Annotated in this window: 55 protein-coding genes and 1 pseudogene (2 of these 56 cut by a window edge); 38 read left to right on the forward strand and 18 right to left on the reverse strand. The window is 63.2% G+C overall.

Features of this window, described 5'->3' with window-relative positions:
- A protein-coding gene (locus tag AC5ZG1_RS24780; RefSeq protein WP_496134333.1) for an HlyD family type I secretion periplasmic adaptor subunit crosses the window boundary here: on the forward strand, positions 1–268 show its 3' portion. 1,157 nt of this gene lie to the left of the window's left edge; 268 of the gene's 1,425 nt are visible here — the last part of the coding sequence; its start codon lies off the left edge, out of view; the stop codon is at positions 266–268.
- 21 nt (positions 269–289) lie between these two features.
- Here AC5ZG1_RS24780 and AC5ZG1_RS24785 read toward each other — a convergent pair whose 3' ends face one another.
- Together AC5ZG1_RS24785 and AC5ZG1_RS24790 are read right to left on the reverse strand one after the other, a co-directional pair.
- On the reverse strand, positions 290–1,039 hold the full coding sequence (locus AC5ZG1_RS24785) for a response regulator transcription factor (protein WP_496134334.1): 750 nt from the start codon (positions 1,037–1,039) through the stop codon (positions 290–292).
- A gap of 272 nt (positions 1,040–1,311) precedes the next feature.
- A complete protein-coding gene (locus AC5ZG1_RS24790) occupies positions 1,312–1,851 on the reverse strand; it encodes a hypothetical protein (protein WP_496134335.1) in 540 nt (179 codons plus the stop codon).
- A 305-nt stretch (positions 1,852–2,156) separates the two neighbouring features.
- Between AC5ZG1_RS24790 and AC5ZG1_RS24795 the strand changes: the two genes are divergently transcribed.
- From AC5ZG1_RS24795 to AC5ZG1_RS24805, 3 genes are all read left to right on the forward strand, one after another.
- Positions 2,157–2,807 carry a LysE family translocator gene (locus AC5ZG1_RS24795; RefSeq protein ID WP_130226472.1) on the forward strand — a complete coding sequence of 217 codons (651 nt, stop codon included), beginning with the start codon at positions 2,157–2,159 and terminating at the stop codon, positions 2,805–2,807.
- 143 nt (positions 2,808–2,950) lie between these two features.
- Positions 2,951–4,480, forward strand: coding sequence for a hypothetical protein (locus AC5ZG1_RS24800; protein ID WP_496134336.1), 1,530 nt, complete (start codon positions 2,951–2,953; stop codon positions 4,478–4,480).
- A gap of 258 nt (positions 4,481–4,738) precedes the next feature.
- Entirely contained in the window at positions 4,739–6,298 is a 1,560-nt protein-coding gene (locus AC5ZG1_RS24805; RefSeq protein WP_496134337.1) for an amidohydrolase family protein, read from the forward strand.
- A 247-nt stretch (positions 6,299–6,545) separates the two neighbouring features.
- Here the strand turns inward: AC5ZG1_RS24805 and AC5ZG1_RS24810 are convergent, their stop codons facing one another.
- The 4 genes from AC5ZG1_RS24810 to AC5ZG1_RS24825 form a co-directional block, all read right to left on the reverse strand.
- On the reverse strand, positions 6,546–7,889 hold the full coding sequence (locus AC5ZG1_RS24810) for a c-type cytochrome (protein ID WP_496134338.1): 1,344 nt from the start codon (positions 7,887–7,889) through the stop codon (positions 6,546–6,548).
- Positions 7,886–10,093 carry a xanthine dehydrogenase family protein molybdopterin-binding subunit gene (locus tag AC5ZG1_RS24815; RefSeq protein WP_496134339.1) on the reverse strand — a complete coding sequence of 736 codons (2,208 nt, stop codon included), beginning with the start codon at positions 10,091–10,093 and terminating at the stop codon, positions 7,886–7,888. Before AC5ZG1_RS24815 ends, AC5ZG1_RS24810 begins: the two co-directional genes overlap by 4 nt.
- A 10-nt stretch (positions 10,094–10,103) precedes the next feature.
- Entirely contained in the window at positions 10,104–10,568 is a 465-nt protein-coding gene (locus AC5ZG1_RS24820; RefSeq protein ID WP_496134340.1) for a (2Fe-2S)-binding protein, read from the reverse strand.
- 265 nt (positions 10,569–10,833) lie between these two features.
- Positions 10,834–12,597, reverse strand: coding sequence for a methyl-accepting chemotaxis protein (locus AC5ZG1_RS24825; RefSeq protein ID WP_496134341.1), 1,764 nt, complete (start codon positions 12,595–12,597; stop codon positions 10,834–10,836).
- A 201-nt stretch (positions 12,598–12,798) separates the two neighbouring features.
- Between AC5ZG1_RS24825 and AC5ZG1_RS24830 the strand changes: the two genes are divergently transcribed.
- From AC5ZG1_RS24830 to ybgC, 6 genes are all read left to right on the forward strand, one after another.
- Complete coding sequence (locus AC5ZG1_RS24830) at positions 12,799–13,545, forward strand: YebC/PmpR family DNA-binding transcriptional regulator (protein WP_130228223.1); 747 nt, start codon at positions 12,799–12,801, stop codon at positions 13,543–13,545.
- A gap of 183 nt (positions 13,546–13,728) precedes the next feature.
- Entirely contained in the window at positions 13,729–14,256 is a 528-nt protein-coding gene (gene ruvC, locus AC5ZG1_RS24835) for a crossover junction endodeoxyribonuclease RuvC (protein ID WP_028163701.1), read from the forward strand.
- Positions 14,253–14,870, forward strand: coding sequence for a Holliday junction branch migration protein RuvA (gene ruvA, locus AC5ZG1_RS24840; RefSeq protein ID WP_028163700.1), 618 nt, complete (start codon positions 14,253–14,255; stop codon positions 14,868–14,870). Before ruvC ends, ruvA begins: the two co-directional genes overlap by 4 nt.
- 253 nt (positions 14,871–15,123) lie before the next feature.
- A complete protein-coding gene (ruvB, locus tag AC5ZG1_RS24845; RefSeq protein WP_496134342.1) occupies positions 15,124–16,170 on the forward strand; it encodes a Holliday junction branch migration DNA helicase RuvB in 1,047 nt (348 codons plus the stop codon).
- Between the two features lie 213 nt (positions 16,171–16,383).
- The gene (locus tag AC5ZG1_RS24850) at positions 16,384–17,304 is read left to right on the forward strand and encodes a metallophosphoesterase (RefSeq protein WP_496134343.1); all 921 of its coding nucleotides are present in this window, start codon (positions 16,384–16,386) and stop codon (positions 17,302–17,304) included.
- 116 nt (positions 17,305–17,420) lie between these two features.
- Positions 17,421–17,822: a tol-pal system-associated acyl-CoA thioesterase gene (ybgC, locus tag AC5ZG1_RS24855; RefSeq protein ID WP_080663688.1), complete on the forward strand. Its 402-nt coding sequence runs from the start codon at positions 17,421–17,423 to the stop codon at positions 17,820–17,822.
- A 148-nt stretch (positions 17,823–17,970) separates the two neighbouring features.
- Here ybgC and AC5ZG1_RS24860 read toward each other — a convergent pair whose 3' ends face one another.
- Complete coding sequence (locus tag AC5ZG1_RS24860) at positions 17,971–18,615, reverse strand: glutathione binding-like protein (protein WP_496134344.1); 645 nt, start codon at positions 18,613–18,615, stop codon at positions 17,971–17,973.
- A 97-nt stretch (positions 18,616–18,712) separates the two neighbouring features.
- Between AC5ZG1_RS24860 and AC5ZG1_RS24865 the strand changes: the two genes are divergently transcribed.
- From AC5ZG1_RS24865 to AC5ZG1_RS24875, 3 genes are all read left to right on the forward strand, one after another.
- The gene (locus AC5ZG1_RS24865; RefSeq protein ID WP_130228228.1) at positions 18,713–19,378 is read left to right on the forward strand and encodes a TetR/AcrR family transcriptional regulator; all 666 of its coding nucleotides are present in this window, start codon (positions 18,713–18,715) and stop codon (positions 19,376–19,378) included.
- 199 nt (positions 19,379–19,577) lie between these two features.
- A complete protein-coding gene (gene mddA, locus AC5ZG1_RS24870) occupies positions 19,578–20,348 on the forward strand; it encodes a methanethiol S-methyltransferase (RefSeq protein WP_496134378.1) in 771 nt (256 codons plus the stop codon).
- A gap of 115 nt (positions 20,349–20,463) precedes the next feature.
- Positions 20,464–21,387 carry a 5'-methylthioadenosine/S-adenosylhomocysteine nucleosidase gene (locus tag AC5ZG1_RS24875; RefSeq protein ID WP_496134345.1) on the forward strand — a complete coding sequence of 308 codons (924 nt, stop codon included), beginning with the start codon at positions 20,464–20,466 and terminating at the stop codon, positions 21,385–21,387.
- 110 nt (positions 21,388–21,497) lie between these two features.
- On the opposite strand, the gene AC5ZG1_RS24880 is transcribed toward AC5ZG1_RS24875, so the two are convergent.
- The 3 genes and pseudogenes from AC5ZG1_RS24880 to AC5ZG1_RS24890 all read right to left on the reverse strand — a co-directional run.
- Positions 21,498–23,189, reverse strand: coding sequence for an arylsulfatase (locus AC5ZG1_RS24880; protein WP_496134346.1), 1,692 nt, complete (start codon positions 23,187–23,189; stop codon positions 21,498–21,500).
- Positions 23,190–23,365: 176 nt separating this feature from the next.
- Entirely contained in the window at positions 23,366–24,841 is a 1,476-nt protein-coding gene (locus tag AC5ZG1_RS24885) for a flavin monoamine oxidase family protein (protein ID WP_496134347.1), read from the reverse strand.
- Between the two features lie 261 nt (positions 24,842–25,102).
- Positions 25,103–25,303: pseudogene (locus tag AC5ZG1_RS24890) on the reverse strand (transposase); the annotation flags it as partial.
- Positions 25,304–25,831: 528 nt separating this feature from the next.
- On the opposite strand from AC5ZG1_RS24890, the gene AC5ZG1_RS24895 reads away from it, so the two are divergent.
- From AC5ZG1_RS24895 to AC5ZG1_RS24905, 3 genes are all read left to right on the forward strand, one after another.
- Positions 25,832–26,041, forward strand: coding sequence for a cold-shock protein (locus AC5ZG1_RS24895; RefSeq protein ID WP_130228251.1), 210 nt, complete (start codon positions 25,832–25,834; stop codon positions 26,039–26,041).
- 98 nt (positions 26,042–26,139) lie between these two features.
- Entirely contained in the window at positions 26,140–26,385 is a 246-nt protein-coding gene (locus tag AC5ZG1_RS24900) for a transcriptional regulator (RefSeq protein ID WP_130228231.1), read from the forward strand.
- A 68-nt stretch (positions 26,386–26,453) separates the two neighbouring features.
- Positions 26,454–26,669: a hypothetical protein gene (locus AC5ZG1_RS24905; protein ID WP_496134348.1), complete on the forward strand. Its 216-nt coding sequence runs from the start codon at positions 26,454–26,456 to the stop codon at positions 26,667–26,669.
- Positions 26,670–26,924: 255 nt separating this feature from the next.
- Here AC5ZG1_RS24905 and AC5ZG1_RS24910 read toward each other — a convergent pair whose 3' ends face one another.
- The 3 genes from AC5ZG1_RS24910 to AC5ZG1_RS24920 all read right to left on the reverse strand — a co-directional run bounded on the left by AC5ZG1_RS24910 (position 26,925) and on the right by AC5ZG1_RS24920 (position 29,224).
- A complete protein-coding gene (locus AC5ZG1_RS24910) occupies positions 26,925–27,110 on the reverse strand; it encodes a hypothetical protein (protein WP_028163688.1) in 186 nt (61 codons plus the stop codon).
- 64 nt (positions 27,111–27,174) lie between these two features.
- A complete protein-coding gene (locus tag AC5ZG1_RS24915) occupies positions 27,175–27,522 on the reverse strand; it encodes a hypothetical protein (protein ID WP_130228233.1) in 348 nt (115 codons plus the stop codon).
- A 736-nt stretch (positions 27,523–28,258) separates the two neighbouring features.
- A complete protein-coding gene (locus AC5ZG1_RS24920; protein WP_496134349.1) occupies positions 28,259–29,224 on the reverse strand; it encodes a 2-hydroxyacid dehydrogenase in 966 nt (321 codons plus the stop codon).
- Between the two features lie 404 nt (positions 29,225–29,628).
- On the opposite strand from AC5ZG1_RS24920, the gene AC5ZG1_RS24925 reads away from it, so the two are divergent.
- Genes AC5ZG1_RS24925 through AC5ZG1_RS24935 form a run of 3 tightly spaced genes read left to right on the forward strand, consistent with a single transcriptional unit; the run spans position 29,629 to position 31,721 of the window.
- Positions 29,629–29,997, forward strand: coding sequence for a YciI family protein (locus AC5ZG1_RS24925; RefSeq protein ID WP_130228235.1), 369 nt, complete (start codon positions 29,629–29,631; stop codon positions 29,995–29,997).
- On the forward strand, positions 29,994–31,271 hold the full coding sequence (locus AC5ZG1_RS24930; protein ID WP_456640956.1) for an RNA polymerase sigma factor: 1,278 nt from the start codon (positions 29,994–29,996) through the stop codon (positions 31,269–31,271). The genes AC5ZG1_RS24925 and AC5ZG1_RS24930 overlap by 4 nt, the downstream gene beginning before the upstream one ends.
- 36 nt (positions 31,272–31,307) lie before the next feature.
- Positions 31,308–31,721 (forward strand): VOC family protein, encoded by a 414-nt coding sequence (locus AC5ZG1_RS24935; RefSeq protein ID WP_028163683.1) that lies wholly within the window; start codon positions 31,308–31,310, stop codon positions 31,719–31,721.
- A 1-nt stretch (position 31,722) separates the two neighbouring features.
- Here AC5ZG1_RS24935 and AC5ZG1_RS24940 read toward each other — a convergent pair whose 3' ends face one another.
- Positions 31,723–32,160, reverse strand: coding sequence for a hypothetical protein (locus AC5ZG1_RS24940; RefSeq protein ID WP_028163682.1), 438 nt, complete (start codon positions 32,158–32,160; stop codon positions 31,723–31,725).
- Between the two features lie 150 nt (positions 32,161–32,310).
- Here AC5ZG1_RS24940 and AC5ZG1_RS24945 point away from each other — a divergent pair, with 150 nt between their 5' ends.
- The gene (locus tag AC5ZG1_RS24945) at positions 32,311–32,880 is read left to right on the forward strand and encodes a histidine phosphatase family protein (RefSeq protein WP_496134350.1); all 570 of its coding nucleotides are present in this window, start codon (positions 32,311–32,313) and stop codon (positions 32,878–32,880) included.
- Here the strand turns inward: AC5ZG1_RS24945 and AC5ZG1_RS24950 are convergent.
- Positions 32,877–33,665, reverse strand: a complete 789-nt coding sequence (locus AC5ZG1_RS24950) for an SDR family NAD(P)-dependent oxidoreductase (protein WP_496134351.1) — start codon at positions 33,663–33,665, stop codon at positions 32,877–32,879. The two genes, AC5ZG1_RS24945 and AC5ZG1_RS24950, sit on opposite strands and share 4 nt — an antisense overlap.
- 162 nt (positions 33,666–33,827) lie before the next feature.
- Here AC5ZG1_RS24950 and AC5ZG1_RS24955 point away from each other — a divergent pair, with 162 nt between their 5' ends.
- From AC5ZG1_RS24955 to AC5ZG1_RS24990, 8 genes are all read left to right on the forward strand, one after another.
- On the forward strand, positions 33,828–34,481 hold the full coding sequence (locus AC5ZG1_RS24955; protein WP_496134352.1) for a glutathione S-transferase family protein: 654 nt from the start codon (positions 33,828–33,830) through the stop codon (positions 34,479–34,481).
- On the forward strand, positions 34,482–34,850 hold the full coding sequence (locus AC5ZG1_RS24960) for a nuclear transport factor 2 family protein (protein ID WP_496134353.1): 369 nt from the start codon (positions 34,482–34,484) through the stop codon (positions 34,848–34,850).
- A gap of 147 nt (positions 34,851–34,997) precedes the next feature.
- Entirely contained in the window at positions 34,998–35,411 is a 414-nt protein-coding gene (locus AC5ZG1_RS24965) for a YciI family protein (protein ID WP_496134354.1), read from the forward strand.
- Between the two features lie 138 nt (positions 35,412–35,549).
- On the forward strand, positions 35,550–35,969 hold the full coding sequence (locus AC5ZG1_RS24970) for a YciI family protein (RefSeq protein WP_130228243.1): 420 nt from the start codon (positions 35,550–35,552) through the stop codon (positions 35,967–35,969).
- A gap of 41 nt (positions 35,970–36,010) precedes the next feature.
- Complete coding sequence (locus AC5ZG1_RS24975) at positions 36,011–36,376, forward strand: YciI family protein (RefSeq protein WP_208828741.1); 366 nt, start codon at positions 36,011–36,013, stop codon at positions 36,374–36,376.
- 287 nt (positions 36,377–36,663) lie between these two features.
- Positions 36,664–37,359, forward strand: coding sequence for a TetR/AcrR family transcriptional regulator (locus tag AC5ZG1_RS24980; protein ID WP_028163674.1), 696 nt, complete (start codon positions 36,664–36,666; stop codon positions 37,357–37,359).
- A gap of 120 nt (positions 37,360–37,479) precedes the next feature.
- Positions 37,480–37,974, forward strand: a complete 495-nt coding sequence (locus tag AC5ZG1_RS24985; protein WP_028163673.1) for a DUF2852 domain-containing protein — start codon at positions 37,480–37,482, stop codon at positions 37,972–37,974.
- Between the two features lie 533 nt (positions 37,975–38,507).
- Positions 38,508–39,479, forward strand: coding sequence for a Na+-dependent transporter (locus AC5ZG1_RS24990; RefSeq protein WP_456640962.1), 972 nt, complete (start codon positions 38,508–38,510; stop codon positions 39,477–39,479).
- Positions 39,480–39,650: 171 nt separating this feature from the next.
- On the opposite strand, the gene AC5ZG1_RS24995 is transcribed toward AC5ZG1_RS24990, so the two are convergent.
- On the reverse strand, positions 39,651–40,724 hold the full coding sequence (locus AC5ZG1_RS24995) for a tartrate dehydrogenase (protein ID WP_496134355.1): 1,074 nt from the start codon (positions 40,722–40,724) through the stop codon (positions 39,651–39,653).
- Between the two features lie 1,281 nt (positions 40,725–42,005).
- On the opposite strand from AC5ZG1_RS24995, the gene tolQ reads away from it, so the two are divergent.
- The 10 genes from tolQ to ftsH all read left to right on the forward strand — a co-directional run bounded on the left by tolQ (position 42,006) and on the right by ftsH (position 54,324).
- Entirely contained in the window at positions 42,006–42,719 is a 714-nt protein-coding gene (gene tolQ / locus AC5ZG1_RS25000) for a protein TolQ (RefSeq protein WP_027579741.1), read from the forward strand.
- 41 nt (positions 42,720–42,760) lie between these two features.
- Positions 42,761–43,234 carry a biopolymer transporter ExbD gene (locus AC5ZG1_RS25005; protein ID WP_028163670.1) on the forward strand — a complete coding sequence of 158 codons (474 nt, stop codon included), beginning with the start codon at positions 42,761–42,763 and terminating at the stop codon, positions 43,232–43,234.
- Between the two features lie 41 nt (positions 43,235–43,275).
- Positions 43,276–44,256, forward strand: coding sequence for a cell envelope integrity protein TolA (tolA, locus tag AC5ZG1_RS25010; protein ID WP_496134379.1), 981 nt, complete (start codon positions 43,276–43,278; stop codon positions 44,254–44,256).
- Positions 44,257–44,366: 110 nt separating this feature from the next.
- Entirely contained in the window at positions 44,367–45,659 is a 1,293-nt protein-coding gene (gene tolB / locus AC5ZG1_RS25015) for a Tol-Pal system beta propeller repeat protein TolB (protein ID WP_496134380.1), read from the forward strand.
- 186 nt (positions 45,660–45,845) lie between these two features.
- On the forward strand, positions 45,846–48,173 hold the full coding sequence (locus AC5ZG1_RS25020) for a putative bifunctional diguanylate cyclase/phosphodiesterase (RefSeq protein WP_496134381.1): 2,328 nt from the start codon (positions 45,846–45,848) through the stop codon (positions 48,171–48,173).
- Positions 48,174–48,365: 192 nt separating this feature from the next.
- On the forward strand, positions 48,366–49,103 hold the full coding sequence (locus AC5ZG1_RS25025; protein ID WP_130230745.1) for an N-acyl amino acid synthase FeeM domain-containing protein: 738 nt from the start codon (positions 48,366–48,368) through the stop codon (positions 49,101–49,103).
- Between the two features lie 274 nt (positions 49,104–49,377).
- On the forward strand, positions 49,378–49,869 hold the full coding sequence (gene pal / locus AC5ZG1_RS25030) for a peptidoglycan-associated lipoprotein Pal (protein WP_028163665.1): 492 nt from the start codon (positions 49,378–49,380) through the stop codon (positions 49,867–49,869).
- A gap of 137 nt (positions 49,870–50,006) precedes the next feature.
- Positions 50,007–51,071, forward strand: a complete 1,065-nt coding sequence (ybgF, locus tag AC5ZG1_RS25035; RefSeq protein ID WP_496134356.1) for a tol-pal system protein YbgF — start codon at positions 50,007–50,009, stop codon at positions 51,069–51,071.
- 46 nt (positions 51,072–51,117) lie between these two features.
- Positions 51,118–52,140 carry a tRNA lysidine(34) synthetase TilS gene (tilS, locus tag AC5ZG1_RS25040; RefSeq protein WP_496134382.1) on the forward strand — a complete coding sequence of 341 codons (1,023 nt, stop codon included), beginning with the start codon at positions 51,118–51,120 and terminating at the stop codon, positions 52,138–52,140.
- A gap of 261 nt (positions 52,141–52,401) precedes the next feature.
- On the forward strand, positions 52,402–54,324 hold the full coding sequence (gene ftsH / locus AC5ZG1_RS25045; protein WP_496134357.1) for an ATP-dependent zinc metalloprotease FtsH: 1,923 nt from the start codon (positions 52,402–52,404) through the stop codon (positions 54,322–54,324).
- 249 nt (positions 54,325–54,573) lie between these two features.
- On the opposite strand, the gene AC5ZG1_RS25050 is transcribed toward ftsH, so the two are convergent.
- A complete protein-coding gene (locus AC5ZG1_RS25050; RefSeq protein ID WP_028163661.1) occupies positions 54,574–54,771 on the reverse strand; it encodes a hypothetical protein in 198 nt (65 codons plus the stop codon).
- A gap of 50 nt (positions 54,772–54,821) precedes the next feature.
- A protein-coding gene (gene metE / locus AC5ZG1_RS25055) for a 5-methyltetrahydropteroyltriglutamate--homocysteine S-methyltransferase (protein WP_496134383.1) crosses the window boundary here: on the reverse strand, positions 54,822–55,371 show its final stretch. Its footprint extends 1,781 nt past the window's final position; only the last 550 of its 2,331 coding nucleotides appear in the window; the start codon falls outside the window, past its right edge — the gene reads right to left on this strand; its stop codon occupies positions 54,822–54,824.

Here is a 55,371-nt window from a genome sequence, read left to right on the forward strand (position 1 = left end):
CCTCTTGCCCTACAATCAACGTCGCGTCCCGCGTCTCAAGGGAACGGTGATGCACGTATCGGCCGATCGATTGCTCGACAAGCGCACCGACCAGCCATACTACGCGACGAAAATCCGCGTCCAGGATTCCAAGATCGTGGAGAATGGCTTGAAGATCATTCCGGGAATGCCGGCCCAGGTGTTCATCACAACCGGGCGCGGCACCGTGGCGATCTACGCCTTGCGGCCTCTGCTCGACAGCTTCCACACCGCCTTCAGTGAAGACTGAGCGACGGCAGGAATAGTCAGATCAGGATGACGAGAATGCGCCGGGCTCCGGTCCGCGGTGAACGGTCGATCTTGCGCGCCAGCGCAGCACGGCCTCGGTCCGATTGCGGGCGGCACACTTCCGCATGATGTGGTGAATGTGCATCTTCACCGTGTTTTCCGAAAGCTTCAGTTTGGCGGCGATCAGCTTGTTAGGCAGGCCGAGCTCCAATTCCGCAAGCACGTGTTGCTCGCGAGGCGTGAATTCGATCTGGTCCTTGTTTGCCAGATATATCGGCGCCAACGGGCTATGGTAGATCGGTTCGCAGCTAGAGGACCCGTCCTGCCCTTCAATTGAAAGCGGTCTGTAGACGCCGCCGGCGAGAACAAGACGCAAGCCGGCGACAGCGAGCTCGACCGGGATCGAGGTCGGAAAAAAGCCTTTGATGCCCCGATGCAGGGCTGCAAGCGCGGTGGCTTCGTCGTCCCGGTTGCAGAACAGGGCGATCGAGGCGTTAGGGCAGCAATCGGCGAGCAGCGCGAGGTCGCCGGCGACGGAGGGATCCGCCACCGATTTGTCCCCGATGCTGAGCGTTGCCAGCCGAACGTCGCGTCCCGTGGCGCAGCCGAGATTGTCGGTCGTGGCCATCTCGACGATTTCGAATCCGCTCAGCTCCTGTCTGAGAATGTGCAGAATGCAGGTCCGCGCCAGCGTGAGCGGATCGATGATGAGCAGGACCGGCAACGGCAGCGATCCGTTGAGCCGCTCTGCAGCAGAGACAAGGTCGTCCATAATATCCTCAATTGAAGGAATTGCCGCCCTACCCCAATCATTTCCATGCCAATGACGAGAGCATGATTCGGAAAAGTGGAAACCGGTTTTCCCTGCGACAAACGCAAAGCGTTTGCGCAGGAAGATCATGCTCAAACAAAGAGATGAGATCATGATCCGATTCCGTCTAATCGGATCATGATCCAGCGTCGCGCAACCGGCCTTTGGCACAAGCCTCTGGCCGATCGAACGCGCACGTTGGTCACCGGTATCCGCTTTCCCGGTGTCACGCTTCAGTTACAAATATTCCGATATGCGATCGCCGCGGCTGAGTTCGCTTTGCCGTCGACGACGTAGACGTCATCCTCCTTCACGAGATACAAAAATGGCTTCTCCCCGGTGTCCTCGCCCGACGCCTTTTTTCCCCTGACATGACCACAGATCGTGTCCACCGACCGCCCCAGCGTATTCTTCCTGATTGCCCGCTTCGCGTCCGTGAACTCGGCCGACGCCGGATCTTCCATTTTTGCTGCGACCGACATCTTCGCCTTGCTCAGGACGGCCTCGGATGTCCCGGCAGCCGCGGCGCGGTCTTCCATCGCCTTCGGCGGCGGGTTCTTGCCACGCGGAACCCTTGTGTCCCGACGGGGCGGTGATCGCTTCTCTGGCTTCGCCGCCGTTGCAGCCTTCGTTGCCTTCGCCGCAGTATCGGGCGTGGGCGCGCTCGCCTTCGGCTCCGCCTGAGGTGGCACGCTCCCATCGAAACAGATTTTCGACCCGCACATCTGCAAGCTCGCCTGGGTAGACGGAGGCATGCCATAGCCGATCAGCATTCCTGCCACCAAGCCAATGAGAAGCAGTCCCATGCAATCCCCCTCCTCGGGGTAGGGCAGACTTCCACTCGCACTTCTTGCGACTTGATTTTGCGCTGATCCTCTATGTGTCCCGCAAAAGCGTTAAGCGCGCATTAAGCGTCGAACCATTGCTCAGCCGCGCTCGTGCATGGTTAACGCAGCGAGGAAATATGTCGGGAGCGAGGAGGCACAAAGCGCATGATCTGCTGCGCGAGATCCGTGGGACGTTCGATCAGGATCTGCGCTCTGGGCGCTAGGCCCGTGATGCTGTAAAACTCACGATCATGCCAGATCTGACTCAATTCGCGCTTTTCTTCGCCGCGGCCTTGGTGCTCGCCGTCACGCCCGGTCCGGGCATCTTCTACGTCGCTGCACGCACCCTCGCTGGCGGCCGTGCGGAAGGCGTGGCTTCCAGCTTTGGCACCGGATTGGGCGGCATGGTCCACGTCGTCGCGGGCGGCTTGGGCGTTTCCGCTATCGTGCTCGCGAGTGCGGAACTGTTCACAGCGCTGAAGCTGATCGGTGCCGCCTATCTGATCTGGATAGGCCTTCGCACTCTTCTGTCGGCCCGCAGGGACGCATCGCCAGATTTGAAGGGGGGACCAGCGGCACCGCCGATCGGGCCGCGACGGGCGTTTCGCGAAGGAGTGCTGGTCGAGGCGCTGAACCCGAAGACCGCAGCCTTCTTCCTTGCCTTCGTTCCGCAATTCGTGACCCCGAGCGCAGGCCACGTCGCTTTGCAGTTCGTGATGCTTGGCTTCGTGTCGGTCGCGCTCAACACCCTCGCCGACATCGTGGTCGCCTTCGCCGCGAGTCGCATCCGCCAAGGCGCAGCAGCGCGTCCCGCGTTGATTCGCCGCCTGCGAGAGGCATCGGGAGCTGCGATGGTCGCGCTGGGCATCGGCCTCGTGCTGGCGAAGCGTCCGGCCAATTGATTGCCGGGCTGCGCTGCTTTCATGACGTGCCACTGCTGAGGGTCGATGGTGATGTAGCGCGTCCTGGTCTAGCATGACGCCGGGGCGGGTCTTATCCCGTGTGGACGGTGATCGTGCGGTCCGACCAAAAAGCTCCAGCGCGTATGAAGGGCGGAGCCATCTCCTTCGGCGTCGGGTCGCCGTGGCCGCCATGGGCCGCGCTGGCGTGGGCCGCACTCCTCTTGGTAATTCTCGTGTCGTTCAGGCCGGCGGTCCCGGTCATCTGGGGTGACACGCCGCCGTTCGTGGAATCTGCGCTGCGCACGCTTGAGGCAGGACGGCCGACCGTGACGGGTGGGCGTGACCCGGGCTACCCGGCATTCCTGGCCGTGACGTTCGCGTTCGGAGGCGACCTCGGAACGGTGGTGCGCCTGCAGCAGGCGGCCTGGGCCGTTCTGATGCTGGCGCTTGCGATAACCGCGCAGGCGGCGACGCGCAGTGCCGTCGGGCTGGTTCCGATCATACTGGTCGCGACGTATCCGGGCTTGTTGCTGTTCACGAACGTCCTCACCGCGGACCTTCTCTTTGCGGTCTTCCTCAACCTGGCAACAGCCGGATTGCTCGTTGCCACCTGCATCGACGGGGCGGCGCGATGCTGCGCGGTCGTCGCTTCCATCCTGTGCGCGGCGATCGCAGCGTGCTTGAGATCGCAGGGACTCCTCGTCCCGATCGCCGCCATCCTGGTGGGCGCCTGCCTTGTCCGGCCGAAGACGCCCGCGCGCCTTGCCGTGATGGCCATTTCCGTCGCGGCGGCGCTGGCGCTTCTCCTTGCCGGCTCACGGTTCGGAGCTTCCAACTCCGACCAAGCCTCGGCCGTGTTCGTCCCCAAGACACTGTTCTGCAATCACCTGAACATCGTGCTCGCAAGCGATGCCGCGCGAGGTGAGATCGTATCGGCGGCAGGCGACCGCGCCGATGCCACAATGGCGCGGCTTGCCACCGACTTCGCCGCGGAGTCGGGCCGCTGGCCCGTACTCGGGTTCTTTGGCGACGCGTGCCTGTTCGACAGCGAACTGGATCGGGATTTCGCCGACACGACCGGACATGCCGTCGGGGCAACGGCAGCCTATTGGCGGATCTTCCTGGCCGCCGCGCGCGATCGGCCGCTGGTCTACGCAGGCAAGTTCATTCGTCAGATGGCCTATGGCTTTTCGTCGGCATGGCCGCCTTATGGACTCGAGCCTTTCATACCAGTGTCCAGCGACGACGTGTCGCACGTGTCCGAGATCATGGCGGGGCACGGCCGGGCGGCCGAGCCGAACGATCTGCAAGGCGGACCGGTTCGGATCGGCCTATTGTCCGACTTCCCTGTAACTTCCGCCTATCTGTCCAAGGCATTGTCCGCTGCCTTCGTTATCGCCGTCATGTTCTGGACGGTGGCAGCCGTGCGGCGTCGGCGGCCAGCTTTCGTGACGCGCGCAGGCATCGTGGTCGTGATGTGGGCGGCTTCGATCGCGACCGCCGCCGCCGCTCACACTCTCGACGTCTCGCGATATCTGATTCCCGCAGTGCCGATGGTGGGCCTCATGCTGTCGCTGTTCGCCGTCGAACCGACTGAGACACTGATGGCCGATCGCGCGGTCGCCGCCGCGACGATCAGACGTGCGATGCGTTCCGGCCCGAGGAGCGGCTGATAGGCATCGTAGCAATCCGCTGCGCTCGCTCGCAGCAACGGGGACGACGAAGCGTTGGGACAGCGAAGCTGCCGAATTACATCGCTTGCGCTGATACGAGTTTGGGCGTTGAGTCCATTAGCTAAGCTACCTAAACGGGTGCCGCTGATCCCATCAAATTCTCAAGCAGTCTTTCTGTTCTGATCACGCGATGCGGACAGAACGCCGTATGCCGAGCGCATTTGCCTTTCGTAGATCGCAAGCCAAGCGCTCGGCCGAATGAGCGCAATCGGCATTGGTGCATGCCAACATAGCCGGGGAGGGAGAATGATGAGCACTTGGCTAAGTGAACGAGAGCAGCGCCTCGTTGCCGGCGCTGAAGCGGCATCGGCGGCGACGCCGATTCCTACCCAGATCGTATCAAACGGCGAGTATCTCCCGCCCCCGCAGAGCGCCCTTCAGAAAAAGGTTGAAACTCGAATCAACGAGCTTGCTGATTCTAACGGCAAACGGCTGGGCCTGAGCCGCCGGCAGTTCCTGCACACGAGCTGCGGCATGGCCGCGGCCTTTCTAGCCATGAACGATGTCTACGGTAACGTCTTTCAAGTCGCGCCGGCCGAGGCCCGCGAACCCGATTTGATGCTTGCCCGGGCGCAAAACCTTGCCGAGCAGTTCATCTTTGACGTTCAGACCCACTTTGTCCGCGACGACTTCGACCACAAGGAGCTGTTGGGACTAGCGCAATTTGCGAGTGACCACTGGAATCCGAAGATGAAGGAGGAAGGCGTGTCGTCGCTCGCCCGGTACAAGTTCCAGAACTACGTTAAAGAGATCTATTACGACAGCGACACCAATATGGCTCTCTTAAGCGGAGCACCGTTCGACGATCCGAGCTGGTGGCTGCTCTCCAACGACCAGATCGTCAAGGCGCGCGAACTCATCAACGGCTTCGCTGGCTCCCGGCGCCTGCTGGCGCACAGCGTCATAACGCCCAAACAGCCCGGCTGGATGGAGGAGGTTGACAAGGCGATCGAGGTCTACAAGCCGGACTCCTGGAAGTCCTATACGATCGGCGATCCGCTGGCGCCTTCCAAGTTCCCGTGGCGGCTCGACGACGAGCAGGTGATGTATCCGTTCTATGAAAAGGCGGTGAAGGCAGGCATCAGCACGCTGTGCATCCACAAGGGATTGCTGCCGCCCGATTACGAGAAATCGTTCGCCGGCGTCTGGGAATACGCGACGGCTTGGGACATCGGAAAGGCAGCCAAGGATTGGCCGCAGATGAACTTCGTGATCTATCACTCGGCGCTGCGGGCGTTCCTCGAGCTGCCGGACAAGGCATGGGTGGATTTCGAACAAACGGGTCGCATCCAGTGGGCCTCCGATCTTGCGGAAATCCCGCAGAAGTTCGGCGTCACCAATGTCTATGCCGAGCTAGGCACGTCCTTTGCCAACTCGGCGGTCGCGCATCCGAAATTCTGCGCCGCGCTGGTCGGCACGCTGATCAAGGGCATGGGCGTGGATCATGTGATGTGGGGCACCGACTCGGTTTGGTACGGCTCGCCGCAATGGCAGATCGAGGCGCTACGCCGGCTCGAAATCCCGGAGGATATGCAGAAGAAGTACGGGTTTGCGCCGCTCGGCGACGCTAACAGCGCCGTCAAGCAGCAGATCTTCGCCGGCAACGCGACCAGGTTCTACAAGATCAAGCTGAGGGCCGCTGACAATAGCAGTATGCCAGCCTTTTCAGAGGACCGCCTGGCGGCGCTCAAGAATGAGTACGCCTTGGGGGCCAAGGAACCCTCGAACCTGCGCTACGGATACGTTCGCGCCGCGTAGAGCATGATCCCGGACTCGGCACCCCTTTGCCGAGGAGACCTCCGTCAATTGGAGAGGGACAACGATTCGCGGCGCGACAAGCTCGCTGTGAATTGCCTTGCCTTCGTCCAATTCGCGTCGATGCGAATTGGACACCGGTTTCGTAGCCCAGGTGGCGTGAAGCGCAACCCAGGGTACCTCCGTCAACCTCTACCAGCGGCCCCGGGTTACGCTGGCGCTTCACCCGGGCTACGGCACTTCCAAATACCTACTGCGCCGTCTGCTGCCGCAGCTCCGCGACGTCCTTCGCCGTGAGCTTCGAGCCCTTGGCGCCGAAACGGGCGGTGACATAGTTGGCGACTGCCGCGATCTCGTCATCCGAATAGGCGTTGCCAAATGCCGGCATCGAGAGCGCGCCGTCCGGCGTGGTGCGCTTGGTGCCGGACAGAACGATCTGCGCCACGTTGGTGGCCGCGGGATCGTTGACCGCCCACGACCCGGTCAGCGTCGCCGTCGGCGACACCAGGCTCTCGCCGGTCCATCCGTGGCAGCTCACACAGGCGCCCTCGAACACCATCTTGCCCCTCGCATCCGCCGTTACGCCTTCCTTGTGCGAGGCAGGTGCTGCGGGAGCCGTGGTCGCCGGCAGGTCGGGCGAGGCCTGGGGCGGTATGCTGCGCAGATAGACGGCGATGGCGCGAACGTCCTCCGGCGCGAGCTGGCTCAGGCTGTGGTCGACTGCTTCGCCCATCGGTCCGGACGCGGTGCCGTGACCGAGCGCATGGCCGGTCGAGAGGTAGGAGACGAGCGCCTCGTCGCTCCAATTGCCGAGGCCGGTGGCCTTGTCGGAGGAGATGTTGAAGGCGCGCCAGCCCGCGGTCACGGCGCCCGCGAATTTCTTGCGGTTGTCGAGCGCGAAGCCGAGGTTGCGCGGCGTGTGGCACTCGCCGCAATGGGCGAGCGCTTCGGCGAGGTAGGCGCCCCTGTTCCACTCCGGGCTCTTCGAGGTATCAGGCGCAAAGCGCGTGTCCGGGTTGAACACCGCCGACCAGAACAGCATCGCCCAGCGCTGGTTGAACGGGAACGCCAACGTGTTCTCCGGCGCCGGCGCGCGCACCGGCGGCAGGCTGAACAGATAGGCCTTCACCGCCAGCAGGTCCTCGTCCGTCATGTAGGTGTAGGACGCATAGGGCATGGCCGGGTAGAGCATTGCCCCGTCATGGCGCTTGCCGCGCTGGACCGCGTTGAGGAAATCCTGGTCGCTGTAATTGCCGATGCCGGTTTCCTTGTCAGCCGTGATGTTGGTCGAATAGAGCGTGCCGAACGGCAGCTTGAACGCCAGCCCGCCGGCGTATTGCTTCTCACCCGGCTTGGTGTGGCAGACCATGCAGTCCGCCGCTTTGGCCAGATATTCGCCCCGCTCCACCAGGCTCGCTTTCTCCAGCGCTGCTGGCACGCCGGTCGGCTTGCCGGCGCGGTAGTCGGCGACGGCCGCCTTGTTGCCGCCTGCGAAATCAAGCGGGCCCGGGCCACGGACGATCCAGACGCCGATCGCAACAGCCGCGATGATGATCACGGCAAGGCTCAACAGGATACGCTTTACCCGTCTCATGCCTTCTTCCCCACGGCGATCAGTGAACGGTCGATCGGCAGGCGCCGCAGCGCCACGCCCGTTGCAGCGTAGATCGCGTTGCGTAGCGCAGGCGGTCCGGCGTTGACGCCGGCTTCGCCAATGCCGCCTGGCGCTTCGCCGCTCTTGACCACGGTGACTTCGATCTTCGGCGTCTCGTTGATGCGCATCATGCGGTAGTCGTGGAAGTTCGACTGCTGCACGCGACCCTTGTCGATGGTGATCTCGCCATAGAGTGCGGCGGTGAGGCCGAAGATCAGGCCGCCCTCGATCTGCGCCTTCACCGTGTCGGGGTTGACCGCGATCCCGGTGTCGACCACCGAGATGACGCGGCGGAGCACGATCTCGCCGATGTCGTCGATTTCGGCTTCCACCACGGTCGCAAGGAAGCTCGCAAACGAGGGCTGCAGGCAGACGCCGCGGCCGACGCGCGGTGGCAGCTTTTCGCCCCAGCCGGACTTCTCGGCGGCGAGGTTCAGCACCGCGAGCGCGCGCGGACTCTTGGTCAGCATGCTCCGGCGGAATTCGACCGGATCCTTGCCGGCCTTGCGCGCAAGCTCGTCCATTGCGCATTCGAATGCGAACACATTGTTGTTCGGGCCGACGCCGCGCCAGAAGCCTGTCGGCACCGCCGGCGGCTCGGCGCGGACATATTCGACGTGGAAGTTGGAAAAGTCGTAGGGGGTCTCTACGGCGGCGTCGACTGCGTCGATATCGACCCCCTTCTGGAACGCCGGGGGTAGCCAGCGCGCAATGACTGCCGAACCGGCGATCTTGTATTTCCAGGCCGCCACCTTGCCGTCGACCAGCGTAGCGGTGACCTGGTCGCGATAGACCGGGCGATAGACGTCGTGCTGGATGTCCTCCTCGCGGGTCCATATCACCTTGACAGGATAATCGACCTGCTTGGCGATCTTCACCGCCGTGATCACCATGTCCGGCTCGAGCTTGCGGCCAAAGCCGCCGCCGAGCAGGTGGTTGTTGACGATCACCTTGTCGACGGGAAGGCCGGCGGCCTTTGCGGCCTCCGACTGCACGCGCGTCATGATCTGCGTGCCGGTCCAGATCTCACAGGCATCCGGCCTGACGTGAACTGTCGCGTTGATCGGCTCCATCGAGGCGTGCGCGAGGAACGGCAGTTCGAAGCTCGCCTCGAATTTGTCGCCGCTCGCAAGACCCTTGGCGATGTCACCGACCGATTTTGCGACCGCGCCGTCCTTCTCGATGGCGGCGCGCAGATGCTGCCAGATGTCCTTTGTGCCGAGCTTTGCGTTAGGTCCCTCGTTCCATTCGATCTTGAGCGCTTCGAGGCCTTTCTTCGCCGCCCACATGTGATCGCCGATCACCGCGACCGTGTCCTCAAGGATCACGACCTTGCGCACACCCGGGATTTTCACCGCAGCGCTGTCGTCGACCTTGCCGACCTTGCCACCGAATACGGGGCAGGCAGCCACCGTTGCTATCTTCATGTTCGGCAGGATCGCGTCGATGCCGTAGACGACCTTGCCGTTGACCTTGTCTGGCGTATCCAGCCGTTTCAGGGGCTGGCCGATATAGACGAAATCCTTGGGGTCCTTGACCGGGACATCCTTCGGCGCCATCTCGCCTTGCGCGGCCAGCGCCAGTTCGCCATAGCCGAGCTTGCGGCCGCTTGCCGCGTGCACGACTTCGCCTTTCGACGTCGTGCAGCTGGCAGGCTCGACCTGCCATTGCACTGCTGCGGCCTGCACCAGCATTGCCCGCGCACTGGCGCCCGCAGCGCGCAGCGGCTTCCACCAGGCGCGGATCGAGGTCGAGCCACCCGTCGCCTGCAAGCCGAAAACGGGATTGGCGTAGAACTTGTCGTTGGGCGGCGCGTGCAGCACCGCAACCTTTGCCCAATCGGCGTCCAGTTCTTCGGCCAGGATCATCGAGATCGAGGTGTAGATACCCTGGCCCATCTCCACCTGCGGCATGATCAGCGTGGTTTGGCCGCTCTCGTCGATGCGGATAAAGGCGTTGGGCGCGAACTTGCCGTCGGTTGCGTCCTTCGGCTGCTCCGGCTCGTTGACGGCCGCGCGCAGCGGCAGATGGAAGGCGAGCAGGAAGCCGGTGGCCACCCCACCGGTGAGGAGCGCGCGCCGCGAGACGCCGTTCGCGCTGTTTTCCGGGTGGATTTCTTGGTGGAGTTTTTCTGCTGTCAGCATGGCGCGCCTCCTACGACTGACGTCCGGAGGCGGCCTGCTTGATGGCCTCGCGGATCCGCACATAGGTGCCGCAGCGGCAGATGTTGCCGGCCATCGCCGCATCGATATCGGAATCGTCGGGGTTCGGCGTCGCGGACAGGAGCGCGGCTGCGGCCATGATCTGGCCCGACTGGCAATAGCCGCATTGGATCACTTCAAGATCGAGCCAGGCCTTCTGCACCTTCGCGCCGGCAGGCGAATTGCCGACCGCCTCGATGGTCGTCACCGGGCGGCCCTGCACCGCGCTCACCGGCAGCACGCAGGAACGCACCGCCTTGCCGTCGATATGCACCGTGCAGGCGCCGCACTGCGCGATGCCGCAGCCGAACTTGGTGCCGGTCATGCCTAAGACGTCACGCAGCACCCAGAGCAGCGGCATTTCGGGCGGCGCATCGAAGGATTTCTGTTCGCCATTGATGGTGAGTGTCGTCGCCATAAGCATACCCCAGATTCAGCGGCCGCGGACAGCGGACGCGTCAACGAAACCGTATCGCATCGCGACGAGCTAGGAAGCGAAGACATGTTTCGCAATGCTAGTTCGTGCTGACCATGCATAGGATGATGGCTGTCATCACATCATCGTGTGCGTTATTCTAGGGGATGGAAGCGAAAATCGATCAAGGCCGCGCGAAAGAACCGTGCGTTTTGAAAAGACTGCGTGAAGTGCCGGACAGTGCGGTGACTGCTTAGAAAAGAGGCCGTCAGAGCCTATACGCCGTGCGGAAGCCGCCCCAGTGCCGGCCGCGTACGCGGACCGGCACGTCGATCTCGCGCATCATCACCATGTTGCCATTGCCCATGTCGCGGGCGTAGCTCTGGATCAGATAGGCGCGCTGGTTGCGCCCGGCGGCGAGGCCGGCCGCGTCATTGAAGATGCGGCGGTTGCGGCTGTTGGCGGTGTTGAAGGCGACATCGCCCGGCCGCTGCGGGTGCGAATAGATCTTGTTGTGCACCGGCAGATAGCCGTTGCGGTCGATCATGGCGCAGAACGCCATCCGCGGATCCTTGGCGAGGAAAGCCTCCTGGAACGGCGGCAGCGCGCGCTCCGCCCAATCCAATATTTTTGTGCGGTACTGCATCGGATTGGTGCCGGATATCTCGACATAGTCGGTGTCGAACATATCCTCGATCGTGACGGCGCCGCTCGCGATCCCGTTCTCGAAAATCCTGGTCAGCGCCACGCCCGCTTCCATCGCGCGCATGACGAACTCGGTGTTCTCGTCGCGGATCGCCCACAATTTGTCTTCGATCGTCTCGCGCAGCTCCAAGGTCAGCGCCTCGAAGCGTGCCTGCGCGCCGGCCTTGGTCTTGTCGGCGATCCGGATCTTGACGGCGCCGACATCCTGAAGTGTGGCGGCAAGGCTCTGGTGCAGTTGCAGGCGTTCGGCCTCGGGTCCCGAGATCAGGATGCCGTCCATGGATATCTCATAGACCGGCGCGGTGACGACGCTGCCGCGCGCTTGCATCTCGAGCTTGAGGTTGCAGGGCAGCCGCTCGCCCTTGCGTGGGTCTTCGCGCTCGCCCTGCCGCAGCAGCACCGCGCAGCGCGATTTCAGTTTTTGCGCAAAGCTGGTCACCGCGCGGCCGGCCTGGGCGACGTCCTTGCCATGCGCTTCGGCGTCCCTGGTGGCCTGATCGATCTCGGCGGCGCTGTCGCCGACCGCGACGATGAAGCTCGAGGCGGAGGCAGCATTCTGCGCGATCTCGCCGGTGGTCTTATGCTGCTCCGTCACCGCGCCGCTGACATGCGCGAACACCGGGCGGATCGCCTCGATCGCCTGCGCGATGCGGTGTACGGCATCGGCCGAGCCCGCGGCGTCCTTCTGCAGTGCCTCGATCTTCTTCGTGATCTCTTCGGTCGCGCCCTGGGTCTGCACCGCCAGCGCCTTCACTTCGGTCGCGACCACCGCGAACCCCTTGCCGGCGGCGCCGGCGCGCGCTGCCTCGATGGTCGAGTTGAGGGCGAGCAGCGTGGTCTGCCGCGCGATCTGTGCGATCAGGTTGACGACGTTGCCAATCGCGGCGGAGGATTCACGCAGGCGGTCGACATTGGCGCGGGCCTCGCGCGCCGCGGCGCCCGCTTCGTCGGCGAGCCGGCCGGCGTCGCGCACCTGCGCGCCGATCCCCTGCGCCGAATCGGTGAATTTGTCGGCGGCCTCCGAGAAGGTCGCGGCCGTGGTCTGCGCCGCATTGGTGCGGCCGGTCAGCGCATCCGTGCGCTCGCGGATGGTCGCAAGCGTCGCCGCGGTTGCCTCGGCCCCGCCGGCCACCGATTGGGCGGCACGCTCGAGTTGCCGGATCATGCCGCCGAGCTCGAGTTCCAGCAGCTCGAGGATTTCCCCGGCCGAACCGGTATCGTGGGAGGGGTTATCGGCCGGCGCCGCCGCTGCGGTCGCAACCTTCGGCTCGACGGCTGCTGCCACGGGTTCCGGATCTCGCTTGCGAAACAAACCGAACGCCGCCATTGGGGTTCTCTTGCAAGTTGAAATGGACTGTCCGATTCTCCCATCCGTAGGTGAAATCGTGGTTAACGGCTGCCTGATTTTCCGGAAGGCGGCACGGCCGGCATGCCAGATCACGCCGCAAGTCTTTGATTTTGGCCTGTCGGAGGCCTATAACGCCGCGCCTCACCCCCTTTTTGAAAGACGATTCCCAAGGGACCTCGCATGGCCGGCCATTCCCAATTCAAGAACATCATGCACCGCAAGGGCCGGCAGGATGCCCAGAAGTCGAAGCTGTTCGGCAAGCTGGCCCGCGAAATCACGGTCGCGGCCAAGCTCGGCACCCCCGACCCCGCCATGAACCCCCGGCTGCGCGCCGCGATCGTTGCCGCGCGCGCGGAAAACATGCCGAAGGACAATATCGAGCGAGCCATCAAGAAGGCCGCCGGTAACGAGGGCGAGAACTATGACGAGATCCGCTACGAGGGCTATGGCCCCGGCGGCGTCGCCGTGATCGTCGAGGCCCTGACCGACAACCGCAACCGCGCCGCCTCCGACATCCGCTCCTACTTCACCAAGTCGGGCGGCAATCTCGGCGAAACCGGCTCGGTCGCCTTCATGTTCGACCGGGTCGGCATCATCGAATATGACCACAAGGCCGCCTCCGACGATGCGGTGCTGGATGCGGCGATCGAGGCGGGCGCCGACGACGTCGTATCGAGCGAAAGCGGCCACGAGATCTACGCCTCGCCGGAATCCTACCGCGAGGTCGCGAAGGCGCTGGAAGCGAAATTCGGCGAGCCGCGCAAGGCGTCGCTGACCTGGAAGCCACAAAACACCGTCGCCGTCGATGACGAGACCGGCGAGAAGCTGCTCAAGCTGATGGATCTGCTCAACGACCACGACGACGTCCAGAACGTGTTCGCCAATTTCGAGATCTCGGACGCGCTGATCGCGAAGATGGGCGGGTAGCCCCATCTCTCGTGATGCCGTCATGGCCGGGCTTGTCCCGGCCACCCACGCGTATCCACTCGTACTGAAGGACGTGGATGCCCGGGACAAGCCCGGGCATGACGAGGTGGGGGCACCGCTTTCCCCGTGCATGACCTCCCCGTTTGTGTTTCGTTCTCGAAACGCAGCGGTTATCACTACCCCATGACAGTCCAGCCGATTCGCAAACCCACCCGCATTCTCGGCATCGACCCGGGCCTCCGCCGCACCGGCTGGGGCGTGATCGAGGTCGAGGGCAATCGGCTGGTGTTCATTGGCTGCGGCTCGATCGAGCCGTCGGAACGGCTGCCGCTGTCAGGCCGGCTGCTTGCGATCCATGAGGGGCTGGCCGCCGTGCTCGGCGATTTCAAACCGGCGGAAGCCGCGGTCGAGCAGACGTTTGTCAACAAGGATGGTGTTGCGACGCTGAAACTCGGTCAGGCCCGCGGCGTCGCCATGCTGGCGCCTGCAATGTTCGGCATCGAGGTTGCCGAATATGCGCCGAACCAGGTCAAGAAAACCGTGGTCGGCGCCGGACACGCCGAGAAGAACCAGATCGCCGTGATGCTGAAGATCCTGCTGCCTAAGGCCGAGCCGCAATCGCCCGACGCCGCCGATGCACTCGCGGTCGCGATCACGCACGCCCATCACCGCCAAAGCACCGCGCTGCGGCTGAGAGTAGCCAGCCTATGATCGGCAAATTGAAAGGCCTCATCGACTCCTATGGCGAGGATTACGTGATCCTCGATGTCGGCGGCGTCGGCTATCAGGTGCATTGCTCCGCGCGCACGCTGCAGGCGCTGCCCTCGCCGGGCGAGGCCGCAGTGCTCTCGATCGAGACCTATGTGCGCGAGGACCAGATCAAGCTGTTCGGCTTCCGCACCGACAACGAGCGCGAATGGTTTCGCCTGTTGCAGACCGTGCAGGGCGTCGGCGCCAAGGTCGCGCTCGCCGTGCTTGGCACGCTGCCGCCTTCCGACCTCGCGAACGCGATCGCGCTGCGTGACAAGGCCGCGGTGGCGCGCACGCCCGGCGTCGGGCCGAAGGTCGCCGAGCGCATCGTCAGCGAGCTGAAGGACAAGGCCCCGGCCTTTGCCAATGTCGATCCCGCCGTGGTCCATCTCGCCGGCGCCATCGACAACGAGCGCGCGCCGCGGCCGGTGACGGACGCGATCTCCGCATTGGTCAATCTCGGCTACGGCCAGCCGCAAGCCGCCGCCGCCATCGCCGCCGCCTCGCGCAGTGCAGGCGAGCAGGCTGAAACCGCGCAGTTGATCCGGCTGGGCCTGAAGGAACTGGCGAAGTGATGGCTCACCCTACGGGACTATGCCTTCGCACTGCCTGTTACTGGGCCCTCTCCCCTTGTGGGAGAGGGCAGCACCGGAATCGGCAACGAACACGATTGGGTGAGGGGTTTCTTTCCGCGAGCAGCTTGCCCGCCGCGACAATCCCTCATCCGTCGCGCATTGCATGCGCGCCACCTTCTCCCACAAGGGGAGAAGGGAAGGACGCGCGCTTTGCCCACCCTACGATCGCTGCGATCGTCACGGAATTGACGACATGAACCCGCCCTCCCGCATCGTCACCCCTGAGCGTCGCGCCGATGATGTCGGCGACACCGCGCTGCGTCCGCAATCGCTGTCCGATTTCGTCGGCCAGGCGCAGGCGCGCAAGAACCTTTCGATCTTCATCGAGGCCGCACGCAAGCGCGGCGAGGCGCTGGATCACGTGCTGTTCGTCGGGCCCCCGGGTCTTGGCAAGACCACGCTGGCGCAGATCGTCGCGCGCGAGCTCGGCGTCGGCTTTCGCGCCACTTCGGGCCCGGTCATTGCAAAGGCTGGCGATCTCGCCGCGCTGCTCACCAATCTGGAAGAGCGCGACGTCCTTTTCATCGACGAGATCCATCGCCTGAGTCCCGCCGTGGAGGAGGTACTCTATCCCGCGATGGAGGATTTTCAGCTCGACCTCATCATCGGCGAGGGTCCTGCCGCGCGCTCGGTGAAGATCGAGCTTGCAAAATTCACCCTCGTGGGCGCCACCACGCGCGCCGGCCTGCTGACCAATCCGCTGCGCGACCGCTTTGGGATTCCGATCCGGCTCAACTTCTACACAGAGGAGGAGCTGGAGAAGATCGTCACCCGCGGGGCCCGCGTGCTGAACATCGGCATGAGCCCTGACGGCGCCAATGAGATCGCCCGCCGCGCCCGCGGCACGCCGCGCATCGCCGGCCGCCTCTTGCGCCGGGTGCGCGATTTTGCTTCGGCAGCAGATGCCACGTCGGTCGACCGCGCCATCGCCGACCACGCGCTTTCCGCGCTCGAGGTCGATGCCGCTGGCCTAGATGCGATGGACCGCCGCTATCTCAGCACCATCGCGATGAACTATGGCGGCGGCCCGGTCGGGGTCGAGACGATGGCCGCCGCCCTGTCGGAGCCGCGCGATGCGATCGAGGACATCATCGAGCCCTACCTGATCCAGTGCGGCTACCTGCAGCGCACGCCGCGTGGCCGGCTCCTCACCTCGCATGCCTTCCGCCACCTCGGCCTCGCCGAGCCCACGCGCGATCCCTCGCAATTCGGCCTGTTCGGCAACGATAGCGACGACTGATCTTCGATTGTTGTAGCCCGGGTGAAGCGCCAGCGTAACCCGGGGCCGCTCTTGAACGTTGGTGCAAGAGTCCCGGGTTGCGCTGCGCTCCACCCGGGCTACGGCATCGCGCGTTCACATCCTCGTGCGGCAGAACCCCTGACAATCTGCACAAACGCACCGCAATTCCGCTCCAATCGGACCCCATCTACGGGGAGCATCACCGATTGTCCCATGTTCTCACGACGTCAATTTTTCAGATCCATCGGCGGCCTCACCGCCCTCACGGCGTCGACCTCGGCCTATGGCTTCGGCGTCGAGCCGGTCCTGCGGCTCCGCGTCACGCGTTACCATCTCACCCCACCGCGATGGCCGGCGGATTTCCCGCTGAAGATCGCCGTGATCGCGGACCTGCACGCCTGCGATCCCTGGATGTCGCTGGAGCGCATCGAGACGATCGTCGCGCGCACCAACGCACTTGAGCCCGACATCATCGTCATGCTCGGGGACTACGTCGCCGGCCACCGCCATGTCACCCGCTTCATTCCGGCAAGCGAATGGGCCGCGGTGCTGGCGAACCTCAAGGCGCCGCTCGGCGTGCACGCGATCCTCGGTAACCACGATTACTGGGACGACAAGACCGTGCAGCGCGAGGGTCAGGGGCTGACGGTGGCCCATCGTGCGCTCGAAGCCAACGGCATTCCGGTCTACGAGAACGATGCAAAGCGCCTGACCAAGGCCGGCCGTCCGTTCTGGCTCGCCGGCCTCGGCGATCAGCTCGCTTATATGCCGGCACGGCGTTTCCGCCCCGTGCGCCGTATCGGCGTCGACGATCTCGGCGCGACGCTCGCGAAAATCACCGACGATGCGCCGGTCATCCTGCTGGCACACGAGCCTGACGTCGCGCTGCGCGTCCCCTCACGCGTGGCGCTGCAATTGTCCGGCCATACCCATGGCGGCCAGGTCCGCGTGCTCGGCTGGTCGCCCGCGGTGCCGCCGCGGCAGGGCGTCGAGCTCGCCTACGGCCACCTGCGCACCAATTGCGACGTCATCGTCTCCGGCGGCCTCGGCTGCAGCATCATGCCGTTCCGCATCGGCGTTCCCCCCGAGATCGTGCTGGTGACGCTCGGCAAGGCCGGACCGGCCGTGGCGTAATACGCGCTTGCGTGTGGCGCGGATTTTGCGCAAAAGCTCGATCTTCCCAGCGAGACGATCGAGGTTCGCAAGTGACAGCTCATCTCGACGGCGAGATCCGCGACGGCCGCCATCACATGCAGTGCCGCGTCTATTACGAGGACACGGATTTCTCCGGCATCGTCTATCACGCCAACTATCTGCGCTTCATGGAGCGCGGCCGCACCAATCATTTGCGGCTGATGGGCGCCGAGCAGCATGCGCTGTTTGCCGAGACCGAGGTGGAGACGCCGGGCTTTGCATTCGTCGTGCGCTCGATGCAGATCGATTTCCTGCGGCCGGCGCGGATGGACGATGTGCTCGACGTCGTGACCTGGCCGGTCGCCGTGAAGGGCGCCTCGATCATGCTGGCGCAGGAAGTGCGGCGCGGCGAGGAAGTGCTGGTGAAAGCGCAGGTGCGCGTCGCCTTCATCAGCCAGGGCAGGGCGCAGCCGATCCCGAAATCGCTGCGGTTATTGTTGAAGGCCGATGTGGTGTGAAGATCGTGCCACAGATTCGGTGTCGTCCCGGCGAACGCCGGGACCCATAACCACAGGGAGCGGTTGTTTGGCGACGACGTCGACCAGATCGCCCCACCGATAGATCCCGCGGTATGGGTTCCGGCTCAAGTCCGGGACGACAGTAGTGTCACGCCGCAGCCTTGTGGCGCGCGATTTCGGCCTTGTAGAGCTCGAACTCCTCCGCGATTGCTTTCGCCACCGAAGGCCGCGCGCGCAGGCGTTCGTAATAAGCCTTCAGCGTCGGCCATTTTACCAGGTCAACCGGCGGCGTCGCCATGGTCCAGTTGATGACGGTGACGAGATAGGCATCCGCCACGCTGAAATGGTCGAGCAGGTAGTCGCGCCCCTTCAGATAATTTTCGAGATAGTCGAGCCGCGACAGGTTCTTCTCCACGACATAGGTCTTCGCGTCCTGCGGCGCCTTCTTGTCGAGCAGCGTCACGAACAGGCCCTTGTGCAGTTCGGTGCCGACGAAGCAGAGCCATTGATGCAGCCGGCTGCGCTCCATGCCGGCGCCGCTGCCGAGATTGGCCTCTGGGAAGCGGTCGGCGACGTATTGCAGGATCGCGGCGTTCTCGGTCAGCACCGCGCCGTCATCGGTGCGCAGCGTCGGCACCAGGCCGAGCGGATTGACCTTTGTGAAATCCGAGCCGTCGTTCAGCACCACCTTGCTCCTCGGATCGACCTCGAGATAGTCGGCGCTTGCGCCCGCTTCATACAGCGCGATGCGGGTCGCCATCGAGCAGGCGAGCGGCGAGAAATAAAGCTCCATGGGTGCCTCCTTGGCGGTTCGGCCCGGCGGCCGGGCCTCCTGTTGATTTTTGTACTGTTCTGCATAATATGGTTTCGGTCAAGGAATTTTCTGCGAAATGGTACAAAAAAAGAAGAAGCTGCCATCTGCTGCCAAACCGTCGGCTGGCAAAAAGGCTGACGCCGCTGAGCCGAAGCGGCGCGGCCGGCCGCGCGCCTATGAGCCCGACGTTGCCCTCGGCAAGGCGCTCGATCTGTTCCGCAAGCGCGGCTTTGCAGCGACCTCGCTCGACGATCTCAGTGCCGCGACCGGCATGAACCGGCCGAGCCTTTATGGCGCGTTCGGCGACAAGCGCGAGCTCTACATCAAGAGCTATCAGCGTTACCGCGACGATGCGCGCACCGCGATGGTCGACATCTTCCGCGAGGAGTTGCCGATCCGCGAACGATTGACGCGCATCTATGCGGTGGCGCTCGACATCTATCTTTCCGGCGATTCCCCGCGCGGCTGCTTCACAGTAGTGACGGCGGCTTCCGATGCGGTCGCCGATCCCGAAATCCGCGCCTTGGCGCTCGAAGGCTTCGTCGAACTCGACAAGGCTTTTGCCTCGTGCTTCCGCCGCGCCAAGGAGAAGGGCGAGCTATCGGCAACCGCCGACATCGCCACGCTCGGGCGGCTTGCTTCCGCCACCCTGCACACTATCGCGCTCCGCGCCCGCGCCCGCGTCTCGCGCGAGGAATTGGAAGCGCTCGTCAATGGCGCCATCGAGGTGATGTGCCGCTAGCGCGGCATAGTCCGACTAATTCGCGATGCCCAGCGCAATGCCTTTTTGAACAGACTGGGGTGTGCGACGACTAATATTACGTCTGCAATCGTTTAAATCAGGAATGAAATAGCGCCGTCACCTCATCCCTCCATCCTTCGCCATGCGATGCGAGCGGTGCGAGATGATCAAAACATCTCCCTCTCTGAAAGGTGAAAAAATGGCCCGAATTTCCTCAATCGGTTTCGGTCTGATTGCCTACGCAACCTTCCTCGGCACGATTCTCTATATGATCGGCTTCGTCTTCGGTGCCGTCGTGCCGAAAGACATCGACCAAGGGCCCGCTACGCCAACGCTCGAGGCGGTGATCATCAATCTTCTCCTGCTGTCGCTCTTCGCTCTCCAGCACAGCGTGATGGCCCGCAGGTCATTCAAGCAGTGGTGGACCCGGTTCATTCCACATGAAATCGAGCGAAGTGTGTATGTCCTTCTCGCCAGTCTGGTCCTGATCTTGCTGGCTTGGCAATGGCGCCCGATTCCAGCGATCATCTGGAGTGTTGCTGATCCGGCCGCCGCCATCGCCCTGTCAGGGCTCGCACTGTTCGGCTGGTTGATCGTGCTGTTCGCCAGCTTCCAGATAAACCACTTTGAGCTATTCGGTCTGAAGCAGGTGTTCGCAGATCCGGCGGTCAGCGCTGTTGGCTCTCGTTTCAAGACTCCATTTTTGTACAAACTGGTACGCCATCCGCTCTATCTGGGCTTCATCATCGCGTTCTGGTCGACGCCAACAATGACGGCTGGGCACTTTCTATTCGCGGCCGTCGCAACAGCCTACATTTTCGTTGGCGCCAGCCTGGAGGAGCGCGATCTGATTGCGCTGTTTGGCGATCAGTATCGGCAGTATCGCGAGCGAGTGGCGATGCTGGTGCCCTGGCCTCGTTCCTTCAAGGCCGATCACTACACAACGGAGCCTAACGCGAGCGACCGCTGAGATTGTTCGTAGCGCGCTCGTGCAAGAACTCTCTTCGAGACCGGATAGTAACGCGCCCGCCAGTCGGCCGCGGCGGCGGGATGCTCTGTGGCTTGCGCTACTGCTGCTGGCCTCATTGACGCTGCTGACGGATCGCGCAGCCGCGGCCGAACAGGTCGACCCCACGCCGCGGATCGCGATCATTTCGGCCTATAGCCCCGAATGGCTCGCGCTCAAGAATGCAATGAGCGCGACCCGGACGGAGATCATAGCTGACGTGACCTACATCGTGGGTCGCCTCGAAGGCAAAGACGTCGTTCTTTTCCTCAGCGGCGTGTCAATGGTCAACGCCGCCATGACCGCGCAGGGCGCGATTGATCATTTCAAGATCAGGCGCATCGTCTTCTCCGGAATTGCCGGGGGCATCAACCCCAGTCTTTCGCCAGGAGATGTCGTCGTGGCCGATCGCTGGTCTGAATATCTCGAATCTGTGTTTGCCCGGCAAGACGGAGCCCGCTGGTCGATACCGAACTGGCTCGGCAAGACGCTGCCGAACTACGGCATGATTTTCCCCCGCGCGGTCGGAATTGCTCATCCGGGTGAGCGCGAGCCGGAAAAGCGGTTCTGGTTTGACGTCGATCCGACCATGCTGGAGATTGCACGTTCGGTCGCGCCGAAAGTCGAGCTGAAGGCCTGCCTTAATCGGGATGTCTGCGGAACCACACCTCCGCGCGTCGTCGTCGGAGGTGCCGGCGTCTCCGGTCCGGCGTTCATTGACAATGCCGAATTCCGCAAGTGGATTTACGATACTTTCAAGGCGAGCCTGGTTGACAATGAAAGTGCGCCAGTCGCCCATGTCGCCTATTCGAACCATATCCCCTTTATAGCCTTCCGCGGCCTGTCGGATCTGGCCGGCGGCGATGCCGGCGAAACACGGAGAATGAGCTCGAACACCTGGCGTCGGACAACGCCGCCGCGGTGGTCAAAGCATTTCTCCGCGCTCTCCCAGCTCAAGAGTCTCCCGAAAACCGCGAAGGAAGCAAGTAACATAGACCTGTAGCTGCGCAGGCAGGAACGCGGGCGCTTCCCAGCCATGCACGAGATGTGCTCGCGGTCTCATCGTGTCGGGCGCTCTCGGAAGAGCGCCCGCGTGTTGAACGATAGAGCCCACTACTGGCCGGGATGTGCCTTGATGGCTTGCTCGACTTCCCGTTTGACGGCTTCAAGGTTGAAGCTCGCCGGCGCCTGCATTGGAGGGAAGTCGATGGCCGTTTGCGCCAATCTGGCAACCTCTTGCTGAACAAGCACGAAGCGCCAGAATTCGCGGGCCATGAAATCATTCATATAACCTCCGCCCATGTTGTTCAGGCTTTCGCCGCGGATTGACGGCGTCCGCTCAAACGGGTCTTGGCGGATGTTGACCATGGTTGGCATGTCGGTGGTGTCTTTTTCTCCCGGCCACCCATAAGGCTGCTGGAAGAACTGAAACTTGAAGTTATCGTGGCGAAGCGCACCGAGATGCGGACCGGCGAAATAGAAGATCTCATGGCGAACGGAGGGACCCTTGCCCGTCAGCAGATCCATCTGATTGTAACCGTCGAGGTGGTTCTTGTAGCTGCGGCCTTCCAGCGTCACGCCCTTAAGGAGCTGGTCGGTAATGTTCGGGTTTCCCGCCGCAGCGGTTAGTGTCGGGAACCAATCGAGGCCAGAGAAGATTCCATTCTCGACCGACCCCGGCTTGACGCGGCCCGGCCAGCGAATGATGGCCGGCACGCGGAAGCCGCCTTCAAAACTGGTCCCCTTGGTGGCCTTGAACGGGGTCATGCCGCCGTCCGGCCAGGTGAACACCTCGGCGCCGTTGTCCGTTGTGAAGATGACAATGGTGTTGTTGGTTTCGCCGATGTCATCGATATGCTTGAGCAGGGCGCCGACGCTGTCGTCGAGTTGAGCCATGCCCGCTTCCTCGAGACCGAAGTTCGTCTCGTTGTTCTGCATCGCACTGTATTTCTTCGACAGGAACGTCCAGACGTGCATTCGCGTCGTGTTGTGCCAGACGAAGAAAGGTTTGCCGTCGCGCTTGGCCTTATCCATGAAGTCGCTGGAGGATTTGACCAACACCTCGTCGAAAGTGGTCATGTCGTACTTCGGCTTCAGGAACGGCAGATCATGCATATTCGGCACGTTCGACATATCTGGAAACGGGGGCAGCGGCCCCTCGTCGACGATGCTTTGCTTGCCGATCTTGCCCCAGCGCGGCATCTCGGTGGGGTCGTCCTTGTCCGTCGCGTAGCTGTGGATCAGGCTGCGCGGGCCATACTTGTTGTAGTAGTCCTGGTTGGCGGGGAACGAGTACCAGTACGGATCAGACATCGCGTCGAGGTGATATAGATATCCGAAGAATTCGTCGAAGCCGTGCACTGTCGGCAGATATTTGTTGAGATCGCCGAGGTGGTTCTTGCCGAACTGCCCCGTTGCGTAGCCGAGCGACTTGAGCACGGTGGCCAGTGTCACGGCCTGGTCCGGGATGCCAACATCGGCGCCAGCCTGACCGACAGTCGTTAGTCCCGTGCGGATTGGCAGCTCGCCAGTGATGAAGTTGGCGCGTCCTGCCGTGCAGCTCGCCTCGGCGTAGTAGTCGGTGAACATCATGCCTTCCGACGCCAGCTTGTCGAGGTTTGGCGTCTTGCCGGACATCATTCCGCGGTGGTACGCGCCGACGTTGAACCAGCCAACATCGTCTCCCATGATGACAAGAATGTTCGGCCGCCGTTGCTGCTGCGCGGCCGCCGGTGGTGCGGTCGCCGCCAGCACGGCAGCGAACAGCGCGAGTACGCCGATCCAAACGGTCTTTCGGATACTCATGATCTGTTCCCTTCCTCGAACTGTTGCCGATTGCACTACCAAGCGCTTCTCGGAGCGCACCCCTGCAGCGAGCGCATCCAAGCGAGCCTTCCGCCTCTTGCTCTTCAGCCTATTAAAGGTGGCCTGACCGCGACTATGCACTTCCGGCAGATCGCATCCCGAGAGAGGGAGGGGCCTCAGTTTGCGGGTATGCGCGTCATGGTGCCCACCACGGCCTCCGCAGTCTCCAGCGCTCCCTCAACCCATCCCTGCTTGGTCGACCATGCCTCGCTGACGATGTGCAGCGCCGTTCCGGGCACCGGAGATGCGATTTTCTTCATGATTTCCCGGCTCTTCACGCCCTGATTCCAGGTGTGCCAGGCGCCGCCGTACGGATCTTCTTCCCAGTTCATGAAGCCGACTGACAGCGGCGCTGCCATCGGCTGATCGAGCCCGTGCACGACCCCGATCTGGCGACGGACTTCTGTCGCCACGGGGCCGTCAGGATCGAGCATGGTGAATCCGCTGGCGCCCGGCTGTTCCAGGCGCCGCAAGCCAGCCCAGTAATCGAGCTGCGGACGATCGAAATAGCCCATCGTCAGGTGGCCTGTCGCGCCTGCCGGCCGGTCCGGCTCGGTGCCGAAATAATAGATCTGCCGGATCGGCAGGTCGGTGGTCGCCCGTCCGCTGGTCAGACCGAGCGAACGCCACCAGGGCTGCTCATGAGCGAGAAAGACCTTGCCAAGCGGGCGCGGCGTCACGGTTGCAAGCAGAGCTGCGATGGGTGGCTCTTTCAACGCAGCGCAGTCGTCGATGATCTCGATCGCCCGGCGCGGCAGCGCAAGTACGACGCGGCGCGCACGAACGGCGCGCGGTCCGTCAGGCGTCGTGAAGACGAGTTCGTGCAGGCCATCGCCTGTCTGGGCTGGAGTGCGCAGTGATACCAACCTATGCTGATGATGAATGGTGCTGCCTTCGCACATGACGGCGGCCGCAAGCGCGTTCGGCAAGGCCTGCATGCCGTCCACCAGAGTTTTCTCGGTCGGGCTGCCGGTATACTCGATCACCAACGACAATGCGTCGGCGGCATTCCAGTTGCTCACGACTGCACTGTAACCAATTCCCATCTCGATGAACTGCAGCGCCTCATCCGATAGGAATCGGCCGAGCAGATTGCTGAAGCCCCAGTCGATCAGCGGAAAGCCGTCGAGGGTGAGCGACTCTTTCATCTTCACCCACTCGTCGGGCGACAGGTGCTTCATGGAAGGCATCACCCGTCGGACGGCTTTGACGATCAATTCGAACGGATCGAGATAGAGTTCGTCCGGGCGCAGCCCATAGGGGAGGGGTTGCTTCTTTGCGATGTCGCCGGCACGCCACTGCTTGCCCCGGGAATAGAAGATGCTCTCCGAGTTGCCCGTGGTGAACTCGCGAATCCCGAGACCGAATTTTGCCGCGAGTGAGGTGATGAGCGCGTGACTGGAAAGAAAGCGCATCCCGCCGAATTCTGCGGCGATGCCGGTGGTCCCCGGCATGATCACGCTGAGCAGGCGGCCGCCGACGCGCGCGGATGCCTCGAACACCGCCATGCCGCCGGGAGGCTGGCCGCAACCGAGCAGGCGCCACGCGGTGTAGAGGCCGCCAACCCCGGCGCCGACGATAGCTGTGTCCAAGGTTTCACCGGTAGATCGAAATCGATCGTTGCCGCTCATTGGAGTTATTCCTGTCAAGTCGTACGATTACGATGCTGCGCGGCCCCTGATAAGGAGTGGCCTGGGAGCCGAGGTAGAACGCAAGTCACATTGATCTTCACCAGAGACTTGGTCAGTCCGCTGAGTTCAGGAAAGATGCAATGTTTCAACCGTAACCGGACTTCGATGCGTAGAACTATTTCCGTAGTGAGCGGGGAAGATCTGGGGCGAGCTTACGACCCATAGGTGCTTCATCAGGAAGTGGGTCGCACCCATACGGGCTTTGATCGTGCCGAAGGGATGCTCGACCGTCTCGCGCCGCGTCCGCATGGCGTCGGGATTGGAATCGAGCCGTCTCTGGACCTCCTCGACCACATGCTCATGCTCCCAGCGCGTGATGCGGCGCTCCTTTGACGGCGTGCATTGGCTCTTGATCGCGCAGCCTAGCGTCTTTGATCGCAGGGGAGATCCCAGGGCCGCTCCCGCTCGCCGAGACCGCCATCAACATTGTTGTCTGTGACAAGTACCTGCAATTGAATCTCCTTGCTTGTGGCTGCGAATGCGACACTTCCGTGCAGGCAGTCAAATGCGCAGGAGCTTCATTGCGATTTTGAGGATAGCGGCGGCGACATTCGTCACCGGGGTCGACGTGCTGATCTGCTTGCAACAGCGATGCAGCTTGGTGACATCAACGTCACCACTCTCGTTGACCACTGTCGATCAAGGAAGTCTATTCTTGCAGGCCTACAGACTCACTCAAAGCCTCTCTGATCGGAACACCAGAATTGGCTGGGCGAACAAGTTGGCTTCCCTCCTTGCAAAATCCGAAAAGTGATGTATATAGGACTTGTTCGATTAGCCGCTGTGCCTTGTTGAATGCGCCTGCGGGCTCCTTTTCCAAAGACATCGACGAAGTTGAAGATAACCGCGCGGTTGTCGCGCGGCATGCGCTTGCGCGCTTTGGAGAAGAAAATGACTACAGGTATTGTCAAGTGGTTCAATGGCCAAAAAGGCTTTGGTTTCATCCAGCCGAACGACGGTGGCAACGATGTGTTCGTTCACATCAGCGCTGTTGAACGGGCTGGCCTTTCCGGACTCGGAGAGGGTCAGAAAGTCAATTTCGAGGTCAAGACCGACAAGATGCGAGGCAAGGTCAGCGCTGAGAATCTCTCGCTGGCTTGATATCGTCGGCGCCGTTTCACGGATGTACTGAAACGGACCCTCTGCCCGCTCGATCCTCGGATTGAGCGGGTTTTGTCCGTTGTGGAGCCCGGTGAGCGATGAGCGCGAAGAAGCCGACAGAGCCATCCCCCGAAGGCATTGCGCGTTCCTATCGCAAGCGCCTGGCCGCTGAAGAGGGGGCGCGGGCATTGGCAGACGTCGAAAGGCATGCGATCGAAGTTCGCACGAACATGGCGCGACTTCGAGAGACGCGTGAGGCCAAGGAAGCAGCTGACGCAGCCCTTCGAGTAGCTTTGCCTCCAGTGCCTGCGCCAAAGAAGCGCCCAAGGAAGCCGCGGATTTAGCGACCTGCAACCAGGGCCAACGGCGAAGAAAATTGGGAGGGCCGATCAGATGCCAGAGAGCGCGGGTCGTGCGTAGAGCCAGGTCGGACGGCGGCGGGACGATCACCTTCTTTCTCGCGTTCGGCGCAAATCGACAAATGTGCCGGTTAGCGACGACATTCAGTACGCAGAAGCAGGCCTTCAGCTATCTGCAGAAGCATCGAACAGAATTCGAGCGTATGGCGCGGGCGCGTCTTGCTTCAGGCGAGCTCGAAGACGGGATTGTCTTACTTTCGATGCTCTAGTTGTCAAGCCGGACCAGGTTTGCAAGAGCGCTTTTCGCGATCTCAATTGAATGCCTGAACTCTTTCGCAGACCAATGTCGCTCTGGAGACGAGGCTTCGTTCGTCCCGCGCTTCCGTGGCAAGCTATCGATACCCGTAAACGTTTCAAGCTCCTTCGATATCGGCAACACACTGCCCCGCGGCCCTTTGACTGGTCAACCCCAGGCCTTCTTCGTCTGCGGCAAGCGACTCGTCATCAAATTAGAAATGCGACATCTAAGGCGCCCTGTCGAGCTGGCTTCGTCGCTCCGCTTCCCTGGCCAACCGTTCAGCTTTCAGCCGCTCCCGATTTGCATGGAACGCCTGTTCGGCCTTTTCGTACTCAGTGATCACTTTGTTTTCGGTCTGCTTGAACAGATTATTCGCCTCATTGGCTGCATCCGATGGGGAATGCTGTCTCATGCGTCTCCTCCTTGTTTCTGGTGATCTTCAGTCGCCCAATGTCAGCGGCTTCGAGGTGCTCGGCTTATCGTCGGGTCGGCTTACTACGCTTGGGGCGATCAATTCGCACGCGGTCGAACTCCTTGGGGCCGTCGAGTAGATCACGCTTGCGCACTGCCCGATCATCTGCCGTCGTCGTTGTGTCGCCTATGCCATCGATCGTGTCGCCAGCCATTTTGCGAGCGCTCTGCTTCTGGCGATCCTGATCGGCGTGCGACGTAAGTCCCAGTTGCACCAGGCGGCTTATCGCCTCGGACAAGCCAGGCTTGTCTTCCTGCTCATCTATCCATGCTACGATGGCCCTCAGCAATGATTCCGAAGGACTAAAGCCTGCAACCTGAGCTTGGGTGGAACGGCTTACCGGTTTTCTCATCGGACCTTTCAGTTTGCAAACAGAGTGGCCGTGGCGGCCCGCGCCTCGGCACAATCAGAAAACCAACGAGCAGTCCTCCCGATGGGTTCCGACTGAACAGGGAAGCGGGAGCTATCCCTTGCGCAAGATGATGACGCTCCAGACTCAAGGTCGTCCATTACGGGCGCCTTGGAGCCGGAAGTTGACATTCAACGAAGTGAGGGCTGGTAACTGAGGCGGCCCTACTTTCCCAATGCATCGACTGCTTTGGACGATCTGCGCAATGCGACTTCGCTCACGGCTAATACCGCGTCATTGTGACCAATCGTCAGCAAGGCTAACCGAGCGATCAACGATCGTATGTTAACCCGGTTCCTAAAGGCGCTCGCGCTCGGTCGTTCTATTTTTCAGGCGGCCTCACCGGACCTGCGATCAGGCGATATGTCGGAACCCACGCCGTATTCCACGTCTCCATCGTTGCTCCGCAAACGGCACATTCGAAGCTGCCGATCTCACGGCTCTCAGCCATGGCTTCGGAGCGATTATAAACAGCGCCGCACCTGCACCCTCGATGACGAGTCCCAGTCATTGAGGTTTTATGCGCTCCTCGAGCCACGATTGCCAGCCCTCAAATGTCCGGAAGGCGTCAAAGGCATCGATGTTGTCAGGTTCGCAGCACGTCAGCTTTCCCTCCGAAAGCGACGCTTCTCGCGACACCTACGTTCTTGAATAACTGAAGCCCGGCGCGACAGTTGCGCTAATACCCCCGCCTGCGGTCGACCACGTGCTCCAGCGCGTCGCCGGCCTCATAGCGCTCGATCTGCCGCGCGACATATTTCGAGATCTCGTCCGGATCGGTGGCGGCCGCATTGTGCGGCGTCAGCACCACCTTCGGATGGCTCCAGAACGGGCTGTCCGGAGGCAGCGGTTCGGTCTCGAAGACGTCGAGCGAGGCGGCGCCGAGTGTGCCGTCGTCGAGCGCGCGCAAAATGTCGACCTCATCCTGCAATCCGCCGCGGCCGGCATTGATTAGGACCGGCGCGCCCATCGGGCTGTTGCGATTCAACTGGGCAAAGACCTCGCGGTTGAGCACGTGCCGCGTGTCCGGCGTCAGCGGCAGCAGGCAGACCAGGATGTTGGTCTGTTGCAGGAAGGCGCCGAGCTGTTCCGTCCCGGCAAAGCATTCGATGCCGTCGATCTGCTTCGCGCTGCGGCTCCAGCCAACCACGCGGAAGCCGATCGCCCGCAGCACCTGCGCCGCGTCGGCCCCCAGCGTGCCCATTCCCATGATGCCGACCGTGATCGCGCCCGCTGCCCATTGATGCCGAGGCGCCCAGCGTTTCTCGCGCTGCGACTGGCGCAAGTACAGTTCCTGGCGGTGATGCATCAGCACGTGCAGCGTCACATATTCCGTCATCCGGCCGGTGAGATCGGACACCGCGACGCGGACCAGCGGCACGTTGGGCAACGAGGCATCCGCCATCAGCGCGTCGACGCCGGCGCCGAGATTGAAGATCACGCGCAAATTCGAAAACGCCGCAAGTTCGCCCGGGCGCGGCTTCCAGACCGCGGCGTAGTGCACATCAGCGGGATCGGCGCCCGCATCGGGTAACAGCAGCACGCGCCTGTCCCGGCAGACTTCGTCGAACCGGGCTTTCCACCGTACCGGCGACCAGTTTTCGGTGCCGCCATGTACCAGCAACGCCAGCGCGCCTTTCGTCATTCCTGAACCCCTCGCCAACAACGTGACCTGTATCACATAACGAATCGAATCGGTCGCATACTCTCCTGCCACCGATCAAGGGGAGACTTTGAGAAAGCCCACGCCCATAGCTGGCGCGACGACGAAGCCAAGGCGCGTCGTATTGCGGCGAAGTACGGAATCTACTGGTGATGCGGAAGCTGCCGCCCCGCGTCATTGCGAGCGGAGCGAAGCAATCCATCTCGCCACTCGTGGAGGCATGGATTGCTTCGCGGAGCCTGTCATCGGGTGCGCGTTCGCGCGACCCGTTGGCTCGCAATGACGGCGGCCGCGGTGCGGAACTCACCCCTTCTCAAAATTTCTTCTAAGTGTTGTCGGCTGCGGGCATAATCGTTCGTCTTCAACACAACGGAGATGCCTGACGCATGCTGTATGCCATCCTTTGCTATCACGACGAGGACATGGTCGGTTCCTGGACCAAGGAACAGGACGCGGCCGTCATGAAGAAACTTTCCGTCGTGCAGGAGAAACTGGCCAAGCAGGGCCGGCTGGGGCCGGTGGCGCGGCTGTTGCCGACCACGGCGGCGACCACGCTGCGCAAGGACGATCCGCCGCTGGTGCTGGACGGTCCTTTTGCCGAGACCAAGGAGCAGCTGCTCGGCTTCTATGTCGTCGACTGCAAGAATCTCGACGAGGCGCTCGAGGTCGCGCGCGATCTCGGCGCGGCCAATCCGGGCGGCGCCTATGAGATCAGGCCCGTCGGGGTTTTCAACCCGGGGAGTGTTCAGCCGTGACCGATACCGCCTGGATCGACGCCGCGCTGACTTCGGCGCGACCCCAGGCGGTCGGCGCGCTGCTCCGCTATTTCCGCGATCTCGACCGGGCGGAGGAGGCGTACCAGAACGCCTGCCTGCGCGCGCTGAAGAGCTGGCCGCAGAACGGTCCGCCGCGCGATCCCGCGGCGTGGCTGATCATGGTCGGTCGCAACGTCGGGATCGACGATATCAGGCGCAGTCGCAAGCAGGAGGCGCTGCCGGACGACGACCAGGCGATCTCCGATCTCGACGACGCCGAAGACGCACTCGCCGAACGGCTCGACGGCTCGCATTATCGCGACGACATCCTGCGGCTGCTGTTCATCTGCTGCCATCCCGATTTGCCGCCGACCCAGCAGATCGCGCTGGCGCTGCGCATCGTCTCCGGCCTTTCTGTGAAACAGATCGCGCGCGCCTTCCTGGTCAGCGAGGCCGCGATGGAGCAGCGCATCACCCGTGCGAAGGCGCGCGTGGCGGAGGCGAAAGTGCCGTTCGAGGCGCCGGGTGCGGCCGAACGCAGCGAGCGCCTCGCTTCCGTCGCGGCGATGATCTACCTGATCTTCAACGAGGGCTATTCGGCGAGCGGGGACACCGCCGAGATCCGCAGCCCCCTCTGCGAAGAAGCAATCCGGCTGGCGCGGCTGCTGCTGCGCCTGTTCCAGAGCGAGCCGGAGATCATGGGGCTCACCGCGCTGTTGTTGTTGCAGCACGCCCGTGCGGCGGCGCGGTTCGATGCTGATGGTGCCGTGATCCTGCTCGAGGACCAGGACCGCCGCCTGTGGAACCAGACCTTAATCGCCGAGGGGCTGGCGCTGATCGACAAGGCGATGCGCCATCGCCGCAGCGGTCCCTATCAGGTGCAGGCCGCGATCTCCGCATTGCATGCCCGCGCCGAAAAGCCCGAAGACACTGACTGGATACAGATCGACCTGCTCTACGGCGCGCTCGAGGTTATGCAGCCTTCGCCGGTGGTGACGCTGAACCGCGCGGTTGCGGTCTCCAAAGTTCGCGGGCCGGAAGCGGCGCTCGAGATGATCGATCCGCTTGCCCAGCGGCTGCAGAACTATTTCCACTTCTACGGCGTCCGCGGCGCCTTCCTGATGCAGCTCGGCCGCAATGACGAGGCCCGCGTCGCCTTCGACCGCGCCATCGCGCTTGCCAACACGACCGCGGAGGCCGCTCACATCCGCATGCATCTCGACCGCCTGATCCGCGACAGCCAACCGCGCGGCGCCAAATCTTCAAAGAAATAGTTTTCCGCTACTGCCCTCAAACCCAAGGAGCAAGCCATGCAGGTCAATCCCTATCTGTTCTACAGCGGCAATTGCGAAGCGGCGCTGAAATACTATGAGAAGGTGCTCGGCGCGAAGATCGAGGCGATGCTCACCCATGAGCAGGCGCCGGAGTCGATGCCCGTCGCGCCGGACTGGAAGAAGAAGATCATGCACGCCAAGATCACGATCGACGGCGAGATCATCATGGCCTCCGATTCGCCGCCGGAATATTTCAACAAGCCGCAGGGCTTTGCGGTCTCTCTCACCGTGGAAGACCCCGCCGACGGCGAACGCAAGTTCAAGGCGCTCGCGGAAGGCGGCACCGTGACCATGGCCTTCACGCCGACCTTCTGGGCCAAGGGTTTTGGCATGTGCGTCGATCAGTTCGGCATCCCCTGGATGGTGAACTGCCCCGCCGAAGGAATGTGAGCTATCGGCACCGCGGATAGATCGCCGAGAGGTCGCGTCCGCGCAACAGCAAAAGCCGCGACGTCAATCCGCCGTGGCTTACGATCCAGCCGCGCACCGGTGCCGGATAGGCCTCGAGCACCGCCTCGGAGGCCTCCGGCTCGGCATAGAAACGGCCGCTCCTGTCGACCGAACGCGCGGCATGGAAGCCGAGCACGGCGCGCCGCGTCACGCAGATGCGGTTGTTCGGAACCATCGAGAGCACCAGTGTGCAGGCCGACAGGCAGGGCCCGTCGATCACCACGCGCTCGCCGGAGGCGCGCACGCGCGCGAACAATTCGATGAAAGGCTCGACTTGTCCGCCCGGGCTTGCCAGGATGCGGACCTCGGCGCGCGCGAACGAACTTGCTCCGAGCAGCGCCGCTGCGATCAAAGCCGCCTTGATCACCGCCCTTGACATCCGCTGGCTCCCCGATCTCCTCGTTCTCCTCGCATATTTAGCGGCGTCGCATGCGGCAAGATTTTGTCATGCAGCTTCGTCTAGACTATCGAACTACATGCGATTCCTTCGCATGATGCTGCTCGCCGCAAGGCTGGCCCAGGCTTCAAGATGAACATCGAAACCAACCTGTGGCTGATCCGGCACGCGCCCGTCGATGGGCCGAAAGGGGTCATCCATGGCCCGGACGCGCCGGCCGACCTCGGTGACGAAGCGGCGCTTGCCGCGCTGAAGGCAAGGCTGCCGCAAGGCGCGTTCGCGGCCTGCAGCCCGGCGCGTCGCACGCGGGAGACCGCGGCCGCGCTCGGGCTCGCAGCGGTCGAGAACGCCGCCTTTCGTGAACAGGATTTCGGCGCCTGGACCGGGCGGCGTCACAACGATCTCGCGACTGAGCTCGGCGATGCCTATCACGCGTTCTGGCGATCGCCGGCGAGCAACCGGCCGCCCGGCGGCGAAAGCTTTGTCGATCAGATCGCGCGCGCGAGGCAGGGTCTGGCGACGTCGCCGGCGGGCGATGCCGTGTTGGTCGTGCATTCCGGCACGATCCGCGCCGTGCTCGCAATCGCGCTTGACCTACAGGCTGAGAACGCCTTGCGGTTCGTGATCGATCCGCTGTCGCTGACCCGGATCGATCGCTTGGCCAATGGCTGGCGCGTCATCGCGGTCAACCAGCGCCCCTAGCCGTTCCGCCCTTCTCCGCGCAGCGTCGGCAATCCGATGCCGGCGGCATCGAAACCGCCGTCGACCGCGAGGATCTGCCCGGTGATGTAGCTTGCGCGCTCGGAGCTGAGGAAGAAGATCGCTTCCGCCAGTTCCTCCTCGAGGCCGTAGCGGTTGAGCGGGATCGCGTCGTGATAATCGGCGCGGATGGCGGCCGTATGCACCGCTTTCGCCATCGCGGTGTCGACCGGGCCAGGCGCCACCGCATTGACACGGATGCCGAGCGAGGCGAGTTCGACCGCGAGCTGCTTGGTCAGATGCGCTAGCCCTGCTTTGCTGGTGCCGTAGGCCGAGCGCAGCGTGGAAGCGCGCACCGCCGAGATCGAGGTGATATTGACGATGGCGCCGCCGCCATGCTCGCGCATCAGCGGCGCGGCTGCCTTGGCGCAAAGGAACGGTCCGGTGAGGTTCACCGCCAGGATCCGGCTCCAGTCGGCGTCCGAGGTCTCGAGCAGCGGCGCGAACACCGCAACCCCGGCATTGTTGACGAGCGCATCGAGCCGGCCGAAGCGTTTTTCCACCGCGGCGACTGCTGCCGCGACAGCAGCGGCGTCGGAGACGTCGCAAGGCAGCGCCAGCGTGTTCTCGGCCTGTTTGAGGCTCGCGACCGCCTCGTTCAGCAATTCGCGCTCGATATCCAGGAGCGCCACGCGCCAGCCCTCGGCGAGGAATCGCCTGGCGGTGGCAAGCCCGATGCCGCGCGCCGCTCCGGTGACGAGCGCGACCTTCTGCGAAGATGAAGTCATGGATGTTCCAACGTTTTCCGATATCGGTTCCTGTTGCGCCGTCTACCAGGCGAAAGCAAGGTCTGCGGCCGCGAAATAAATCCGCCGGCGATGTCGGGCGCCCTGAGCCCTGCTTCGTCTTCCCTGTGGCGGCACATCCGGCCGCCGGCAACAGGAGTTTCCATGTCGCTGACGCTGCACTATCACCCGCTGTCGTCGTTCTGCTGGAAGGTGCTCATCGCCCTCTATGAGAACGACGTCCCGTTCGCGCCCCATCCCGTCGACCTTTCCAATCCCGCCGAGCGCGCGGCGCTGTTGAAACTGTCGCCGATCGGGCGCTTCCCGGTGCTGCAGGACCATGCGCGGAACCAGGTCGTGCCGGAATCCAGCATCATCATCGACTATCTCGACCGCCATTATCCCGGCCGCACCAAGTTCATTCCGGCTGAGGCCGATCTCGCCTGGCAGACCAGGCTGCGTGAACGCTTCTATGATCTCTATCTGCACCTGCCGATGCAGAAGATCGTCGGCGACCGGCTGCGGCCGGCCGACAGCAAGGATCCGTTTGGCGTCGAGGAGGCGAGGGCGCAGCTGCTCGCCTCCTACCGCATCATCGACGAGCAGTTGGCGCCCGGCGGCTGGGCGGCGGGCGAGGCGTTTACGCTTGCCGATTGCGCCGCCGCGCCGTCCTTGTTCTACGGCAACATGATGGTGCCGTTGGGCGACGAGCACGAGAATCTGCGCGCTTATTTCGAGCGCCTGAAAGCGCGTCCGTCCTTCGCGCGGGTGATGAAGGAGGCCGAGCCCTATTTCAGGATGGTGCCGAGGGAGAGCTGAATGCCATCCATCGACAAAACCGGGATCATCCGCGCGATCTTCGCCGCCTATCTGGCGAACGACCGCCAGCGCGTCGAGGCGGCCTTCACCGACGACTTCCGTTTCACCAGCCCCTATGACGACAATCTGGACAAGCTGACCTATTTCGCCCGCTGCTGGCGGGATAGCGATTGGATCGCGAGCCATGAGCTGGAACGGATCTTCGTCAAAGGCGACGAGGCCTTCGTGACCTATCGCTGCGTGGCGAAGGACGGAAATAGCTTCCGCAATACCGAGTTCTTTGCCTTCGACGGCGACAAGGTGAAGCGCATCGACGTCTATTTCGGCGCCACCTATCAGGATGGCAAATTCGTCAAGCAGGGCGCGTAGTGGGCATGCCGCCCGCGCCCAATTGCCGCAATTACCTCCAGAATAATTTTGCAGGGACCTGTCGGTGCGGCAAAACCCGGTTCGTCTTATCTGCGAGTGCCTGAAGACAAGTGACCAATAAGTGACCCCCTAACGGAGCGCGAGACGATGCGATTCATGGTGATAGTGAAGGCCAGCCGGGACACCGAAGCCGGCGTGATGCCCTCGACGGAACTTCTGGCTGCGATGGGCGCCTTCAACGAGGAGATGGTCAAGGCCGGCGTCATGCAGGCGGGCGAGGGCCTGCATCCGAGTGCGAAGGGCGCGCGGGTCGGCTATGGCGGCGGGCAGCCCCGCGTCAGCCGCGGACCGTTCAGCTTGAGCAACGATCTCGTCGCCGGCTTCTGGCTGATCGAGACCAATTCGCTCGATGAAGCGATCGACTGGATGAAGCGCGCCCCGTTCGAGGACGGCGAGATCGAGATCCGGCAGGTGTTCTCCACCGAGGATTTCGGCGAGGCATTGACCCCCGAACTGCGCGAGCAGGAAGAGCGCCTGCGCGCCCAGGTCGCCACAAGGTAGCCCTCGCCGTCATTCCGGGGCGTCCGAAGGACGAGCCCGGAATCCATCGGACCGCGTGCGCAAGCTGAGAAATGGATTCCGGGCTCATCGCGTTGCGATGCCCCGGAATGACATCCCCCAAACCACAAGGAACCACCCATGCGATTCATGATGCTGATGATCCCGCTCGGCTTTGAGACCGCGCCGCCGAAGATCGACCTCGACCCCGAACGCGTTAGGGCAATGATGCAATACAACCAGGCGCTGAAGGACGCCGGCGTCCTGATCGCGCTGGACGGCCTGCATCCGCCGTCGGCGGGCGCCCGCGTCTCCTTCGCCACCGGCAAGCCCGTGGTCACCGACGGTCCCTTCACCGAATCGAAGGAAGTGCTCGGCGGCTACTGGATGATCAACGTGGCCTCGCGTGCGGAGGCGATCGAATGGGCCAAGCGATGTCCGGCCAGCGAGAACGAGATCATCGAGATCCGCCAGGTGCAGGAAATGAGCGATTTCTCGGAGGAGGTGCAGAAGGCAGCCGCCGGCTTCGAAGAACTGCAGCGGGACTCGGCGCACCGCTGAGCCACGCACCGATCGTCAATTCAACGCCAAGGGAGAAGCACATGAGCAGCAACGATACGTTCCTCGCCGTCTATCTCGGCAGCATGAACGGCGCGCGAATGACGGCCTGGCGCGCGCTGCCGGAGGCCGAGCGGCGCGCCAAGGAGCAGCAGGGGATGGCGGCGTGGGGCGCCTGGGTCGAAAAGCATCAGGGCGTGATCGTCGAGATGGGCGGCCCGCTCGGCAAGACCAAGAAGGTCGACGCGAACGGCATCGCCGACATCACCAACCTGTTGACCGGGTTCACCGTGGTGCGTGCCGCTTCGCAGGAGGCCGCCGCCAAAATGTTCGAGAACCACCCGCATTTCGCGATCTTCCCGGGCGACTCCGTGGAGATCATGCCGGTCCTTCCGATTCCGGGCCGTTAATTTCGCCGCCAGCCCTGCAGCCCGGGTGAAGCGCCAGCGTCACCCGGGGCCCGGAAATGCGGACACAGCCGTCCCGGGTTGCGCGGAGCCTGTCATCGGGCGCGCGTTCGCGCGACCCGTTGGCTCCACCCGGGCTACGAACCGCCGTCATTCCGGGGCGATGCGATAGCATCGAACCCGGAATCTCGAGATTCCGGGTTCGGCTCTGCGAGCCGCCCCGGAATGACGCGAAGTTGCGCCCTCGGCGCTAGTGACCTTTGCATCCGGCTCATGTAAGAGCTTTTCACATGAGCTGGCGCAAGGATCAGCGCCGCGGCGAGCGCGGCTATCATCACGGCAATCTCAAAGAAGCGTTGCTGCAGGCGGCGCTCGATTTGATTTCGCAGAAGGGGCCGGCCGGCTTCACCTTCGCCGACGCCGCGCGCATGGCCGGCGTCAGCCCCGCCGCGCCCTATCGGCATTTCCGCGACCGCGACGAACTATTGTCGAGCATCGCCCAGCGCGGCTTCGAGCAGTTCGAGCAGCTCCTGACGCAGGCGTGGGACGACGGCCGTCCGGACACGATCACCGCGTTTGAGCGCGTCGGCAAGGCCTATCTCGCCTTCGCGCGCGAGGAGCCGGCGTTCTATTCGGCGATGTTCGAATCCGGCGTTCCCGTCGAGACAACTCCTGCACTGATGGCGGCAAGCGAACGCGCCTTTGCAGTCATTCGTGCCGCCGCCGAGCGGCTTGCGGCTTTGGCGCCGCCCGGCGTGCCGCGTCCGCCGGCGATGATGATGGCGCTGCACATCTGGGCGATGTCGCACGGCGTCGCTTCGCTGTTCGGCCGTGGTGACGCTGCGCGTCGCAAATTGCCGATGACGCCGGAAGAGCTGCTGGAAGCCGAAGTGCTGATCTATCTGCGCGGCCTCGGCTTCCCCACCGAGCGCACACCCGAGCCGCTGGACGAAAAGCCTGCCGGTCCTTGGGGCAAACCGAAATAAAATTGCCGAAATAATTTTGTCGCACCCCCGTGGGGTCGGCTTGACTTTCGGAATGGATCGGCCAAGTATGTAAATGTTATTTACATTCACAACGGCGTGATGCCGTGATGGAGAAGGGAAATGGCCTACACCGCAGATGTCAATCGATGGCGCGGCCCTGTGGAAGAACCCTACCGCCCACGCATGTTCGAAAGCCCGTGGCACCCCGGCTGGATTGCCGTGACCATTCTTGGCTTCATCATTTGGTGGCCGATCGGGCTCGCCCTCCTCTTTTTCACACTCGGGAGCAGAAGAATGGGTTGCTGGAGTCACCACGATCAGGATCGCTGGCAGAACAAGATGGAGCGGATGCAGTACAAGATGGATCGCATGCGCGACCGCATGGAGCGCCGCGGCTTCGGCTGGGGCTTTGGTCCGCCCTCGAGCGGCAACCGCGCCTTCGACGAATACCGCGCCGAGACGCTGCAGCGTCTCGAAGAGGAGCAGAAGGAGTTCAAGGAATTCCTGAGCCGCCTGCGCCACGCCAAGGACAAGGAAGAGTTCGACGCCTTCATGAACCAGCATCGCCAGCGTCCGACTCCGCCGAACGACCAGCCCCCGCCGCAGCAGGGCTAAAGCCATAACGTTTTCAAGCGAAGTGGGCACCGGTTCGCGTGAAGAAAACGCGTCAGGAATAAGATCGAGAGCTAGCCTTCAGGCGATGTGCCCCCATAAAACCTGATGGCCCTGAGCCGCCCGTTTGCGAAAGCAGACGGGCGGTTTGGTTTTTGAAGCGGCCGTGTTGAACACTTCCGTTGCCGCAATGACGCTGTCGTCCCGGCCTTGAGCCGGGACCCATAACCACAAGTGTTTGGAGTGTGCTCCGCTGCAACCACTTGCACGCGCCACAACAACCGCTTGTGGTTATGGGTCCTGGCTTTCGCCAGGACGACACTGTGCCTCTTGCCAATGGCGTCGCACGATGCCAATCAAGTCCCATGGACGATTGCCTGACCTTCACTGCGTCGCGCTGGTGGCGCTCCTTTTAAGGAGCGGCACGTCGTCTTGTCTCATCTGCAAAACATGAACGAGTGCCGCCGCGGTCCGGCGGGCGCATGTTCTTATCTCAACAGGTCTCTCCGTGCTGCGGCTCCATCAGGAGAACGCCAATGCCTGTTGCCTTGACTGCTACCATTGCTGCCATCGTCGGGCCGCTCGCGTGGCTCGGCCGCCAGGGCACGCGCGCCGTCGCCGCGTTAGTGTTCATCGGCATCGCGATCCCGCCGCTCGGCGAAGCGTTGCGGCCCTTCGTTACGGAGGCCGTCTTTCTCCTGCTCTGCATCTCGTTCATGCGCGTGGATATCTCCGCGCTGCGGCTCTATCTGCGCCGGCCTGCGATTGTGCTCGCTGCGACGGCATGGACGCTGCTGGCGGTCCCGGCCATGACCGGCGTCTTCTGGCGCGCGGCCGGCCTCGGCACAGCCTCGCCGGACCTGTTCCTGGGCCTGATGCTGCAGGCGGTGGCTTCGCCGATGATGGCTTCGCCCTCGCTCGCGGCGCTGATGGGGCTGGACGCCACGCTGGTGCTGATCACGCTGGTGACCGGCACCGCGCTGGTGCCGCTCACCGCGCCGCTGTTCGCCTATCTCTTCTTCGGCTCTGCCTTGACATTGTCGCCGGTCGCTCTCGGGGCAAAACTGTTTCTGATCCTGGCCGGCGCGCTCGCGGCCGCCGCGATCATCCGTTTGTTGTTCGGGCTTGCCGCCATCGAGCGCCACAAGGCGCCAATCGACGGCCTGAACATCCTGATCCTCCTGGTGTTCGTTTGCGCAGTCATGGGTCCGGTCGCGCCGAGTTTTTGGCGTGAACCGCTGCAGGCGCTGGGGCTGACGCTGCTCGCCTTTGCGGTGTTCTTTGCGCTGCTCGCCGGCACCATGCTGGTGTTTCGCCGCTTCGGCATGGAGCGCGCGCTTTCCTTGGCCGTGATGGTGTCGCAGCGGAACATGGGCCTGATGGTCGCCGCCACCGACGGCGTGCTGCCGGGCCTGACCTGGCTCTACTTCGCGCTATCGCAATTCCCGATCTATCTTGCGCCGCAACTGCTCAAGCCGATCATGGGCAGGCTGACAAAGTGGCGGTAGAGGTGCCATCTGCTTTCGCAGGCGGGCCGCACTTCACCTCTCCCATAGGGAGAGGTCGGCGCGCAGCGCCGGGTGAGGGGTTACGCTCTCTCGATAGACCTCAACCCCTCACCCGGATTTCCCGCTGGCGCGCGAAATCCGACCTCTCCCTTCGGGAGAGGTGAAGGCGCCTCATACATTCGATCCCTGAATCGCGTCGATCACTGCATCCGTCACCTCTTTCGTCGTCGCGTTGCCGCCGACGTCCGGCGTCAGCACACCGGCGGCGCAGACGCGTTCCACCGCCGCCATCAGACGCACGGCCGCGTCCTTCTCGCCGAGATGCTCCAGCATCTGTGCGCCGGTCCAGAAGGTCGCGACCGGGTTGGCGATGCCCTTGCCGGTAATGTCGAAGGCCGAGCCGTGGATCGGCTCGAACATCGAGGGGAAGCGGCGCTCGGGATCGATATTGCCTGTTGGCGCGACGCCGAGGCTGCCGGCGAGCGCGCCTGCGAGATCGGACAGGATGTCGGCGTGCAGGTTGGTCGCGACGATGGTGTCGAGGCTTTTCGGGTTCAGCGTCATGCGCACCGTCATGGCGTCGACCAGCATCTTGTCCCAGGTGACATCGGGGAATTGCTGCGCCACTTCGGCGGCGATCTCGTCCCACATCACCATGCCGTGGCGCTGCGCGTTCGACTTGGTCACCACAGTCAGCAGCTTGCGCGGGCGCGACTGCGCGAGCCGAAACGCATAGCGCATGATGCGCGTGACGCCGACGCGGGTGAAGATCGCAACTTCAGTGCCGACTTCCTCGGGCAGGCCCTTATGCGCGCGTCCGCCGGCGCCGGCATATTCGCCTTCCGAATTCTCGCGCACGATCACCCAGTCGAGATCGCCGACGCCGACATTGCGCAAGGGCGAGGCGACGCCGGGCAGGATCTTGGTCGGCCGCACATTGGCGTATTGGTCAAAACCCTGGCAGATCGGCAGCCGCAGCCCCCACAGCGTGATGTGGTCGGGCACATCGGGCGCCCCGACCGCGCCGAAATAGATCGCATCGAACTTCTTCAGTTCGGAGAGCCCATCGGCCGGCATCATGACGCCGTGCTTCTTGTAGTAGTCCGAGCCCCAGTCGAACGTCTTGAACTTGAAGGTGACATCGCCGGAGCGTTTCGCCAGCGCCTCCAGCACACGAATGCCCGACGAGATCACCTCGGGGCCGATGCCGTCGGCAGGAATGGCGGCGATGGAATGGGTGCGCATGAGTTTCTCCCGGGGCGCGATTGTGGCTTCGACGAGCTTTGGCCGATGCGTAACCCACCATTTCGCCCACGCCAAGTTTTGTCCGTCATTCCGGGGCGCGCGCAGCGCGAGCCCGGAATCCATCGGGCCACAGCGCGAGAGGCGAAATGGATTCCGGGCTCGATGCTCCGCATCGCCCCGGAATGACGGAGGGACGCATTGCGCAATCCTCTCCTCCGTCATGGCCGGGCTTGACCCGGCCATCCACGTTCTCCCGTCCGCGGAGGCAAAGGACGTGGATGCCCGGGTCATCTGCGCGAAGACGCGCTTCGCGCTTTTGCCCGGGCATGACGGCATCGTATCATTCGCGCGATTTTCCTTAGGCCAATCAACGTGATTCGCCCCGTCCAGCCCTCGCGGCAAAAACATTCCGCTTTCGCCGTCGGGCAAATCAGTGATTTAACTCCGCGCGTCTCACCCAAGATGAGGGGCGGATCGCGATCGTCACGAACGTTGCGGTGGGATGCGGTGGACGCGATGGATGTGACTGACGAGCACACACATCACGGACGGCGAAGTCGTGTGGTTCTGGCGCCCCGACGCTGGCGCTAAGCTCGCGAGCAGCAAGAGCTGCCGCGGGCGACGGTGGCAAGAAAGCCCGGTCACCGGGAAGAGCACGAAGTAAGCCGTAAACCACTGCGCAGGGAAAGCCGGAGTGTTTTCGGTTGAACCTGTGGTCCTACCCCCGTGCTTTTTGTTGCACGGGACCCATGGGTGCAACCGGCACCCGGCTTTCCCTGCGCCCTCTATTCAATGAGAGGGCGAAGCGAACGCAAAGCTCGGGCAGGTCATGCCGCGAGAATGCGGAGTCATATCCCCTTCGCTGTTTGACAATTGAAGCCAGCCTATCTCCTTAGGATGGGGAACAAGCAGCAGGGAACCCGCCCATTCCCGTAACCGGCCGGATTTCCTGCATTTCCAGCCGCCAAACCGGGCTTTGGTAACCTCGCCTTAACCACGGTTAGAGTCAGGTGAGGGACGGAAATGACGCGCGAACAGCCCTTGTTTTGACATGTTGGCGGAGGAAGCAGGGCCCGGCCTTGGACGGCCCTCCCATGCGACAGATGAAAGCTTTTCGCGGCTGGCGCGTAACCGCCGCGCTGGGCGCGCGGCTGCGAGGGGCGGCTCAAGCGAGGTGGAGACCGGTTCGCGTGAGGAAAACGCGTCGAAACGAAAATCCGGGACCGGCAGCCATTTGCTCCGGGAAGGACAGAGGATCTTTGCGTTGAAAGGATATTGCCGATGAATCCCGCCGACGTGGCGCAGGCAGCGCTGCCCATGGCCTCGAGCGACGTGTCGCTGATCGCGCTGTTCCTGCAGGCCCACTGGGTCGTGAAGGCGGTCATGCTCGGGTTGCTCGCCTGCTCGGTCTGGGTCTGGGCGATCGCGATCGACAAGATCTTTCTGTATTCGCGCACCCGCCGCGCGATGGACCGGTTCGAGCAGGCGTTCTGGTCAGGGCAGTCGATCGAGGAACTCTATCGCACGCTGTCGGCCAAGCCGACCCAGTCGATGGCGGCCTGTTTCGTGGCGGCGATGCGCGAATGGAAGCGGTCCTTCGAGAGCCATTCGCGCTCCTTTGGCGGCCTTCAGATGCGGATCGAGAAGGTCATGAATGTGTCGATCGCGCGCGAGGTCGAGCGGCTGGAACGGCGGCTGCTGGTGCTCGCGACCGTCGGCTCGGCCGGCCCCTTCGTCGGCCTGTTCGGCACCGTCTGGGGCATCATGTCGAGCTTCCAGTCGATTGCGGCATCAAAGAATACCTCACTGGCGGTGGTGGCGCCGGGAATCGCGGAGGCGCTGTTTGCGACCGCAATCGGCCTGATCGCCGCAATTCCGGCGACTATTTTCTACAATAAGTTCATTTCCGAGGTGAACCGACAGGCCCAGCGCCTGGAAGGCTTTGCCGACGAGTTCTCCGCGATTCTGTCGCGCCAGATCGACGAACGGGCCTGATGAGGCAGCAAGTGATGAACGCAAGCGGTGGGTTTTAGGCCATGGCGATGAGCATGGCGGGTTCGTCGGGCGGCGGTGGCCGCCGTGGCCGGCGCCGCGCCGCCGTGATGGCGGAAATCAACGTCACGCCGATGGTCGACGTGATGCTGGTGCTGCTCATCATCTTCATGGTCGCAGCGCCCTTGATGACGTCGAATATCGACATCGACCTGCCGATCGCGAGCGGCGGCAAGTCTATTGCCCAGAACACCCCGCCCTTGACGCTGTCGGTCAAGCGCACCGGCGGGAGTTGCAATTCGAACGTGGAACTCTATCTCGGGGACGCCCCGATCTCGGCTGCCGACCTCTTGCCCAAAATCAAGGCTATCCGGGAGACCCGGTCGGATAACGATGCCGTGGTATATCTGCGCGGGGACAAGGACGTCTGTTACACGGATATGATGAAGCTCCTGGGCCAGATTCGCACCGCCGGCTTCAAGGCCAACATCGTCATCATCCCGGAGGGGGGATCTTGAGATCTTAAGCTGTGGCAGAGCAGGGTAAGTTGCAGGGAAAATTGAAGGTCAAGGTCGACAAGACACTGGTGGCATCGATCGCCCTGCACGTGCTCGTGCTGGGATGGGGCCTCGTGTCGTTTTCGTCCAAGGCCTATGTCCTGCCGGACGAGGAGACCGTCGCTGTCGACGTCATTTCTTCCGACCAGCTTGCCCATGTGATGGCTGGCCAGAGGACCGGCAAGAAGGAAAATCCGAAACCGCTCGTCGAGAAGGTCGCCGAGGCCAAGCCGGTCGACGACGCCGTCGGCAAGATCGAGGACAAGAAGCCGCCCATCGTCACCGACACCGCCCCGCCGCCGACCCCGAAGGTGGAAGAGAAGCCGGTCGAAAAGAAGCCCGACCCGCCGAAGCCGGTTGCAGAGACCAAGCCCAAGGAAGAGCCGAAAAAGGAAGAGGCGAAGAAGGAAGAGCCAAAGCCGGAGCCGAAGCAGGCCGAGAAGAAGCCGGACCCCGTGAAGCCCGATCCGATTGCCGAGGCGATCAAGAAGGAAGAGAAGAAGCCGCCGCCGAAGCCGCAACAGCAGGCTGCCAAGCCGCCGCCGGAGCAGAAGCTGAAGGAGCGCGTGTTCGACCAGTCGAAGATCGCAGCGCTCCTCGACAAGCGCGATCCGACGCGCCAGGCGGCAGCCGGCGATACGCTCAATTCCAACGCAGCGCTCGGCCTTGCCCATGGCAAGGCCGCCGACAATTCGGCGACCTGGGGCGCGATGTTCAAGAGCCAGGTGGAGCGGTGCTGGAAGAAGCCCTATGGCGGCATCGAGGCGCAGCAGACGGAAGCCGCCTTCGTGATCCGCCTGAAGCGCGACGGCACGCTCGAGGGCATGCCCGTGCCGGAAGGCACGCCGTCGACGCCTTATTTGCGCGTCTATCAGGAGAGCGCGTTGCGCGCGATCATCGAATGCCAGCCGTACAATCTGCCGGCGGCCTTCTTCGACGAATGGAAATATTTTTCGCCCGTGTTCACCGAACGAAAGACCTGAGCGCGATGTGCGCTCGAGGTCCCATGAAGCAAAGTTCGCCAACGATGACCGATCAGAATAAATCGTTTGAGACGTTTTTCCGTCCGAGCCGCCGCCAGATCATTTCCGGCATGGCCGCGCTCGGCACCATTGCCGCCGCGCCGCGTGGCGCATTCGCGCAAGGAGGCCCCAAGCGCGTGCCGATTCCCGATGGCGAATTCGCGCCGCTGCCGATCGCGATCCCGAATTTCACGCCTGGCACACCTGGAGATACTGAAGTTGGCGCCGGCGTCACCCAGGTCATCACCAACAATCTCAAGCGATCGGGCCTGTTCGCGCCGATCGACCAGGCCGCCTATCTCGAGAAGAACATCAACATCGACGCCGCACCGAACTTCCAGAACTGGAAGTCGGTCAACGCGCAGGCGCTGGTCACCGGACGCATGACCCGGCAGAACAACGGGCGCGTGAAGGCGGAATTCCGCCTCTGGGACGTCAATACCGGCCAGCAGCTCGCCGGCCAGCAATACGATACCTCGGCCGAATATTGGCGGCGCATCGCGCACATCATCTCCGACCAGATCTATGAGCGGCTGACCGGCGAGAAGGGCTATTTCGATACCCGCATCGTCTTCGTCGACGAGACCGGATCGAAGGAGCGCCGCGTCAAGCGGCTCGCGCTGATGGACCAGGACGGCGCCAATGTGCGCTATCTGACCCGTGGCTCGGACCTCGTGCTCACCCCGCGCTTTTCGCCATCGACCCAGGAAATCACCTATATGGAGTTCGGGCAGGGCGACCCGCGGGTCTATCTGCTTAACATCGAGACCGGCCAGCGCGAGATCGTCGGCAATTTCCCGGGCATGTCGTTCTCGCCGCGGTTCTCGCCGGACGGCCAGCGCATCATCATGAGCCTGCAGCAGGGCGGCAACTCCAATCTGTTCGTGATGGATCTGCGTTCGAAATCGATGACGCGGCTGACCGACACGCCGGCGATCGACACCTCGCCATCTTTTGCACCCGACGGAACGCGTATCTGCTTCGAGTCCGATCGTGGCGGCAAGCCGCAGATCTATGTGATGGCGACAAATGGCGGGCAGGCGCAACGCATCTCCTTTGGCGACGGCAGCTACTCGACGCCGGTGTGGTCGCCGCGCGGCGACTACATCGCGTTCACCAGGCAGGGCGGCGGCCAGTTCGCAATCGGCATCATGAAGCCCGATGGCTCGGGCGAGCGGATCCTGACCTCGGGCTATCACAATGAGGGGCCGACTTTTGCGCCGAACGGGCGCGTCGTGATGTTCTTCCGCGATCCCGGCCAGGGACCGTCGCTCTTCACCGTCGACGTTTCCGGCCGCAACGAACTGCGTGTGCCGACGCCGGGCTTCGCGTCCGATCCGGCGTGGTCGCCGCTATTGTCGTAAATTGCCGGGGGGCTTAAGCGGGTAACCATTCCCGTTAACCGGAAAATTTTTCCCAGTCCATTGAAACTAAAAGAGGATTTCTTCTGAATAAAACTCGAAACAAGGTCTTGGTAACGATATTCCCTCAGAAAGACTTCATCAGCGCCGGGTAAAACTGCACGTTACAACAGGACGTGTATGAGCAGCATGCAGCTCGCCAACCAGAGCGCGGATTCCGACCAGAAGGTGTCGCCGTCGATCTACGCGGCACTGATCGATTCGCTGTTCCAGAATCCGGCGCCCCTGTTCGCCGGTGCTGCGCTGGTGGCAATGGCGGCAGTGCTGACCGCCATGAAGACGCAGCTGCTCTGGCTCTGGCCCTGTGTCGCACTGCTGGTGATCACCGGCGCCGCCCGCGCGGTCGACATGCACTGGTACATGTCGCGCAGGTCGGTCCTGACCACCGAGGAGGTGGCGCGCTGGGATGTCCGCTATCAGATCGGCGCGATGGCCTATGCGATCGCGCTCGGCGTCTGGTGTACGGTCACGCTGCTCGGCAGCGACGATGCGGTCGCGCACATGATCTGCCTGTCCGTCACAACAGGCTATGTGGCGGCCGGCGCGGGCCGCACCTACGGCCGGCCATGGATATTCCATGTCCAGATCGCGCTCGCCTGTGGTCCGACCTCGATCGCGCTCGCGATGAAGGGAACGCCTTACTATATCGGGATGGCGATCGTGGCCGCGGTGTTCTTCCTCGCCCTGAAACAGATATCGACCAACTTGCAGCGGATCTTCGTGCAGGCGTTGGTGGCGGGCGAGCGCGAGGCCGCGCTGGCTAGCCAGTTTGACACCGCGCTGAACAACATGCCGCACGGCCTGTGCATGTTCCGCGCCGATGGCCGGCTGGCCGTCATGAATCATCGCTTTAGCGAGATGATGCAGTTGTCGGAAGATCTGGTGCAGCGCGGCGCCAGCGCGGCCGACATCATCGCAGCCTGCGTCAGCTCCGGTTCGATCTCCGATGCAAGTGGCAGGAAGATTCTCGCCGAGATCGAACACACCGAGACGCGGGACATGGTTACCAACGATCCGGACGCCACGCGCGGCCGCGCGCTGTCCTGGACGTTCCAGCCGATGACCGGCGGTGGCGCCGTCGCGCTGCTGCAGGACATCACTGAGCGGCGCAATGCAGAGGCCAGGATCAACCATCTGGCGCGCTACGACGAACTCACGGCGTTGCCCAACCGTGTCCATTTCCGGGACGAGATCGGTCGCCTCCTAGCCGGCCAGCAGGGCGCCGCGCAACTGTCGGCCCTGCTGTTCATCGACCTCGACCAATTCAAACAGGTCAACGACACGCTCGGCCATCCCTGCGGCGACCAGCTCCTCTGCGCGGTAGCCGGCCGGCTCCGCGAAATGCTGCGGCCGGAAGATTTCGTGGCGCGCTTCGGCGGCGACGAGTTCGTGGTGTTCCAGCAGGACATCAAATCACATGAGGATGCGGCCAGCCTTGCACGTCGCATCGTCGATCGGCTGAGCGAGCGCTACAAGATTCACAATCACCTGGTCGAGATCGGGGCCAGCGTCGGCATCGCCATGACCTCGCCGGGCGTCAGCGCCGACACGCTTTTGAAGAACGCCGATATGGCACTCTATCGCGCCAAGGCTGACGGGCGCGGCACGTTCTGCTTTTTCCGCGACGAGATGGCCCAGATCGTCGAAGCGCGCCGCATCCTCGAGCTCGACCTGCGCAAGGCGCTGGCGAACGAGGAGTTCGAGCTCTATTACCAGCCGCTGGTCAATCTCAAGACCGGCAGGATCACGACCTGCGAGGCGCTATTGCGCTGGAATCATCCGGTGCGCGGCACGGTCTCTCCGATCGAGATCATTCCGGTAGCGGAGGACATGGGGTTGATCGTCGATCTCGGCCGCTGGATTCTACGCAAGGCCTGTATGGAATGCATGACCTGGCCCGAATCCGTCAGCGTCGCGGTCAATTTGTCGCCGCAGCAGTTCCATCAGCGCGACGTGCTGAGCGAGGTCCGCTATGCGCTGGAGGTTTCGGGCCTGCCAGCGCGACGTCTTGAGATCGAGATCACCGAGTCCTCACTGTTGCGCAATACGCAAGTGACGCACGACGTGCTGTCGCAGCTGCATGCGCTGGGTGTACGGATCTCGCTCGACGATTTCGGCACCGGCTATTCGAGTCTGAGCTATCTGCACAACTTCCCCTTGCAGAAGGTCAAGATCGACCGCTCGTTCCTCGAAGGTATCGATACCGACCGCCCGCTGACGCTGCTGCGCGGCGTGGCGCGGCTGTCGGCCGATCTCGGCATGTTGGTCGTGGTCGAGGGCATCGAGACCAACGAGCAGCTCGAGCTGGTCGGCGCCGATGGTGCGGTCACCGAGGCGCAGGGCTATCTATTCAGCCGCCCCGTTCCTGCGGTGCGCATCCGCCAGTTGTTGAAGGCTTCCCACAGCCGCCATACCGACGATCAGCCGTTCGTGGTTGCCTCGCGTTCGATCGCCTGAGATCACCCGATACCGTAGTCTTACCGGCGTACCGACGCATGGTCGGCGTACAAGCCGTGCGCGTAGCGGTTAACCGTAATGCCGCGATCGCTTTGCACACCAGTTAAGAAGCTGTTAATTTATTCAAATGCGCGTAAAGGTTTACCGCGCGCAAAAGTTGTGTGTGCTGGTGATAGTTTTTTGGAGTAGCCCATGAGGTCCGCAGCCGAAGCCATCAAGCCGGCTACAGGACGGCTTGCGGACCCGCTGGATCGAGTCGATTACCGTCTCGCCGAGACCCCTGAGGAAAAGGACGAGATCTACCGACTCCGCTATCGCGCCTATCTCCGTGAAGGCGCAATCCAGCCTTCGGCCGACGAGCGCGTCGTCGATCAATATGAGGACGCTCCGAACGCCTGGACGTTTGGCGTGTACGTTCACGGCGAACTCTACAGCTCTATCCGGATCAGCGTGCTGACGTCCGAGTGGCGGATGTCGCCCTCAGTTGAGCTGTTCGGCGACGTGCTTCATCCCAAGCTCGATCAGGGCCTCGTCTTCATCGATTCAACGCGCTTTGTCGCCGACCCTGAAAAGGCGCGGAATTTTCCGGAACTGCCTTATGTCACGGTGCGGCTCGGGTCGACTGCCGGCGTTCACTTCAATGCGGACTACGGGTTGGCCATCGTTCGTGCCGAGCACATGGCGTTCTACCGTCGGGTATTCCTGCACGAGGTCTGGTCCCAGCCCCGCCTCTATCCGGGCCTGGTCAAGCCGGTCGGATTGATGGCCGCACACCTGCCGAACGTGTCTGAGCGGGTGCTCGCCCGCTATCCGTTCCTGCGCTCGAGCGCGTTCGAACGAAGGATGCTGTTCGAGCGGGGGCGGGGTCAATCTGGTACCACTGATGTCCGGCCCTCCTTCGCGCAAGCGTCGATCGTTCCAAGTTCCTGAATAGTCCGGCTTCGCCCGAACTGTCGCTGAAGTCCCGCACTCTGCGCCGATTCTTCCCGGTAAAGCCGGGAAATCGGCGATTCCGGCGGCCTCCGCGCTTGTCTTCACCCTCGCGCCACATTTACAACCCATTAACCATCGGGGGCGCTTTTCGCCGTTCGTCCGCATTTGATCGGGTCTGGCAAGGTCCCATCAAGGTTGACGGAACGTTCGCTTAACCATCGCCCTGTAGATCGGATGAGAGTTCGAGAACGTGAGCGTGGAGGCTCCGGGAATGAAATATCAGATGCGAATCCTCCAGGGATTGAAGCTCGCCGCGGTGGTGGCGGTCGCGCTATCGATGGGTGCATGCGCCAAGAATAATCTCGGCGCCGATGGCGCGATGGCGAACGCGGCGACCCCGGGCAGCCAGCAGGATTTCGTCGTGAACGTCGGCGACCGTGTTTTCTTCGAGAGCGACCAGACCGACCTGACCCCGCAGGCGATCGCGACCCTGGACAAGCAGGCGCAGTGGCTGCAGAGCTACAACCGTTACAGCTTTACCATCGAAGGCCATGCCGACGAGCGCGGCACACGTGAATACAATATCGCGCTCGGTGCGCGTCGCGCCCAGGCGGTTCGCTCCTATCTCGCCTCGCGCGGCATCGATCCGAGCCGGATGCGCACCATCTCCTACGGCAAGGAACGTCCGGTGGCGGTCTGCAACGACATCTCCTGCTGGTCGCAGAACCGCCGCGCCGTGACGGTGCTGAACGCGAGTTCGTGAGCTTTCGAAAACTCTGCGATTTGCCGCCGGCGCCGAGAGGCGCCGGTTTTGTTTGAACGTTGATTTGCTTCAGTCACAATTCCGGCGTACTCCCTGCCTCAGTGTGGTTCCGCGTCGATTTTCGTCGTCAGGGCAAGATGTCATCCAGATTTCTTACAGTTGCACGCGCCGCGGCGGTTGCCGCGGGACTGGCCATTTCCGCACCGGCCTTCGCACAATCCGACGATGCCGACCTCGAAATGCGGGTCCAGCACCTGGAGAACCAGCTTCGGCAGCTGACCGGCCAGAACGAGGAACTGCAGTATCGTAACCGCCAGTTGGAGGAGCGCCTGCGTCAGCTCGGCGCTGCGCCGTCCGGCCCCGGCGGCCAGCCCCAGGCTGCCCAGCCCGGCGTCGCCGCCATGCCTCCGGCCGCACAGCCTGCACAGTCCTACCCGCCGCAAGGCGGCCAGCCGTCCTATGGACAGCCGCAACAGGGCTATGGGCAACCGCAGCCGGGTTACAGGCAATCGCAGGGCGGCTACGACCAGACCCAGATCGCAGCTCCCGCTCCAATCGTTCAGGAGCCGGCAGCGCCAGCGGCGGGAGGGCGCCGCGGCCGTGGCGATGCCTTCGATCCCAACCAGAACCCGAACGCCCCGGGGGCGCCGCGCGCACTCGGCGGCGGCCAGATGCCGATGTCACCGGATGCTGCGGTCGGCGCGACCGGCGGACGTAGCGCCGGCGAACCGCTCGACCTCGGCAACACCAGCCCACGCAATGCCGGCGCACCGGCGGGGGGTGCCGCCACCGCCGCACTGACCACCTTGCCGCCATCGGCGACATCGAAGGACGAGTTCGATCTTGGCATCGGCTATATGCAGCGCAGGGACTATGCGCTCGCCGAGGAAACCATGCGGAATTTCTCGCAGAAATATCCGAGCGACCCCTTGATCCCGGATGCGCAATATTGGCTCGGCGAGAGCTACTTTCAGCGTCAGCAGTATCGTGACGCCGCCGAGTCCTTCCTCGGCGTGACCACGAAGTTCGACAAGTCGGCCAAGGCGCCGGACGCACTGCTGCGGCTTGGCCAATCACTGGCGGCGCTGAAGGAGAAGGAAGCCGCCTGCGCCGCGCTCGGCGAAGTGACGCGGAAATATCCGCGGGCTTCCACGGGCGTCAAAGCTGCCGTCGATCGTGAGCAGAAGCGGATCAAGTGCTAAACCGGTGACGCAGGAGCCGATCGGCTCCGCGACCAATGGCACCGCCATGTCCGATGACAGCAGCGCGATTTCCGCGACCGAAGCCAAACGTCTGTTAGACGACTGGAAGCGCGCGCCAGCGATTGTTCTGGCCGTGTCCGGCGGTCCCGACTCGGTGGCGTTGATGTGGCTCGCGGTGCGCTGGCGCCGGACACTGAAGCAGGGGCCGCGGCTGATTGCAGTCACTGTCGACCACGGCCTGCGCCGGGAGGCCGCGCGCGAAGCGCGTGAGGTCAAGCGCCTTGCGGGCACGCTCGATCTGCCCCATCGGACGTTGCGCTGGACCGGGACCAAGCCGAACAGCGGCCTGCCGGAGGCGGCACGCGAGGCGCGCTATCGCCTGCTGGCCGAAGCGGCCCGCGCGAGCGGGGCGACGCATATCCTCACGGCCCACACCCGCGACGACCAGGCCGAAACGCTTCTGATGCGGCTGCTGCGCGGCAGCGGCATCGCCGGCCTCGCCGCGATGGCGCGCGAGACCGAGCGCGAAGGGGTGAGATTGGCGCGGCCGCTGCTCGCTGTTCCAAAGGCGCGGCTGATCGCTACCCTGGAGAAAGCCAGGATCGGTTATGCGGTCGATCCGACCAATCGTGACACTGCGTTCACGCGTCCGCGGCTGCGCGCGCTGATGCCGGCACTGGCTGCAGAGGGCGGCGCTGCCCGGAACCTGGCGCGGCTGGCAGCGCGGCTCGCTCGGGCCAATGCCGCGGTGGAAGTGCTGGCTGATGGTGCCGAGCGTTACCTTGCGCTGCGCGATGGCAATGCGGCGCGCCCCGGATTCGATGCCGGGGCCTTTGTGGCCCTTCCCGAGGAGGTCCGGCTGCGCCTGCTCAAGCGCGCGATCGACCGCGTGGGCCATGAGGGGCCGGCCGAACTGGGCAAGATCGAGGCCCTGCTGGCCGCACTCGATCAGGCGGTGACGCAGAGGGCGGGCAAGCTGAAGCAGACGCTCGCCGGCGCGGTCATTGGGCTCGCCAATGGGCGGATCCGGGTCGAGCCGGCACCGCCGCGCAGGAGCCGGGCCCGCTGATATTCAGGCGAATAGGAAAATTCCCATCATATCCGCTTAACTACCCCCGAAAAACCCGGATCTTTGCGCCATTATTTGACCGGGAATCGGGCTAGGATGCGCTAAATAGTCCTGTGCAGTTCCCTTGGCATATACTCCCGTGGCACCTAAATTGTATGCAGTCGCTAAGGGGGATTCCCAGGGATATCCTGAAGTGCCCTGCCTGAGGCCGCCCGAGGATAGTTTTGAGGCCGCGATCCGCGCGACCACGAAGGAAGATCAATGAACGCCAATCTGCGGAATTTCGCCCTCTGGGTCATTATCGTCTTGCTGCTGTTGGCGTTGTTTACGCTCTTCCAGAACCCGGGTCAGCGCGCGTCCTCGCAGGACATCTCGTTCTCGCAGCTCCTCAGCGAAGTCGACCAGGGCCATGTCCGTGACGTCGTGATCCAGGGGCCGGAAATCCATGGCACCTTCACCAACGGCTCGAGCTTCCAGACCTATGCGCCGAACGATCCGACGCTGGTGAAGCGCCTCTATGACGGCAAGGTGCAGATCACCGCGAAGCCGCCGGGCGACAACGTGCCGTGGTTCGTTTCGCTCCTGGTCTCCTGGCTTCCCTTCATCGCGCTGATCGGCGTGTGGATCTTCCTGTCGCGGCAGATGCAGGGCGGCGCCGGCAAGGCGATGGGCTTCGGCAAGTCGCGCGCCAAGATGCTGACAGAGGCGCATGGCCGGGTGACGTTCGAGGACGTCGCCGGCGTCGACGAGGCCAAGCAGGACCTGCAGGAGATCGTCGAATTCCTGCGCGACCCCGGCAAATTCCAGCGTTTGGGCGGACGCATTCCGCGCGGCGTGTTGCTGGTCGGCCCTCCCGGCACCGGTAAGACGCTGATCGCGCGTGCGGTCGCGGGCGAAGCCAACGTGCCGTTCTTCACCATTTCCGGCTCTGACTTCGTCGAGATGTTCGTCGGCGTCGGTGCATCGCGCGTGCGCGACATGTTCGAGCAGGCGAAGAAGAACGCGCCTTGCATCATCTTCATCGACGAAATCGACGCGGTCGGCCGCCATCGTGGCGCCGGCCTCGGCGGCGGCAATGACGAGCGCGAGCAGACGCTGAACCAGTTGCTGGTCGAGATGGACGGCTTCGAGGCCAATGAGGGCGTGATCCTGATCGCCGCCACCAACCGGCCCGACGTGCTCGATCCGGCGCTGCTGCGGCCCGGCCGCTTCGACCGTCAGGTCGTGGTGCCGAACCCTGACGTCGTCGGCCGCGAGCAGATCCTGAAGGTTCACGTCCGCAAGGTGCCGCTGGCGCCCGATATCAACCTGAAGACCATCGCACGCGGCACCCCGGGCTTTTCGGGTGCCGACTTGATGAACCTCGTCAACGAGGCCGCGCTGACCGCCGCCCGCCGTAACAAGCGGATGGTGACGCAGGCCGAGTTCGAAGAGGCCAAGGACAAGGTGATGATGGGCGCCGAGCGCAAGTCGCTCGTTATGACCGAGGAAGAGAAGCTTCTGACCGCCTATCACGAAGGCGGCCACGCGATCGTCGGCCTCAACGTCGTCGCCACCGACCCGATCCACAAGGCGACCATCATTCCGCGCGGCCGTGCACTCGGCATGGTCATGCAATTGCCGGAGCGCGACAAACTGTCGATGTCGCTGGAGCAGATGACCTCGCGTCTCGCGATCATGATGGGCGGACGCGTCGCGGAAGAACTGGTGTTCGGCCGCGAGAAGGTCACCTCGGGCGCGGCCTCCGACATCGAGCAGGCGACACGTCTGGCGCGCATGATGGTGACCCGCTGGGGCCTGTCGGAACAGCTCGGCACCGTCTCCTATGGCGAGAACCAGGATGAAGTGTTCCTGGGCATGTCGGTGTCGCGCACCCAGAACGCCTCGGAGGCGACAGTCCAGAAGATCGACTCCGAGATCAAGCGCCTGGTCGAGGAAGGCTACAACGAGGCGACGCGAATCCTCACCGAGAAGCGCGCCGATCTCGAAGCACTGGCGAAAGGCCTGCTCGAGTTCGAGACGCTGACCGGCGACGAGATCGTTGATCTCTTGAAGGGTAAGAAGCCGAACCGCGAGTCCGTGCTCGAGCCGACCACGCCACGTGCCTCCGCCGTGCCGCCTGCCGGCAAGTCGCGTCCGCGCCCGGATCCGGAGCCCGGCCTGGAGCCGCAGCCGCAGGCGTAAGCGCGATCAGAGAGCAAGACGTACAGAAGCCCGGCCTAGTGCCGGGCTTTTGCTTTGGCGATTGCTCCACACTCCATCGTCGTCCCGGGCTTGCGTGCCGCGGCGAAGCCCCTTGGGCGTAGCTGGGGCCCGGGACTCATTCCACAGGCGGCTGTCGTGGCGCGAGCAAGCCGTTGTAGCGGAGCACACTGTAAACGCCTGTGGTTATGGGTCCTTCTTCGCAATGATGTTGCAACCGCCTGCATATCGTCATGCGGTCCCGGGCGTGCCGAGATGCCGGTCCAACATCTGCTCCGGTGTCTCGACGACCTCAATCCTCTCGCCATCGCCACCGACGAAGGCGAGTACGGTGCGCTCGCCGTCGCGCCACATGCTGCCGACGAGCGCGATATTGATGTGAATGGGCTGCTCCGTCTCGAACCTTGTGCATTGAATCCAGAAGCGCATGGCGTTCTCCTCTTCGAGCCGCCGCAGGATAAGAGACGGGGCGGCGCTGTCTAGCCAAGCGACCGCAATTCGCGGGCGGCGGCGACCATGTTGGCGAGCGCCGGGCGCACCTCTTCCCACTTGCGGGTCTTCAAGCCGCAGTCGGGGTTGATCCAGATCTGCGCGTCGGAGAGCCGCTCTCTTGCGAGCTTGAGGAGGTCGGTGATCTCGCCAATGTCAGGCACGCGCGGTGAATGGATATCGTAGACGCCGGGACCGATTTCGTTCGGGTAGCGGTAGTTCCGGAAGGCGTCGAGCAATTCCATTTTCGAGCGCGAGGTCTCGATCGAAATGACATCGGCGTCCATCGCCGCGATGGCGTCGATGATGTCGTTGAACTCGGAGTAGCACATATGGGTGTGGATCTGGGTCTCGTCCTGCACGCCGGAGGAACAGATGCGGAAACTATCGACCGCCCAATCGAGATAGGTCTTCCATTCCGACCTGCGCAGCGGCAGGCCTTCCCGCAGTGCTGCTTCGTCGATCTGGATCATGCCGGCGCCGGCCATCTCGAGATCGAGCACCTCATCGCGGATCGCGAGCGCGATCTGTCGGCACACG

It is taken from the genome of Bradyrhizobium sp. Leo78 (assembly GCF_059512425.1).

What these genes read in the sequence shown, in the direction of transcription:
- AC5ZG1_RS25025 (WP_130230745.1), top strand. Translation starts at nt 48,366, where the DNA reads ATGAGGTCCGCAGCCGAAGCCATCAAGCCGGCTACAGGACGGCTTGCG.
- AC5ZG1_RS24935 (WP_028163683.1), top strand. Translation starts at nt 31,308, where the DNA reads ATGCAGGTCAATCCCTATCTGTTCTACAGCGGCAATTGCGAAGCGGCG.
- AC5ZG1_RS24795 (WP_130226472.1), top strand. Translation starts at nt 2,157, where the DNA reads ATGCCAGATCTGACTCAATTCGCGCTTTTCTTCGCCGCGGCCTTGGTG.
- AC5ZG1_RS24920 (WP_496134349.1), bottom strand. Translation starts at nt 29,224, where the DNA reads ATGACGAAAGGCGCGCTGGCGTTGCTGGTACATGGCGGCACCGAAAAC.
- AC5ZG1_RS24880 (WP_496134346.1), bottom strand. Translation starts at nt 23,189, where the DNA reads ATGAGTATCCGAAAGACCGTTTGGATCGGCGTACTCGCGCTGTTCGCT.
- AC5ZG1_RS24975 (WP_208828741.1), top strand. Translation starts at nt 36,011, where the DNA reads ATGAGCAGCAACGATACGTTCCTCGCCGTCTATCTCGGCAGCATGAAC.
- AC5ZG1_RS24830 (WP_130228223.1), top strand. Translation starts at nt 12,799, where the DNA reads ATGGCCGGCCATTCCCAATTCAAGAACATCATGCACCGCAAGGGCCGG.
- AC5ZG1_RS25020 (WP_496134381.1), top strand. Translation starts at nt 45,846, where the DNA reads ATGCAGCTCGCCAACCAGAGCGCGGATTCCGACCAGAAGGTGTCGCCG.
- AC5ZG1_RS24900 (WP_130228231.1), top strand. Translation starts at nt 26,140, where the DNA reads ATGAGCGCGAAGAAGCCGACAGAGCCATCCCCCGAAGGCATTGCGCGT.
- AC5ZG1_RS25050 (WP_028163661.1), bottom strand. Translation starts at nt 54,771, where the DNA reads ATGCGCTTCTGGATTCAATGCACAAGGTTCGAGACGGAGCAGCCCATT.
- AC5ZG1_RS24960 (WP_496134353.1), top strand. Translation starts at nt 34,482, where the DNA reads ATGCCATCCATCGACAAAACCGGGATCATCCGCGCGATCTTCGCCGCC.
- AC5ZG1_RS24850 (WP_496134343.1), top strand. Translation starts at nt 16,384, where the DNA reads ATGTTCTCACGACGTCAATTTTTCAGATCCATCGGCGGCCTCACCGCC.
- AC5ZG1_RS24990 (WP_456640962.1), top strand. Translation starts at nt 38,508, where the DNA reads ATGCCTGTTGCCTTGACTGCTACCATTGCTGCCATCGTCGGGCCGCTC.
- ybgF (WP_496134356.1), top strand. Translation starts at nt 50,007, where the DNA reads ATGTCATCCAGATTTCTTACAGTTGCACGCGCCGCGGCGGTTGCCGCG.
- AC5ZG1_RS24955 (WP_496134352.1), top strand. Translation starts at nt 33,828, where the DNA reads ATGTCGCTGACGCTGCACTATCACCCGCTGTCGTCGTTCTGCTGGAAG.
- AC5ZG1_RS24860 (WP_496134344.1), bottom strand. Translation starts at nt 18,615, where the DNA reads ATGGAGCTTTATTTCTCGCCGCTCGCCTGCTCGATGGCGACCCGCATC.
- ftsH (WP_496134357.1), top strand. Translation starts at nt 52,402, where the DNA reads ATGAACGCCAATCTGCGGAATTTCGCCCTCTGGGTCATTATCGTCTTG.
- AC5ZG1_RS24865 (WP_130228228.1), top strand. Translation starts at nt 18,713, where the DNA reads ATGGTACAAAAAAAGAAGAAGCTGCCATCTGCTGCCAAACCGTCGGCT.
- AC5ZG1_RS24995 (WP_496134355.1), bottom strand. Translation starts at nt 40,724, where the DNA reads ATGCGCACCCATTCCATCGCCGCCATTCCTGCCGACGGCATCGGCCCC.
- AC5ZG1_RS24805 (WP_496134337.1), top strand. Translation starts at nt 4,739, where the DNA reads ATGAGCGCAATCGGCATTGGTGCATGCCAACATAGCCGGGGAGGGAGA.
- AC5ZG1_RS24825 (WP_496134341.1), bottom strand. Translation starts at nt 12,597, where the DNA reads ATGGCGGCGTTCGGTTTGTTTCGCAAGCGAGATCCGGAACCCGTGGCA.
- AC5ZG1_RS24895 (WP_130228251.1), top strand. Translation starts at nt 25,832, where the DNA reads ATGACTACAGGTATTGTCAAGTGGTTCAATGGCCAAAAAGGCTTTGGT.
- AC5ZG1_RS24785 (WP_496134334.1), bottom strand. Translation starts at nt 1,039, where the DNA reads ATGGACGACCTTGTCTCTGCTGCAGAGCGGCTCAACGGATCGCTGCCG.
- AC5ZG1_RS24810 (WP_496134338.1), bottom strand. Translation starts at nt 7,889, where the DNA reads ATGAGACGGGTAAAGCGTATCCTGTTGAGCCTTGCCGTGATCATCATC.
- AC5ZG1_RS24815 (WP_496134339.1), bottom strand. Translation starts at nt 10,093, where the DNA reads ATGCTGACAGCAGAAAAACTCCACCAAGAAATCCACCCGGAAAACAGC.
- AC5ZG1_RS24910 (WP_028163688.1), bottom strand. Translation starts at nt 27,110, where the DNA reads ATGAGACAGCATTCCCCATCGGATGCAGCCAATGAGGCGAATAATCTG.
- ruvC (WP_028163701.1), top strand. Translation starts at nt 13,729, where the DNA reads ATGACAGTCCAGCCGATTCGCAAACCCACCCGCATTCTCGGCATCGAC.
- mddA (WP_496134378.1), top strand. Translation starts at nt 19,578, where the DNA reads ATGGCCCGAATTTCCTCAATCGGTTTCGGTCTGATTGCCTACGCAACC.
- AC5ZG1_RS24950 (WP_496134351.1), bottom strand. Translation starts at nt 33,665, where the DNA reads ATGACTTCATCTTCGCAGAAGGTCGCGCTCGTCACCGGAGCGGCGCGC.
- AC5ZG1_RS24945 (WP_496134350.1), top strand. Translation starts at nt 32,311, where the DNA reads ATGAACATCGAAACCAACCTGTGGCTGATCCGGCACGCGCCCGTCGAT.
- AC5ZG1_RS25005 (WP_028163670.1), top strand. Translation starts at nt 42,761, where the DNA reads ATGGCGATGAGCATGGCGGGTTCGTCGGGCGGCGGTGGCCGCCGTGGC.
- ybgC (WP_080663688.1), top strand. Translation starts at nt 17,421, where the DNA reads ATGCAGTGCCGCGTCTATTACGAGGACACGGATTTCTCCGGCATCGTC.
- ruvA (WP_028163700.1), top strand. Translation starts at nt 14,253, where the DNA reads ATGATCGGCAAATTGAAAGGCCTCATCGACTCCTATGGCGAGGATTAC.
- AC5ZG1_RS24915 (WP_130228233.1), bottom strand. Translation starts at nt 27,522, where the DNA reads ATGAGAAAACCGGTAAGCCGTTCCACCCAAGCTCAGGTTGCAGGCTTT.
- AC5ZG1_RS24970 (WP_130228243.1), top strand. Translation starts at nt 35,550, where the DNA reads ATGCGATTCATGATGCTGATGATCCCGCTCGGCTTTGAGACCGCGCCG.
- AC5ZG1_RS24980 (WP_028163674.1), top strand. Translation starts at nt 36,664, where the DNA reads ATGAGCTGGCGCAAGGATCAGCGCCGCGGCGAGCGCGGCTATCATCAC.
- pal (WP_028163665.1), top strand. Translation starts at nt 49,378, where the DNA reads ATGAAATATCAGATGCGAATCCTCCAGGGATTGAAGCTCGCCGCGGTG.
- tilS (WP_496134382.1), top strand. Translation starts at nt 51,118, where the DNA reads ATGTCCGATGACAGCAGCGCGATTTCCGCGACCGAAGCCAAACGTCTG.
- AC5ZG1_RS24925 (WP_130228235.1), top strand. Translation starts at nt 29,629, where the DNA reads ATGCTGTATGCCATCCTTTGCTATCACGACGAGGACATGGTCGGTTCC.
- tolQ (WP_027579741.1), top strand. Translation starts at nt 42,006, where the DNA reads ATGAATCCCGCCGACGTGGCGCAGGCAGCGCTGCCCATGGCCTCGAGC.
- AC5ZG1_RS24790 (WP_496134335.1), bottom strand. Translation starts at nt 1,851, where the DNA reads ATGCTGATCGGCTATGGCATGCCTCCGTCTACCCAGGCGAGCTTGCAG.
- tolB (WP_496134380.1), top strand. Translation starts at nt 44,367, where the DNA reads ATGGCCGCGCTCGGCACCATTGCCGCCGCGCCGCGTGGCGCATTCGCG.
- AC5ZG1_RS24965 (WP_496134354.1), top strand. Translation starts at nt 34,998, where the DNA reads ATGCGATTCATGGTGATAGTGAAGGCCAGCCGGGACACCGAAGCCGGC.
- AC5ZG1_RS24940 (WP_028163682.1), bottom strand. Translation starts at nt 32,160, where the DNA reads ATGTCAAGGGCGGTGATCAAGGCGGCTTTGATCGCAGCGGCGCTGCTC.
- AC5ZG1_RS24820 (WP_496134340.1), bottom strand. Translation starts at nt 10,568, where the DNA reads ATGGCGACGACACTCACCATCAATGGCGAACAGAAATCCTTCGATGCG.
- AC5ZG1_RS24985 (WP_028163673.1), top strand. Translation starts at nt 37,480, where the DNA reads ATGGCCTACACCGCAGATGTCAATCGATGGCGCGGCCCTGTGGAAGAA.
- ruvB (WP_496134342.1), top strand. Translation starts at nt 15,124, where the DNA reads ATGAACCCGCCCTCCCGCATCGTCACCCCTGAGCGTCGCGCCGATGAT.
- AC5ZG1_RS24800 (WP_496134336.1), top strand. Translation starts at nt 2,951, where the DNA reads ATGAAGGGCGGAGCCATCTCCTTCGGCGTCGGGTCGCCGTGGCCGCCA.